The sequence below is a fragment of the Streptococcus taoyuanensis genome (genome assembly GCF_029589235.1).
In the GTDB taxonomy this organism is placed as follows: domain Bacteria; phylum Bacillota; class Bacilli; order Lactobacillales; family Streptococcaceae; genus Streptococcus; species Streptococcus taoyuanensis.
The window spans coordinates 1-57,671 of the sequence record NZ_JARQVW010000005.1 but is presented as its reverse complement, the minus strand read 5'-3'; the positions used below and the strand labels follow the sequence as shown (position 1 = coordinate 57,671).

Sequence of the window (57,671 nt, the reverse complement as noted above, 5' to 3'; positions counted from 1 at the left end):
GTTATCAACTAAATGTTCTACAATTCCATCATGGTGCTCTTTGGGAGTCGCTCTAGCTTGAATAGGGTCTATAGCATGGAGCTCTTCATAGCGTATCAAGGTACTGAGATAGGACAATTCTGGCTTAGTCCCAATCAGTGCAAGTGAGACTTGGTAACCTCTAATTGCCAATAATTGTGCCGTTTTTCTAGGAACTTCTGTTGTTCTCAAGGTGCCCTCGATTAACAAATGATAACCTTGTTTACTCAATTCATCTACGAGATATTCAACCATTTTTCCCGCAAACACTTTGGTATAATCCACACTATCTTTGCCATACTTTTCCTGTAGGCCAAGGTAGTTCGGATGAAAAGAGCGATAACTATCTCCATCAATGATAATGATATTACCTTGAAATTCCCTTTGTTTAATACGATGAATCGTTGTTTTCCCAGCACCACTCTGTCCACCTAGCAAGATAGCCTTGGGCTGAGACGAAGTTGTTTTACCACGAGTTAAAGAACGAACGAGTCGTCTGGATGCTCGTTCAAAATCATCTTGACTAAATTCTTCTAGTTTCATTAAGCCACCACCAGATGAGTTGCTTGTTCTAGCATCCGTTCAATGCCATCCAAATAGCCATTATATCGCTCTACTTCATCAAAAGTCCCCACAAGATAAATCTTCGTGTTCAGCAAATCAGATAAATCATCGCTCATTAGAACCCAAGGATTAGAAGTATCATCATATGAAATTCCTAGCTCATCTTGAAAACGATAAAGTTGCGCTAAGATATTCGCCCCTCGTTCTTTAATCACTTCAATTTTCAGGGTCAACTGGTAATCTTCTACTGGTGTGAGCATTTTTTCCTCCCCTACGATATCGATATAGGAAACATTAAATTTCTGGCAGATACGATCTATTAATTCTGTCGAAATTGAACTTGTTCCATTTTCATAACGACTTAGGCTATTTCGAGAGATGCCAACAATCTTTGCGAACTCAGGCTGGGTTAGGTCATGTGTTTTACGTAACGCTTTAATATTTTCTCCGATCATGAGAGCCCTCCTTTTATTTATTTCTATTATAGCACAAAAAAGATATACGCACCATTTTTGGTGCGTTGTTACTAATGGATAGAATACCACATATTTAGTCATTGAAGAAAAAGTACTATGAGGCTGTTCAAAAAGTCTTTAAGAATATAAAAAAGTAAGAAAACTACAATCGAAAACATATTGGAGATATGAATCTATGATATACTAGTGATAATAAATAGTTATCGGTAGGAGAATGTCATGAAGTTTATCAATCGTAAAGAAGAGCTCCGTAATTTACAAAAAGATTACACTAATAATTTGAATCGTGGATTGAATCAAGTTTATATCATTAAAGCTGATTCCGGCGTAGGGAAATCCGAATTTATTAAAGAAATATCTAAGAAACTAAACTTATCTTTTATAGAAGTTTTTCCATTAGATGATAGCAATGATTTTTCAACATTTAAAAGATTTGTTATAGAATTGGATAAAATCAGTAGCGAGTATGGTTATGATGATTTTAAAGAATTTTACACCAAAAAAATGACTAGTGATAAAGCTATTAAAATATTGCTGAAAATTTCAGCAATATTTGGTAAAGCATTTATTGGAACATTTTTTAAAGATAATAATATTGGACTAGAAGTGTCAGAGATTGACTTACCTTCATTGATAGAAGAACCTACTCAATATGAGACATTTGTGCTAAAAGCTCAAGTGGAAAATCTCTTTGAATATGCTAATTATGTTCTAAAACAGAGAAAATTATCTATTTTGTATTCACAAGCCTCTCAGATTGATCGTTCTTCTTTGGATTTATTTAATAAATTAATAGTTACTTCTCAACAATGCCTGTTTATTTTTGAATGTGACGATAACAGAGTGGAGCAGTATTTGAAAAATAGTAGTAAATTTTTTCTTAAAACATATCACTTAAATCGACTTTCTAATGAACATATTCTTCATTACATCCAACAATTAACTGAAGAGTTAGAATTGCATTATGAGCAAATTGATTTTACAATTTTACATGATAGTATTGAAAAAGGAGATTTAGCAGAAATCTCCACAATTTTAAAGGATTTTGATGATAGAGTACGGTTGGATCGGACAGTAAAATTACAGACGATTAAACAAATTGTTGAAGAATTATCAGACAAACAAACAGCCCTTTTAATCTTACTTTCCTTAACAAAGAATAGGTTAGCTCAAGTTGATTTGATGGAAATTTTATCCCAACTATACGGGGAGTTTGATTCGGAAAATATTGATTTTCTAGTAAATAAAGATTTACTAGAACGAAATCACTCTTCCTTATCAATCCCTAATTTTATAGATATGGTTGTTAGCCCTACAACATTTTCCCCTAAGTTAAGACTAGCTCTAAGCTCTCTTTTGGTTAAATATATTAACCAAAAGTTATATGAAACCAATAATGCTGAATATCTTGATATTTTAGTTGACCATTATTTACTTCACCGCCAATTTTTACAACTCAAATCTATTTTCCCTAAAATTCGAGAGAGATTGATAAGAATTGATTCACAAGAAGGGCGTGTAGCCTATTTTGAAAAATTCAATCTGATACAGCATGATGTAAAAACAATTGATGAAGATTTTATACTGACACTTGTAAAAATTGCCTATGATGCTAATTTGTATCAACAATCCCTATCTTTAATTAATTTTATCTCTCACAATATTGATAAGGTTGTTTTTGGCAAAGCATTATTACTAAATCGATGTGAAAAATTTGATGCTTCTATTAACTATATTGAAAAAAATATAGTTAAGCTAGATAAAAACTCATCACAATACTTCCAGCTTTCTTTAGTTTTAATAATGAACTTAGTACAACTTGAAAGACGAGAAGAAGCAAAACGTATTTTCGAGGAATTAAGTACGCAACACACTCATCCACTATATCCCTACTTAATCAGATTATCTAATGTTTTTTATAGCCAATTTTCTGACCGTATAAAAATTGTTCAGTCAATTACGGAGAGAATTTTTAAGGAACAAGATTCTGAATTTTCAGGACTTCATGCTATCTATCTAGCTTACTTATATGCTGTAGAAAGAGATGTTTCTCGTGCCGAACAATCTTTAATAACCGCTCGAGACTATTTCGGTGAATCACTTGTATATAATCATATGATTCTTCATAACGAGGCTACAATAAAATTTTATAGTGGAGATATTGATGAAGCAATACCGGAGTTACTTAATAGCGCAAAAATCACCGCATATGATGAATATGACCGATTTGCCATTTACAATAATTTAGTTGTTTATTATTTCTTAAAGGATAGAGTAGGTAGTCTTGAATGTCAGTCAATTGTTGTTGAATTGGAGGAACTCATCTCAAAGACATCTTTTAAGCGTTTTTTGGATAAGATTTACTACAATCTCTATCATTATTATCAAAAAATGTATAACCTCGAAAAAATGGAAGAATACAAAAATAAAATAGAGGAAGATAATATTAAGAATGATTACGAAATGAAGTTAATGTATGAAACTTCGTGGAAACTACCCCTTAATTTAAATGATGAGTAAAGAGTGTTTGTATCATTTCATCGTAGGTATAGCCATTTATGTTGAATGTTTTAGGTACAACAGATTTTGGATACAACCCAGGATTAGCATTGATCTCTATTAGATAAAATTCTGCATTTTTTATTCGGCCATCCACTCGTATCAATTTATTTGGAGACAAGTTCTTATAAAGTTGCTTTAAGTTGATAATATCTTTATCGCTTAAATAGCAACTTTTTTCGATTTCTATACCGATTTTTTGTTTAATCTCTGAAGTATAAGCCTGATACTTGAATTCATTAGATTCTGGAAAAATAAGTTCAACTTCTTCAAAGAATAACTCTCCTTCATTTTCTAAAATAGTAACAGCTACTTCTCTCCCTTCAATGTATTCCTCTACTAGAATACCATCAAAGTCCTTCATTAATTGCTTGAGTCCCATATCTGCCTGTTCCATATTTTCAACAATAGAGTTTTGTGTAATTCCTATTGATTCTGATTCATAGTTCGGTTTAATAATAATTGGATATTCAAAGTTCGATAGAATTTCTTTAGTGTATGAATGATCAAATACTAACAAGCTTTTTGGGACTTTTATACCAAAATTCTCTGCAAATTTCTCTGTCATAAATTTATCTTGACATAAAACTTGTACATATGGGTCTGGGTTGAAATATTTAATTTTATAATTTTCACAAAATGCTGGGACACTCATGTTTCTAATTCGACTGTTATATCCAAAATCAAAATTTAACACAAAGTCGTCTAGGTGATTAAAAACACTTTTTTTGAATCTCTCAAAATTATCGTAAAATATGATTTCATCGATAAATTTAGAAAAACTTTTATGGAGAATATCTCTCAATTCATTGCGAGTGTATTCTCTATTTTCGATAATTTTTGTTTGAATGGATGAATCTGGGTTGACATTTAAAATTACTATTAATCTCATAGTTTCTCCTACCGATAACTATTTATTATCACTATACAAAATGCCCAAATAAGTTTAAAATAACATGATTATTATTAAAGGAGATATTCATGGATTCTAAACTTATTTCTAATTACTTAAGTTACTGCAAAACGCATAAACGTTTAAGCACACATACAATTCGAGCTTACAAAAACGATCTTTTACAATTTTACAATTCAAACTACGATAATGTTGAATCATATATTGAATTTTTAACAAAATCAAATATAAAATCAAACACTCTACGACGAAAAATCGCAAGTTTGAAGGTTTTTTACAGCTATTTAAAATTTCAAGGTATAATTGATGAAAATCCTTTTAATCAACTACGATTTCAATTTCGGAAGGAAAAAATATTACCTAAAACCATTCCTTATGATATTTTAAAAAGTGTCTACTCAGATTCAGAACAAAAAGTTATCTATTCAAAATCTAAATATCAAAAACAAAAAGCTGAAAGAAATTTACTAATCATTTCCTTATTACTTTCAACTGGCATTCGGATTTCTGAACTTTGTCATATTCATCTTAAAGATATTAATTTTTCAAATAGAACACTTCATATTATCGGAAAAGGAAAAAAAGAACGTATCCTCTTTTTAGGAGACCAAACAACCTTTAGTTTATTGAAAAAATATATAAATAAATACTGCGTCCGACCTAATGACTATTTATTTACTGGTCAAAATCCTCTTAAAGCACTTTCAGAACAAAGTGTCCGTCTAATTTTAAAGAAGCTGGTTAAGAAAAACAACTTATCTATAACTATCACGCCACATATGTTTAGACACAGCTTTGCTACAATGCTACTGGATAAAGATGTAGATATTCGTTATATACAGCAAATACTTGGACATAGCTCTATTTCTGTAACTCAGATCTATACTCATGTATCTCAATCAAAACAAAAAGAAATACTCACTCTGTGTAATCCCATATCTTCCATTCGTTCTCGACCACAAAAGTAAAATAACCATAGCTAAATCAAAGCATTTTGATGATTTCCCTCTAGAAATTTTTACTCTATTTATTTTAAAAGAACAAGTATCTAATTTCATTATTATCAACAAAAGGTAGTTCTATATTTTTGAACTACCTTTTACATATTATAAATATTTTGTGTCTTCTGTTTTATTTAGATTTTGTGATTTTCTCTAGCCAAAGATACACTTTTTTATGAACAATCTTCCAGGAGAACTTTATAAATAATTTCTTATTTTAATTTAGGAAAATAAGAACGATTCTTTACTTTTTTGCGATTTCTATTCCATAACGATCAATCATTTTAATCATGTACTGAAGATTAGAAATGTTTATCCCAAATTGATAAGAAAGACGTCTAAAGCTCTCTCCTTGCTTTCTCAATTCATATATTTGAACTTTATCTTCATAAGTTAATTTTATAATAAAATCACCCAAAAAGTTAGATTTTTTCTGTCTAACTTTTAGGGCGCAGTTCAGTTAGTTTATTTATCAAATTTTTTAAAAAAATAAAATTTTTTATAATATCTATTTTTATTAAGTGTCAAATCAATATCTTCTTCAACCTCTTTTACGGTTATATTAATATAACGAGGCAATGATAGAAGTTGTAAATTATAAAATTTTATTCCCCTGCTGTTTAGAACAAGCAAATCTAGTAAATTGCCTTCTATCCTAATTTCAACTTGAACTTCTCTTGACATTAAATTCTTAATAATCAGAAAATCTTTTTGTTGACTTCTTTTAGAATTTACGTAGACATATTTTTTTCGTTCAAAAATAATTTTTTTCAAATCTTATACCATTTCAATAATATAATCTTTTTTATTAATATAATTTTTTGTGTGGCTAACAATAATCAAAATAGAATTTTTGAATCTATCTCTAAACATTTTATCAATTTTTCTAGAATTCACCTCATCTATATGAGCATACGGTTCATCTAATATTACAATTTCGGAATCCTCTTTTAGGTATTCTCTAGCTAATGCTAATCTAGCAATTTGGCCTTTTGAAAGTGTTTTTTCAGTAACTATTAGATTTAATAGATCCTTATTATGAAACTCATCAAACAATCCGAATTGTTGAAGCGTATCTACCAGCTCTTCATCTGGTATCTGATGCGAATATGATAGATTATCTCTTATTGTTTTATTTACTAGTATTTGCTGTTGACTTTGATAATAGGCCAGTTTACTATATAGGTTTTTCCCATTCTTAAAAGTTAAATGAATTTGCCCAGTGTTAAATTTAACTAAACCTAAAATAGAATTTAATAACGTTGTTTTACCAATACCAGAACTACCTGTTAATTGGTATACTTCACCTTCATAAAAATTTAGATTACTTATTATTTTTTTATTAAACGGATTTAAATAATTAATTATTTCAATTTGAGTATTTTTCCCAAATTTTACAAATACACAATTATTCGAATTCGATTCTAAATCAGAGAATGTATTAAGATATTCTACCATAACCTCTTTGCTTCGCTTTATACTAGTTAGGTCATCTGATATTGCTAATAAAGGAGCTAGTAATTGAGCACAGTACATGATATATAGAGTAACCGAAGATATCTGTGTCACACCTCTTTTTATATCATTCATAATAATAAATAACAATGATATAGAAATTAAAATAAATAATAATTGGTTACCAATCTGGCTAAATATACTTATCTTTAAAGTATTTACTGATATTTTAAAAATTTCTTGAATTGATATTTTTAAATCTTTAAATTCTTTATCAATGGTATTGTTAATTTTTATTAATCCTAACCTTCCAAGGACATCAGAAAGTTGCTGATTTGTTGTTGACAAAAAATTTTGAAATCTGATTTGAATTTTAGATAAGATTTTTCCGGATAAAATTGAATAAGTAACTACTACCAATATACCTATGATTATAAATAACGTAATTTTTAAATTTAGATAAAACAATATGATTATACTTAAACTTAATTGAAGGGTATTTATTATTAAAGTTGGAATCTGTCTCGAAATTAACTCAGAAAAAAAACCGGGATTATATATCACTCTACTTGCCCAAGTAGTAGTTTCAAGATTAAATATTTCCGAATTTAAAAGAGATAATACACTTTCTTTTCGTAGAGATAAGATCGTATATTCTCCTATTTTTCCGAGTATATATAAAGAAAAATACATAATTGCATTTTGTATTAAAAAAAGTAGTGCAAGAGGAACAATTCTATTATAGTTAAATTCTTTAAAGTTTTGGAATAATAGATTAATCTGAGCTGGCAATAATAGTCCTACAATAGCTGAGACTGAAGCTAGTACTACACCTATTCCCCATAGTACTCTTTCTTTAAAACTTATATAAAAATGTATTTTTTTTAATAAATCTACGATAGTCATAGTGTACCTCTAATATATTATGTTAGCTAACATTAAATTAAAAGATAGGTGCACCTTTTTTTATTAGAAAGATGCACCTATTTTATAGAAGTTAGTATTTAATGTAAATATCCTATAATCGGGATACGTTTTTAAGATAAATTAGATATGTACTTTCTTCCATTATGATTTCTTTTTACCATTTGAGTAGTAGGTTACCTGGGTATAAACACCCCAAAACCATTGAGTTGTTAATTTTTTAAATAATCTAATCATTTTTCATCACCTCCTCCTAATAAAGCAAAAAAAATATTACGATTTCTTTCTACCATTTGAATAGTAGGTTACCTGGGTATAAACACCCCAGAACCATTGAGTCGTTAATTTTTTAAATAATTTTAGCATGATTTTTCACCTCCTTTCAATATATATTTCATCAGAATTGTCCTTGCTTAACTTTTCTAAAAGTTTTGAAAAGAATTGCAATAAATCCACCTAGTAATAATTCTTGTAAAAAGAATCCAAAATAAGTACCAAATTGTAAATTTCTATTAAATGTAAACACTGAGGTTTCGGATTGAATAGTATTTTGTTCAATAATCGTCATAGGGGTAACACTAAAAATTGCAAACATCATCAATGCGTGTATAATTCCAAAACTAATCAAGATTAACCAAGTATGTTTATTTTTAACTGCAATATTACCGGAAATAAAAGCCAATAATATTGACGGAATAATTTGAACAAATAACATAAATTGAAAAATACTAAAATGTTCTAACATGAAAAAACATATTGAAAATTCTACAATTAGTAACGCAATAAACACTATTTCTTTGTTTGTAAGTTTCATTTTATCTCCTTTAAATAAAATCTAATACAATATTCCATAAAGCATGAATTGTTGTTGAGAGAAGAATATTTCCGGTTTTATCTCTAATGACAAATAAAACAATAGATAGTGGGAGCCTGTATAATAAATTGTCTAATATACTTTCCTCCATATGCCCTAAATAGCTAAATATTATACCTTGAAGTAAACATATAATAAAAAAATTTCTAAATAATATCTTAAGTATTTCAGGAACCAGCAATCTATAAACGAATTCTTCTTCCCAGGCAATTAAAAAATTTAATACAATAAATAAAAATATATAAATGGCTGAAATATATTTTTCTGTAAATAGAAATACATATATAGTTATTAAAATAACTGAAATAATAAGAATACTGACTTGTTTAAAAGAGAATATTTGCTTGGTTTTAATACGAATTAAACCTGTTTTATTTAGCTCCCACCATAGAAATAATGCTGTCATTGCAAATATTATTCGTTCACCGAACATCATTTTTAGCATTCCTGCATTTCCTAATAACAGAGCTACGAGAGCATCTCCTAAAATAAGAGATAAGAGTGGAAAAATTGCTGTGGCGATTAATATAACAACAACTTCATGTTTATGTAGATTACAATTCTCCATTATTTCAAACCTTCAATAACATTTTTATTTGCTGCAACCATTGCAGGAATGATACTAAATACAACTCCAAATACACTAGTTGTAAACAATGTGATTAAAATGTGATTCAAAGTTAATGTCGCAACAAAACCACTTATATTCATTAAAATAACAAATATTTCAGCTATTAGGATTCCTGACATACCTCCTATTATGGATAAAAATGTACCCTCTATCATATACGATAGGTAGATATCAGATTTTTTTGCACCTAGAGCACGACGAATTGCTATTTCCTTACTACGCTCACTTACGGAAGATAACAAAGCATTCATGACTCCAAAACCAGCAACAAATATTGAAATACTTGAAAGAAATGCAATAAAATTAAGTATAGTGTTAGCTTGAGCTTTAGTTTCTTCATAAACACGTTTGTTATCAATATATGAATAAGTTCCTTCACGATGATATGTTCCATGAATATCTAAAATTGACAAAGCTTTATTAATATTCTCTATTTTGTTAGTTGATATCACCAGCTCATCAAAATATTCCTTATATCCTAACAGTAAACGCTTCGTATCCTCAGTAACTATTAAAGAAGGTAATCTTTCGTTAACAGCTGATCCATAAAAAATTGACTGAATAGTGTAATCTTTGCCAGATATATTAATAGTTTTTCCTAAGAAATTCTCAATGTTTCCCTTTCGAGTCAATAACATTAGAGCTTTATCGCTAATAGCAATCCCGTTATTTAGGTTCTTTATTGATTTCCCTTTTAACAAGGATGGTACATTTAATCCATTTTTATTCAAATCATCTAATGTACGAAAACTGAGATATTGTTTTGTTTTATTAAAATATGTTTCAGCATACAAACCATAGGAACTAGCAGATAGCCTCACATCTTTCCCGATAGAATTCTCAACTATTCTTTTATCTTCCTTGGAAAAACCACCTCTAGTCAAGATATTTTTGGGAGTATAAGTTATTGTTACAGAATCTTCCTCAATGTGTAAGTCATCACCTAATGTAGAAGTGGTATAAGAAGAACTTGACAAAATAACCAGCACCACAAATGTTGCTACGGCAATCGCTAGGGAAGTGAGAATACTCTGTCGTTTATTTCTCAATAACAGTTTTAAAGTATCTATCAAAATTTTTTTAAACTTCATTTAATTTCAATCCTTCCAGCGTTAAATGACCGTTTCTCATTTTATACCTAGTTTTACTGCAATTTGCAACAAACTCATCATGAGTAACAATGATAATTGTAGTACCAGAATTGTTTAAATTTTGTAGAATTTGTAAAATCTCGTCCCTACTTTCTTCGTCTAATGCTCCTGTAGGTTCATCTGCTATAAGAAATTTTGGCTTATGAGCAAGAGCTCTGATTAGAGCAACTCGCTGTTTTTGTCCCCCTGATAAATTATTTGGATATTCATTAAGTTTGTCTACAAGGCCCAAGTCTTCAACTAAACTCTCAATGTATTTTAAATTTGCCTTCTTCTCTGAGTAGAGGAATGATAATAAAATATTTTCTCTAACCGTGTACTCATCAATTAGATGAAATTGTTGAAATACAAAACCAATATCATTGTTACGGAGTGTAGCATGCTGATCCTCATTTAAACTTTTTATAATTTCTCCGTTAAGTTTGTACTCTCCGCGAAATTCAGAATCGAGTAATCCTAAAATATTGATTAATGTGGATTTACCAGATCCAGATGGACCCATTATAGATATAAAATCTCCTTGTTTAACTATTAAATTTATATTTTTTAAAACACTATTTTTAAATTCTCCTTGATTAAAACTTTTACATATATTTTTTAATTCCAACATAGAATACTCCATTTTATCTTATCAATTATATAAAAGTCCAAAAAATTGAAATAACTAGTAATAACATATTTTATCTCCTTTGTTTTTTAATTTACGAATATTATACTTATAAAAAACATATATAAAAAGGCCAAAAATGTCACTAATTTTAAATAGAATTCTTTATATAAACACATTATTATTAAAAAAATCCCGAATCAGCTTTAACTTTAGCTAATTCGGGATTTTGCCATGACATTTTTGTCACTTTCCTTACTCAGTTTTTATTTTTAAAGTAATTTTGAAGATCACTTTGCCATTGTTTTTCTATCTGTTCTATAAGATAGCTATTATTAATCATTTTTGCAAATATTTTTGCTTCTTGAAAAAAATTTTCGGCCATTTGATAATTTTGTTTTGAAAATAGCGCATAGCGCCATTCCCATATACGAATAATAGGTTTTTTCTGATAGTCGTAGGTTTTAGATGTTAAATCATTCAATTCTTGAAGAATTTTTTCAAATCGAGTATAATCACTCATTTTTTCAAATATTCCAAGTAATAAAAGTAAGGAATCTCTAACAATAAATACATAATCAAGATCGAACTTATCTAATTGTTGTAAAATATTGTTAGCTATTACTGTACATTTATGTTTTTCTTTCTCATCTAGTATTGTATTGGGATGAACTAATCTTAATAAAAATAATTTTATGATTAAAAGCTCATTTACTTCGTATTCGGTTTTAAGAAGAATTTGAGTAAAGTAATCTTGTAAAATCATTTCTAAATTACTATCATCATTTTGTAGGCCAAAGTCATCATATGCTTGTAAAATATCGATAATGATCCTTTCTTCTTCAGGCAAATCATTGTAATACTCGTCAAAAATCTTATCAAAAATTTTTTCTTTTTCTTTAGCAATGTTCTCATCTTCATATGTGGGGGTTCTCATCAAGTAATATTTTAACTGCAAATAATCTTTTTCTAACTCTACGTAATCTGGCATTAATTTAAAATCTTCTATTCCTAACCGATTCGCAATATATTTCAATTTTGTTAATGTAGGTCTTGACTCACCTCTTTCAATCCTAATTAATTGACGGACACTTAATTCAGATTCATCTCCACAGAATTCCTGACGACTTATTTTTTGAGCTAATCGCATCCTTTCAATTCTTTTGCCAAAATCCAGCAACTAGTTTTAACCTCCTAAGTTATTTACTTATATTATATCATTTATTGAATAATATTAAAAAATTTTATTTTATGAATATAGATATGGATACTGTCAATAATTTTGTGTGAAAAATCATTCTACGATGAAAGTGTTGCTACAACAGTTAGTGAAATTAAAGAAGCGTTAAAATAGAAAAAACTAGGTAATCAAAATACTGGTAATAAGAAGGGTTCTACTGAAAGTGTAGAACTCTTTTTATATTACTTGTTAAATGGTTGTAATTGGGATTTTCTTAAGTTGAACTTGTAAAATAGAAGTGTATACATTTTTAATCTATAGTCGTAGAGATTTAGTAAAACTATAGCCAAATATAGATCTTTTTCTAAAATTTACTAATGTCTGTTATAATGGACATTATTTGAAATTTCCATTATAACAGACATTGATACAGTTTTGTAACATTATTTTGGTATAGTAATATTATAAAAGGAGGCGAGAAACATGAGAAAAATTGTTTGCATATTATTGTTGTCATTATCAATAATTACACTAATTGCTTGCACTAAAAATAAGCAACAATCTCTGGATGGCGAATACTATTGGATATCAAGTGAAAGAAATGAATTGGCATTTACTATTAAAGGAGATAATGCTTCCATAGAGCATGGAGAAGCCGACAGCTTTACCATTAACAAGCAAAAGAATACGATCGAATTAACTGGACAAAATATTGCAAGTCGAACAGAAGAGTATTCATTTAAAGATGGGGTCTTTTCTGTTGATATTAGTGGAGTTAAGCATGACTACTATCTTAAAGATAGCGAAGCATATAATAACGCACTAAAACAATATGGATATAAATAACATTATTCACACCTATTTTACCGAATAGGTGTTTTTTGTGCTGAATAGATTCCTTCAAAAAACTTTTAAGCTTATTCTTAACCGAATAGCTTATATTTCATGTAAATTAGCTTAATCAAAGAAATTGGATTATATTTTATTATACAATGGATTCATGAATAATTTAAAAGAAGCAAATATTAGAAAAGCCATTTGGCATATTAGACGTCACCTAAACGAACTATTAAACTCACAGGATGAAAAATATAGGAAACATGAAATGTTTCACCTAAGATCTAGTATTGAATGTTTAGAACGTGTGATGAACAACGAAAAACCCTATCCACCTATGGATAGGGAAGAAGTGTTTTAAAAGTCATTGTATCTATTATATTATAAAATTTAGTATTAAAAAAGTATGTTTTTGAAATGATAAAAATAGATACGACCATCCCAGATAGGTTCTCTATCCCCTTTAGAAATTTCTCTGTTAATATGTTTAGATTTTTTTAGTGCCAGTTTTAAATAGTCAATAGCGTCTTCTTCGATTTGTTTAGATGATTTAGACATAATTAACCTCTTAATAAGTTGTTCTATACTAAGTATTATGTCAATTTATGTGATAATTTTTCCAAATTATCCTTGCTATCCTAATATCATTCCTAAGAAAATCAAAGATTTATGACTAAATGGATAGATGATTACGAATATAAGGTTAGGGGATTAGAGAATTTTATCAATATATTTTATAACACAAGAAATCAAAATGTTACCAAATTAGAACGAGAAACAAAATCAGTATAGTTATTTGAGATACCATGGAAAAATTATAAGGCTGATAGTATTAATATCACTATCAGCCTTACAGGTTATTTAACGTTTCAGAAAAACTATAATGTCAAGATTAACTATACAGTATCTAATTCCTTCAAATAATTTTCTATCTTCATCAACATTAAAGGATTGTTATAAATCTTACATAACTCTCTTGCTTCTATATAATAATTTTTGACTTGTTCTTTTTCTAGAAATTTGGCTCCAGCATTTCCTACAAGAATAAGTAGGGGAGCCAGTTGGTAGCTTGTCTGTCTTTGTTTACAGAGTTCAATCGTCTCAAGAGCTTCTTGGATGGCTTCGTTATATTTTTCCTTTGACACTAGGTAGTGAGCGTAGTTGTAACGAACTCTGATGTAGCCAAATAAAAACTCTTGATGCTCAAAATTTTTTGTCTGATATAACTCCATTAAATGAGAGTAGTTTGCCTCATATTCTTGTTCACGACCCACTAAGGAATAGAAATTAGATAGAGTATTCAATACCTTTAAATAAATCAGAGTATTTGAGGAGACTTTTAATAATATATTTTCCAATGAAGAAATAGCCTCACACTTACTGTCATATTGATAGAAGTCAATAATAGCTTTAATCCATTCAAGGTAAGTTCGGTCTTCTAGTGTTAGAAAAGTACTTCGTTCAATCTCTATTCTATAAATATATTCCAAATCATCATAATTTCTGTCATCTAATAGTCGAGCAGATAATTGCTTGAAATTAGAGAGGTTAGATTTAATTTCAATTTGTTCATTAAAAAAATAATCTAATGGTACTTCAAGTCGTTGTGAGAGTTTGAACAAAAGGTCTGCGGAGGGAATGAAATGCCCTCTCTCAATTTTACTAATCTGGCTTTGTTCACAAATTCCTTCTGCAAGAGTTTGTTGGGAGAGTCCTAGCTCTTTTCTTTTTAATCTGAATTTCTCTGCGAGTGTATTCATTAAAGATAATAAACCTTCCTATTTGCTTAATTTCATTATAAAATTTTTAGTTCAAAATAGCAAGTTAAAGGAATATAATATTCTTTATGGTAATAAAAAAAAAAAAAAGTTCAAAACGCAATAAAAATAATTGCCTAAATAATATATATGTGTTAGAATAAAAACAAGGAAAAGAAAGGGGTTTCATTGCATGAGAAAAAAACGTGGAATTAAAAAATTAGTTACATTTGCATTACTAGGTGTTTTTATGTTTAGTAATACAATTCCTTACCAACAGTTTATTCAGAAGAATAAACAATTGGAGATTCGAGTGCAATCACAAAAGAAGTCCAATGGTCTTGATGTTGGGAAGGCTGATTGATTTCGTATTACTTTAAAATTCAACTATTTAGAGAAAGGTATTCTGATGAGAGCTTGTAACAATACCAGATAGATATAAGAATGGAGATGTTTGATAAAATGCTTTCATAGCTAACCAACTGTTGAAAATTATGAGTTACAAAATCTAAAGTATTTAAGATTGGTTTATAAAATTAGGTCTCTGTCTGTAGAAAGGAACGTGCAGTTAGAAAGGAGGAAAAAATAGGATACTATAATTCAGACTGAGATTTCTAATTAAAATGTGTAGTTGCATTTCGCTCATTTTCATAATATTTCATTCAGAGGAGTAATAATATGTTAAAAATTAGAAAAGTAGTTGCATCATCCATTGCCGTTTTGGCATTTAGTTTAGCTTCTCCTGTTTTGGCATTTTCTTACCGTGGTGGCGAGTGGAACTATGGAGGCCATCATGATCCAAAAAATTGGGGAGCATATTCGAATTATTATCATAATTCACAGTATCACTGGGCCTATGTTGGAAGTATTGGACGTGACAATCAAAAAATAGTTTATAAAGGAGCACGTGTTGCAGCCTATGCGTTTGTTAATACAGATTTTGGGGAGCAAGTTACATTTGATGCGGGATGGTAAAGAATAATTGAAGAAGATTCTTTTATCAATAGTTTAGTAAGCTTGTTAGTTTATAGAGGGCAGGGGTATTTCTGTCCTCTATTTTAGAATAAGGAATGCACTATGAAAAAATTATTTATACTCATATCCAACCTGCTTGCTAGTTTGTTCTTTGTTTGGGTATTTACCATTTGGACTGATACATATGTCTCCCATTATTACCCCAACGTTGTTGTACGTGATTCTTCCCCTGAAACAACTTTTCAGCATGTTGCTACACGCTTGGAAAAACTAGCAGAAGAAACGGATAGCTTTATTGCGATTCAACACCAAGATCCTAACTCAGAAGGTACTACAGTTTTTTCTTATACGACCTTTGGGGACGGAAAGTTGCCTGATGGGCTTCAGGAAAAAAATCTAGAAGATGCTCAAAGTAGTAGTGTTGAAACAAACTATTTTGTATTCGATGGACACCTAGATATTCACTTGCTAAGGGAGGAGCTAAGTCAACTTGGCTTGACTAACATGCAGCTGATAATTCCATCTAAACTATCTACGTTAATGGCTATCTTTAGTAACGGATTTCAGTTAATCAGTCTATTGATTTTCATCTTAACCTTTGTAGCACTGACTTTAATTAGTCAAATTAGCCAATTACGGTCGTCGGGCATTCGCCTCATTTCAGGAGAGAAACGGTGGTCCATTTTCCTTAGACCAGTTGGTGAGGATTTGAAAGGGATAGCTGTTGGTTTCAGTTTAGCTGGCGTGCTCGCCATTCTTATGCAAAAAATTCTGTCGCTTCCAACGCAATCCCTAACGACCATAGGAGAAGGCTTGCTCAGTTATAATCTCATCTTGTTGTCGATCTCCCTGTTTTTCGCTCAACTCTTCGCAGTTGGGATAAAAAAGATACACCTGATGCAGATTATAAAAGGGCAAGTGCCTGTCAGAGGAATCATTAGTTTGATTTTAATCGGTCAACTATTTGCGATTATTATTGTAACGCTGGGAATAGGGAGTAGCTTAAAGTATTCCCAAGCCTGGCAACAGCATCGGATTGGACAAGAGGTTTGGAGTCAGGAAAGGCAACTGATTACCCTATCAATCAGCCGTGAAGGAACGAGTCCTGGTTTTGATGAACAAACTCAAGGGAAACTCAGAACTTGGTATCAATTGATGGATCTGGCTGTTTCAGAACAAAAGGCTTTCTTATCTAGACACCAGTTAATTGAACGTACTTTGCAAAATGGCATAGCTTCCTCCAAAAACTTGACAACCTCTACAGAATGGCACGATTACAGCCCGAATGGCAATGTCCTTATCGTCACACCGCAATACTTGGAGCGTCAAAACATTCCTGTAGATACAACTATTGAGCAAAAGATGAATCACCTTGATGTAGGGGAGTTTGTCTTATTGCTGCCTGAACACCTCCGTTCAGAGGAAGAACATTATAAATCTGTTTTTGAAGACGACTTAACCAGTCGCATGTCTAGTCAAGATGAACGACAGCAAATGACTGCTACGGTTGGTTATTTGGAATCAGGTCAGGATCGATTTGTGTATAATACGACCCCTATTTCTTACCAGCAGTTTTTGAAAGATCCAATCATCATTGTTATAACACCCCAATCAACTGGTCCACAGTCCATTTTGTTTTGGGTAGACGCAGTACAGAACTACGTTCTCTTTAATCAATTGTCTGATGCCCAGGAGCTTATCCAGAGACAAGGCATTGAAAATTGGGTCTCAGAAATGCAAACAGGTTACCACAACTACATCACATTATTGGATAATATCCAGAGGGAACTTTGGGTAATGCTAGCAGGAGCTGTGCTTGGGATTGCAACTTCAATCTTGTTGTTTAACACTATGAATAGGCTCTACTTCGAAGAATTTAGACGTGCCATTTTTATCAAACGCATTGCAGGTCTCAGGTTCTTAGAAATCCATCGCACTTATCTCTTTGCTCAACTGGGTGTGTTTTTACTGGGATTTGTTGCGAGTGTATTTCTTCAGGTAGAGATAGTAGTTGCTTTCTTAGTCTTGTTACTCTTTACTGGTCTATCTCTTTTACAGTTACATGTCCAAATGCAGAAAGAAAACAAGATGTCCATGCTTGTTTTGAAGGGAGGTTAATATGATTGAACTTAAACAGGTGAGTAAATCTTTTGGAGAACGAGAGTTATTTTCGAATCTTTCAATGACATTTGAGGCTGGAAAAGTCTATGCCTTAATTGGTTCAAGTGGTAGCGGAAAAACAACCTTGATGAACATGATTGGGAAATTAGAATCTTATGATGGGACGATTTTTTACCGAGGTAAAGACTTGGCCAAATATAAATCGAGTGATTTTTTCCGTCACGAATTGGGCTACCTCTTCCAGAACTTTGGCTTAATTGAAAACCAAAGTATTGAAGAAAACCTTAAGCTAGGTCTCATTGGTCAAAAGTTGAGTCGGTCGGAACAGCGGTTGAGGCAGAAGCAGGCTTTAGAACAGGTCGGCCTGGCTTATCTTGACTTAGATAAGCGCATCTTTGAGTTATCGGGCGGAGAATCGCAACGGGTTGCCTTGGCAAAAGTTATCTTAAAGAATCCACTCTTTATTCTGGCAGATGAGCCAACAGCTTCAATAGACCCAGCAAACTCTCAGTTGATTATGGAGATTTTGCTATCTCTTCGAGATGATAATAGGCTAATCATTATCGCAACACATAATCCGGCAATTTGGGAGATGGCTGATGAAGTGATCACGATGGATCGTTTGAAATAAAAATCCTTGTTTTTAATTGCACGATGAGTTACTGAAATATTATCATGAATCAATAATTGGAGTTAATTTAGAATTGTACTTTATTAATATTGAGCTAACTTTTTCTTGATAAAGGAAGAAATAGTGGAGAGGAAGTTAGAATGAAAAAATTCGACAATTATATTATTGAGAAGCCTTGCGATTCTAATTCAGATAAACTGCAAAAAATCTTAATAATTGAAAGTTTAGTAGATGATATTTTGCAATTTTCTCTCAGAATCAATAATAGTGTAGGAGAGATTTTCCTCCTACAACCGTTTCAAAAGAAAACTATCTTTATTCCATGTTATTTTGAGGAAGATATTGTGAAAGTCAAAGATGATGATAAAGTTGAGTGGAATTTGTTAGAATTTCAAAAATTTAGAGCATTTTTGGCTTAGTAATCTGTGTTGAAGGCTCAAAACCTATGGTAAAAAAGTAGATTTGAAAACGTATTGCCTCCAAAGATTTAGTTAAATAATGATTTAACACAAAAAGAAATTATTGAAGTTCTGGAAAGATGTTGTTTCAGTATAGAAATAAGTCTTGAAAAACTGGATTTGAAGAATTATTTTGATTATATTGTTTCGGATGACAATTGCTATTGAAGATTCGTACTCAGGGATACAGGGATCAACTAGTGCTGGTATTGCTACTATTGGATATTACGATTACCTATTGCCTTTATTTAATGCTAAGGCAAATTGGAAGGCTGGAAGTATGCAAGAAGTATTGAACGTAATGCAATCACAACATGAGTTTTAAAACGTCTAGACGTACTTAGAAAAATTAAAAATATACTTTTTTCAGATTGAAGACAAAGCCCTTAGAACCCAAGTTTCTAAGGGCTTTTCTTTGTGTAAAGTCATATAATAGAGATAAAGTTGGGCTTGCTTTAGCATGTTTAAATATCAATAAAATTGGTGAAATGGATAGCAAATATCCCTTTTTATTACTATAATTTAAAGGAAAATAATTCTTCTAATTAACAACTATTGTAGAAAGAATTTCTTTAAATTAAAAAACTACGGTTCAACTATTTTAATTAAATAATACTTTTATATATTTTAACTTTATGTTTAAAAGATTCTATTCCACCTTCAAGATAATCAACAATATATTTTTTTATTTTATCTTCACTTGGATATCCGGAGTTTTCAATCCACCCATGTTCACCATTAGATTTCATTAATATAACTAAATCTGACAATGCATTTGTCACAATTGTAGCATTATGTGTGGCAATAATAATTTGACGATTTGATTTTACATCTCGTAATATTTTGACCAAATTATTAAAAATGTATCTGGAATCTAAGTTATCCTCTGGTTGATCAATTAGCAATGGACGATTATCATCAGTTAATTCAGAATATGCAAGAATAAAATCAAGCATTGCAACCACTTTTTGGCCTAAACTTAAGTTGGTAACATCTTTAAAAATTGCTTTCTTATTTTTATCTGTAACTTTCGAGTTTATATTGAATTCTAAAGAGAGCTTTTCACAATTATTATATGTATCCTTTAAATAGTCTTCTATTCTAAATAGATCTAGTTTGTACCAAATATTGAAAATTTCATCAAAAATATCATGTACATTTGATTTTTCTACCTCTATTAAGGACATGTCGGAATAAATTGAATTAGAGATCCTCTGATTTGCAATTTGAATTAGTTGATTTTCATAAAGAATTTCCCTATCATTCATCATTTTTACAAAATTTGTAAATCCTATCTTATCAAAAACAAATGATAAGTAGTCAATAATATCTTCACAGGACAGCATGTACCCTTTGAAAGGCCTTTTTAAATTTTTTCCTGGTGGGAAAAACCATGTTTCAAAGCGGTCCGGTAAAAGATACTTAAGTTCCTGCTTATAAACAATTTGTAAATTCCCCGTTTGTTGGTTATTAAAATTATCAATAATTGAATTTATAAAATTAGATTGTTTACTTAATTTCTCATCAGCAGATTCAATTGCTGGAATTATCTTTTCTATTTTATCAATTTTTTCGGAGAAGATATATTTTTTGTTCTTTCTATCCTTGAAAAGTGTACCACGTAGAAAATCATCTATTTTGCCACTACTCGCAGAATTAACTAATTCGTTAACAGAATATCTACTATCAAACATTTCATTAAGTAATGATTCTTTCTTTTTTTTTGGTACTTTAATAATTCTTTCATCATCTAGAATTTCATAAATTAATAAATGATTTTCTATTATCTTTGATTTTATTCTATTTTCATGAAACCAATATTTATCAGTACTTCTTGTTCTAACTTGATATAAATCATAGATGTCTTCATTCTCCTTTTGTTTAGGAAGATTCAACTCAATTATGTATTGTTTTTCAAGCATTTCATACCATAAATAGACTTTTGAATGTTTAGATAAAAATTCTAACTTCTGTTTTGAGTCAGCTTTTTGTGAAAGAACAAATTGAATTAATTCTAAAATAGTACTTTTCCCGGTCCCTCTTCCTCCTATAATGCTATTTAATGAGTCGGAAAACAAAATTTTAAATTTCTTATTACTTGATAAAAAAGCCTCTTTATTCGTAGGTAAATATATACCTCGTATAACTTTTTTTATTTTTTTATTTGGTTTGTCTAATTTTACTGTAACATCATACTCTGATAAAGATTCTTTCAATTGTTTATAACTTCTCTTACTGAATTTTATCCACATGGGATTAATAGAATGATTTTCAATATAATGTGAATCATTATCCAGAATAAAAAATGGATTCACGCCTTTATTTATTATGGAAATGTAATTTCTTACATTTGAAATACTGTCTTTATTTGAAACTCCAATATACTTCAAATATTCTTTCGAAAATAATTTTTTCTTATAAGCATTAGTAAAGAGTTTTCCATCTTTAAATATATCCGAACTATTTATATGAGCAATATAAGTGATGAATTCTTCCTTATTAAAAGTATCAATAACATCTAAACTAGCTTTATATGAACCCTCTTTAATACCCATAAGGTTTTCTTCTAGCCATTTTTTGATAATTTCACTTTTCTCATTTGGAAAAGCTACAAGAACATGTATTCTATCAGCACATGAAATTTCCACCCCATTTATTACCTCAATATATTCTTTACCTTTATTGATATTCAATTCAGATACAATTTTTATAGCTTTTTCCATTTTCTTAATTCCTGAAATTGTATTATGATCAGAAACCACTATTGTTGAAATATTTTCTCGATATAAACTCTGAGCAACTACCAAAAATGATATTTGCTCTTTTTCATTTTCAAAACCATTTTTTTGATAGTTATTATAAATAATACTATCACCATCTTTTGTTTTAAAATATTCCTCTGGAAAAAGCTTATTATTTTTTACTTCTAAAAGATAATCTTCTACAGATAGTTTATTCCATTCTTTCTCTGATAAATCGTTCCAAACTTTAAATAACCTGTAATCATGGGATACTGGGGTATGGATGTGAAACAATGTTTTACTATATTTCCCACATTTATTTTTAGTTTTCAGTAATTCATCATATGCCTTTTTTATTTCATTATTTTCTTTTCCCATTTTCAATCTCCATAAACAAAAAAATAATACACTATTATTATTTTACATTAACAATATCACTGTTCAACAGGTAAGAAATTCCCTACAATAATCCCTACAATTCTAGGATCTTCATCATACGAAAGAAAAATATCTCGATATTTTGGATTGATAGAAACTAACCGTAAACCCTGTTCTTCCTGGTAAACTCTTTTAATGTATGTCTGATTATTACAGACTACTGCATATACTGCACCATCATAATCGAATCCTGTCTCACGAATGAGAGCAACAGAACCGTTTTGATATTTGGGTTCCATTGAGTCTCCAGATACCCATGAAGCAAAATCATGAGCTAGTTCTTTATCAAAATAGACAGTATCATAGTTTTGATCGTTGTACACCGATGAACCGATACCAGCAGACATTTGTTCGTAAACATGATATTCGTATAGTTTTTCTGACATTGAAACAATGTTCTTACATTTTTCTTTTTGAACTAGGCCTCTGACATAACTAAGTGCATTATTCTTACCTTCATCCGATAAAGTATTATATAGTCGGACGATTTCAACCTCTGTAAAATAACCTTTTGGAACATTTAGAATCTGCTCTAGTTGTGGCACTTTTTCTTTAGATGGTTGTTTTACTCCACGCTCCCATGCGGAATAAGCTTGATAACTAATACCTAATCGATCCGCAATATCTTTTTGAGTCATTTGTAGCTCTTTTCTACGAGCCTTTAGTTTTTCTGGTTGGTACATCATTTACCTCACATTAACAATAATTTCAATTCAGCTTTTTGTTTTGCTTCTTTGTCTGTTAGTTTATTCTTATCCCAAACATAAGCTATTGATTTTCCTCTATCATAAATGAGCCATACTTTTAAATTCTTTCGGCAAGTCTTTATTGTTTTCCAATTCTCTTGATCTAGAAGTTCTGGATACTCTTGACTAGTTACAAAACCTCTTTTGCTCACAGATAGCTCTATCTTATTGATGAGAGAAGTCTGGTAGTTGTTAAACTCCTTTATAATATGTTCTTTGATGCTGTGAAACAAAAGGAGTAGTGTGGCATTTTGTCCATCAATATAAGCATCGATAGCCTGCCTAATGGTATTTTCTTTTTCAGGATAATATTCTCTAAGAAGATCTAAAAGGCGAAAGAACAATGCCTGTTTTGAGACATCGAGGCTATTTTGAATGTGTTGAAAGGTGTCGCAACTATAATAAATCTTTGACAACAAAACAATGTCAGGCATTAATACTACAGCAGAGAAAATATTCGCTTCACGCTCTAGTAGGTTCTCCTGATTATCAATAGATTCAGTAAAATAATTGCCTTCATGCTCTAGGATAAAATGTCCTAGCTCATGACACAGAGTAAAATTTTGCTTCACAATTGGATTATCCTTTTCATAAGAAAAACTAATACCTAATTCATCAATAACAGTTAATCCTTCAATCTGATGATTTGAAAAATGATGACTAATCACTTGAATCTGATATTCCTGAATACAGTGTTGAAAGAAGTAATTAAAATTATAATTTAGTAACGAAATATCATGATCCTTCATGTACTGATATAACACATGTTTTGTAGACTTACTTATTCTTGTATACAATTCATCCAAAGAATGATACCTCCTTTAAGTATAAATTACAAAACTAAACCAGAATGGTTGAGTAAATTATATAAAAAAAGTAGACTATTGTCTACTGAAAATTCTAAAATATATCCTCACACTTAGCCAAAGCTATCTCTGATTTTCTAGCAAGAATATTTTCCTTAATTAAGGCTATCAATTCATTTGGAGATTTATTTGCTAGAGAATCATACATTATAAAAATCAAAAATTCATCTGATATCACACCATCTGAAAAATCAAATTTATTATATTCATCATAATTCGTTTGAAATTCCTTACGTAGGAATTCTTCTGAAATTAAACCTTCTGGTATATCACTCCTGGCAAATTCATCAACTAACTTTAAAATATTATTTCTGACATTAATATTATACATCTGGTCTAGGTCATATAATTTTTCAAACCAATACTTTAATCTTTGATATTGATTCTCATCTTGTATTTCAGATTCATCAAAAGATATTAAATGAACATTTACCACTATATCCCCTCTAGAGGCATATATATAACATTTTATATACTTTGCTAAAGAAACTCCATGAAAATACGCATTAAAAACACCTGTCGATTCATCCTTGCCATATCCATCACGTTTTCGCTTATTACAAGTATCGCAAGTTGTAACAAGATTATGGGGAGTTATAGCAAATTGAGGAAATTTAGACTTTGGTAGAACATGATCTAAATTTTTATCATTAAATCCCCACCGCTTATCACAAATAGGACATCTATCTGGAGCCAGAGAATATAGTCTATCCTTATAAGTACGACTACCAGTCATGCAGTATGTGAAAATACCCTCCATTTGCTCAATTGTTATTCCATATGCATCGTCCATCTCTTCCATAGTATACAATTGATTTCTATTGTCAAGATAATTTATCTCATAATGCTTTAGTTGTGCTTTCCACCCTGCTGGATCTACTTGTGTGAAAACATCCTTGATGTGCTTATCTTCTTTATTTGAAGCATCAGTGATTACAGTATCACATACATCAGAAACTTTAAAATCCGGTTCGTCAATCTTCTTCATTTGTTTTTAATTCCCTCGATAGCTGTAATATAATTCTTGCTTCACTACCCAAAACGGCTTCAAAACTATCTGAAATTTGTTCTTCGCCTATTTTATCTTGTAATACTTTGTAGAACCCTGTATTTCTTAAGTCAGTACCAAAAATAGTATCATTAATGAAGCTAATACTCTCTCCATAAGTTTTACTTGATAGTTTCACTATACTACCCTTATGGCTTTCAAAATCATATTTTAACTTCCTAATATTTGTATTAGGTACTTCCTGAAGTACGATTGCAGAGTGAGTTGCTAATAAACAAACACCATTTCCTTCCTCAACAATTTCTTCTACTCCTCTAATATATGCTTTTAAAAGTGGTGGATGCAAGAATAACTCAGGCTCATCAATAATTACAAGTGTTTTTTCAAAGACCTTGATAATCAAATTCAATAGACTAAGTAAAACTATTTTTTGACCAGAACTTAGTTCATTAATTATATCTTCCGATAATTCTCTTTCTTCGACTAACGGAAGAATCCGCATAAACAAAGGATCAAATGAAAATTTGTCTATAATTTTTTTAGTTCTATTTTTATTTTTGGGAGTCGCCGCCTCCTTAAAAAGAGTTTTTATTTCTTCAGTAATATAATCTTCTAAATTAGTTGTCTTATTGAAATCAATACCAATAAATTTATAATTTTCTCTATCATTTTTTATGATTCCTGTATCAAAAGGACTATATGAAATTAATACAATTGACTCGAATTGATTAATATTGGAAGTACTATTTTTAAATAAATCACTATTTTTCTCAATATAAAGATCAATCAAGTTTTTTATGAAATATGTTTTTCCTGCTCCATTATTTCCTACAATTGCATATAAAGTATCCGGAAAATACTCTATTGAATGTGGATCCTTTCGAAACTCTAAAACATTGTTTCCATTTTTATCAATAATACTAATTTGATATTCATCAACATAGTTCCCACCCATACTTAATCTGTGAAACTGATTTCTGATTTCGCTTAAAGTAACACTGCGTAAAAAAGAATTCTTCAATAAATAATAGTCTTCAACAGGATAATAATTCGAATCATTCTCAATTGCCTCATCTAGCCTATCTAAGTCGTAGGCAATATCACCCATTTTTTTGAAATACTCATCTTTTTCAGCTGAGGTTAGAAACTTATTTAAAAACTCGTAATACTCTTTATCTCCAAGTGAAATCAGATTATATTCTTCCTCTTTATCAAGAATCGATTGTAGGTCAATTTCCTCATTATGCCTATAAGGAATAAATGATAATTTAAGACTACCAAAATCGTATATTTCACCTTCAATTTTTGCTGTCAATGCATATAATGTTCTATAGCCGTAATCGTTCCAATGATCAAAAGCGTAATAAATACCATCATCTAGAGAACTAAAATCTTTATCAGATAGCGGAAAATTCCTCTTCCATATCTTACGTCTAAAAGGATATTTTTTAAAAAAATTTATCATATCTTCAACCCCACAACCTGTCAAAAGTTCTCTTAAAGTAAACCACCCTTTTTAAAGGCTTTCTTCCGTTCTTCCATAAACTCAATTAATTCTTTCTTGAAAATAGCCTTTTCCTCCTCAGTTAGACCATTTGAATTCATACGGAAAAGAAGTTCTACATTATCTAACTCATCTTCTTTTAGATGTTCATCCGAATTACCAACTAAATAATCAATTGATACATTTAAAACTTGTGCAATCTTGACTAAATTATCTTGTGTTGGTTTTTTAGCTCCACGTTCCCATGAAGCATAAGCTGGTTGCGAAATTCCTAGTTTTTCAGCTACATCGACTTGTGTAAGATGTGCTTGTTTTCTAAGGTTTTTTAATCGTTCCGAAAATTCCATTTTAAACCTCTAAAATTTTTTTGTATTAATTTCAAATAATCTCTTGACAAATATAACCAATGGTTATATAATATAAAATATAGCCGGAGGTTATATTTATTTTAAAAATAATAACGCCTAGCTATCGGCATTATGATCATTGACAATTAAATAAAAAGTGCGTCTGACAACCAGAGGACTGACTATCAAACTACACTAAACTTCGTACCTTTATTGTAATCTATTTGATAGGTAAAGTCAAGTCCGTTTTATGGTTGAAGTGAAGATAGAAAACAAGTATTTGTGGGCTTCCACGCATTTCGGACTTTCGCACTTTTCCGAATAGTAAAGTGAACTGGCTTCGCTAAAGGGCGTAAGAGAATCCCTTGGGTATGATTATGACTACCTGAAGAGATTGGCTGGGAAAGCGATGGTAATTGACGCAAAGCACTTTGCTAAACGTTGCCACCGTGGAAAGAGGGATCTTTCCAACCAAATAACTTTTCTTTACTGCTGTCTATCTTAAAGATAGACCTACTCTCAAGCTACTAAGTTCTTTCCTTTTTTCACTTAGTAGCTTTTTTACTTATTACAATAAAGGAGAAAAATATGACAAACTTTTTTCGCACTACAATGTAAACGACTCTACGATAACTATGAATTTACCTATGGTATGTTTAGTGAATCTAATAAACTACAGGCTAAACTCTATGCTCAAGCTCAAATTGATTTAGACCATCTCGCAGATGATGCTCGTAGAAATGGCTATGCTCATGGGGATATTCAATTCTATAGTCGTATGTTTAAACGCAAATTATTTACCCACTATTACTCAAGAGTGAAGAAACTAGCTTAACTCTTTTTATTTTACACTCAGAAAGGAAAATCTTATGATCTCAGAAACACTTAAAATGAAACCAGAATTTATTGGCCCTGCTTACTACGAACGTTTGGGAAATGCTCCTAAATTTATTTTTGGAAAAGAAGGCAAATACCAACGTCACATTCTAAACAGCGCAGAGCACGGTGCATTTCATGTCATCACCCCAGCATCTACAACAGTCTTTCCCGAAGATTCTCTAGTAGAAGCAGTTAACCCAATCTTTTTCCCAGACACTGCTCTTAATGGCAATACTGTTGCCCCTTATCTCAATGTCTTTGCGGAAAAATTGGTAATTAAAAAATAAGAAACAAAAGGAGAAAATCACATGGCTAAAATTGGATTAAACTACGGAGAAAAACTACAAATTGCTGACAAGACTTATCGTGTTATTACAGACGGATTAGATGTCCCAGCTGTCCTTGGAAAACTGACTTTCCGAGGCATTGAAGGTCCTGATATCATCTTTGAAGTGGATCGCTCACAACGTAATCCTGACGGATCATTTGTCCAAGTTAATACAGGTGAGATCCGTGGAATTGTCGTAGGGATTCACTCTTCTGTCCAGCACGAAACACTCTTTTTCACCATCGCAGATATGTCTGAGTCTGAAATTGAAGACTTAGGCATTAAATACCGAGAAGAGATTGAATTGGAAGATATTGTTATTACTCATACTCATGTCAATCGTAATGATATCTATAAGCTCTTTGCTTCTAAAATCAAGAAAAAAACTGGAGGCGCACCGACTAAAGAAAACAAACCAGTAGAAAATAAGAAGGAAAACTAGGAGGTGATGCACTATGAAACTCTTTACCTATCGTGGGAAAAGAGTTCACGCTTTTCATCGAAAATTGAAGGGAATCACATGGTTTATCTGGTGGTTTCCTTTTTTATTTGCTATTAGTTACTACAGCTACTTACATCTAGAAGAATTAAAAGTCTATCCCTTACCCCAAGGATATTTTCTAGGAGCTGGATTTATCTTTTCTTTGATCTTCTCTTGGTTTATCAATCGAATTTGCTACAGGAAAGTGCTCTTCTTTCAAAAGCTCAATAGTCTTCGAATCCTCTCTCGCTTTCTGCTAGAGAATAACCTCTATCTCGTTAAAAAGGTCAAGCGTGAGAACAAGATCATTGAAAAAATCACCTTGCCTCAGGTTTATGTCAAGCAGTCTCGCTACAAGATTGAAGTGAGTTTTATTCTAGAGGGTAATAAGTTCCAAGATCGTTTTCTAAATCTTGGGGCCACGCTTGAAGTCATGTTTAACGGGGACTTTCGCAATAAAACCTTTGATAATCGCTTTATCAAATATGAAATTGCTATCAACCGAATTGATAGCAGAATCACCATCGATGAAGTAAAAGTCAAAGGCTCAAAACTCCAGCTCATGAAAGATGTATCTTGGGATTATATTGAAGAACCTCATCTTCTCATTGGAGGTGGAACAGGTGGAGGAAAAACCGTTGTTCTCATGACCATTATCTATGCACTAGCTAAAGTAGGATTTGTTGATATCTGTGATCCAAAGAATTCGGACCTTGCTGGATTAAAGAAAATTCCAGTCTTTCATGGTCGAGTCTATACCAGTAAGGAAGATATCATTAACTGTTTTAAAGACAATGTAGGGTTCATGGAAAAACGATATGAATTGATGAATAGTTCGCCAAAATTCCAAGCTGGAAAAAACTTTACTCATTATGACATGAAACCAAAATTCATTCTAGTAGACGAGTGGGCAGCTCTTATGGCAAAGATTGACCGTGACTATAGCCAACAGTCTGAACTCATGGAATATCTCTCACAGTTAGTTTTAGAAGGTCGTCAAGCTGGAGTCTTTATCATTTTTGCTATGCAACGGCCCGATGGTGAATTTATTAAAACTGCTCTTCGGGATAACTTTATGAAGCGTCTCTCCGTCGGTCATTTAGAATCAACAGGCTATGACATGATGTTTGGAGATGCTAATAAAACCAAAGAGTTCAAAAAGCTAGATGAAATTAATGGAGTCAAGGTCAAAGGACGAGGTTATATCGCAAACAACGGAGAACTGGCTGGTGAGTTTTTCTCTCCTTATGTACCGCTCGATCAAGGCTTTTCCTTCTATGATGCTTACTCTAAAATTCCCATCATGGAGTTTGAAGGTGAAGAGTTCTCGGTCTTTGAAGAATATAAACCACCGGTTGAAACAATTGATCCTATAGAGGAAGAGGAGACTATAGAAGACGAATCAAACAAGAGGCCACTCAAAGAATTCGCAGACGAACAAAATCTTAAAATGCCAACCTTGCGCAAGATTATCTATCTCTTAACAGAACAAGGGATCATCTTTGAACGGACTGTATCCGCTATTCTAGTGGATCCTTTTCAAGAAAAACTTCTTCTTGAAATCCTCGCTCAATTTGAAGAGGGAGGACGCAGGTCTTATCCAAAAGCAGTTGAAGCGACGATTGTTCATCATGGGCTAGGACAAGGGCAAGGGCAAGCCTGACCGCAGGTCAGGCGCAGACCGTAGCCCGAAGTTTCTAGGCCATGATGAAACTTCAACCCCCGTTTTCTAATAGGGGGGTTACAATTGGCAAAAACGCCAAGTCCACCCCACCTCATTCCTTATGGGAGTTGGGTTTTCAATTTTTATGAAGTGTGTCACTTTCGTCAAAAAAGTGTGTCACTTTGTTAGAAAGAGGTGTTGCGATGAATGGACAAAATTAGTCCTTTTCATATTAAGAATTTCAGAAAACAAACAGGACTTAGTCAAAAAGCATTTGCACAAGCTGTTGATCTTCCGACTAGAACCTATCGTTCTTATGAAACAGGCGAAAGAGGACTGACGATTGATAAGTTTAGAGAACTTAAAGAAAGACTCGGTTACTATCAAGATTGTGATAAAAACAGTCTTCGGGCTCAGATTGACTATCTACGATTGACCTTTCCTAGATTAAAGGATCTAGATGCTTTCTGTGAAAACTTCCTTCACTGTCACCTAAGCGAATTTACAGACCAAGAAACCCGTCTCATGAATTATACCCACTTATGGCAACGAGGAAACATCTGGATTTTTGATTTCTTTGATAAGTCTGTGACCAATGACTACCAAACTTGTCTTCAACTATCCGGTCAAGGATGCCGTGAGTTAGAACTACTTCTAGAAGACAAGGGAATCACTTGGCAGATCTTTCTTCAAAATATTCTTTATTCCTATGAAGACGTTCGGGTGAAGCGACTCGATATCGCTCTAGATGAACTCTATAAGGGTTACGGTCACGAGGACGAACAAATTCAAATTCCCAAATTGATTGATAAACTCTATTCCAAAGAGATTGTTCTAGACACGATCAAGAAATGGAATATCACGGGTGGTGGATCATTCACAGATAATGAAGACATGGAAGCTAATCATGGTTTGTCCATTTACTTTGGAAGCCGTCAAAGCCAACTCTACTTTAACTTTTATGAAAAGCGCTATGAAATAGCTCGAATGGAAAACATCTCCTTGGACGAATCCTTGGAGATTTTTGGTATCTGGAATCGCTATGAACTCCGCTTTTCAGATCAGAAAGCCCAAGGCATTGTAGAGGAATACATCAACGGTGTAGATCTCGGAGAAATCGCAAGAGGTATCATAAACAAAGAAATCCAAGTCTATGATGGCCTCACTCGTTTCGGAGCCTATAAACCTGATGAGAAATGGCAACAGCTCTTTGGAGGGGTCGAACCCTTGAAACTCTCAACCAACCCACAGCCTTACAGTATTGAGAGAACGATTCGCTGGCTGACCTATCAAGTTGCTAACTCCCTTGCACTAGTCACTGAAGCTGATAAAATCCTGCAAACAGAATACATGAAAATGATTCAGAATAGCGGAGAGATCACAGATCGAGGAAAAGCCATGTTACGACTTCTCAAAACCAATAAACACTATGAACACTAGAAAGGAAAAACTAAATGGAATACAAAGTTCAAATCAATTCACTCGAAAACTTTAAAGCTTGGTCTGGTGGACTAACGACCTTAAACACCGTCCGTGAACGTGGTGGAGTAGATACTCTAACCGTCATTTGTGAAGATATCTTCTCTGGTGATACTCCAACAGAAGTACAAATCAATGACTGGCTCTGGTTTGATTCTGATTTTATCTACCAAGCTCTAGGCTACGATGATCTGCTTGAGGCTTCTTGAGATGCTGAAGAAGATTTATCAAGCAGATTTTCTGCTTCTTCCAGAACATGAATTTTGGAACATGTTTATTCTTCTTCGAAAAGAAAAAGACTTTTTCTATGAATGTGCTGGAAGATCTACTGAAAAACCACCAGATGCGAATGGTTTCTATGACTACGAACATGCCTTCTTCACTCTAGATGGCGATGTGCTCAGTCTAAACAAAAGAATGCGTCCGTCTCTTATCTCTTATATCCAACAAACAATTAAAAGCAAACAAGAAACATTTAGAAAGGAAATTGAAATGGCCACTAAAACTATTTTTGAAAAGAAAGTCTCTCAAGTCACAAACGAACTGGGGGAATTGCTGAAAAAGAAAGATCATAGAGAGGCTTGGACCAAGGCTGGAGAATTAAATAGTCTCCTTAAAAAAGAAGAAGCCAAGGATCTAAAACCTGACTTGATCGAACAACTCCAAACTGAGCTTCGAGGATACTATTACATTAATGGCGAGATCGAAAAAGCCAATAAGCGCCTTTATGCAAAAGGATCCAAGCTCATTGAGCTTGCTGCTCTCTAAAAGGAGGAACTATGGATAAAGCCAAACGCTACTTGCTTCAAGCAAAAGAATATCTCTCTCACTTTAAAAAGGTGGAGAAAAAAGGAGGCCCACCAAAACTAAAAGTCACCAATAAAAAGACCGTCAATATCGCAGTCATAGGAGGAATTTCTTTCCTCCTTTTTGTTGGCCTCTTGGGATCTGTCCGTGCTATCACACTATCAAATAAAGTAGGAGCACTACAAGCTCAAGTAGAGGCTACTAAAAAACAAAAGGCACAGCCTATGGAGTCGAGTAGAAAATACGACTACAAACTCCAATATTACCTGAATGATTATGTCTATGCCTATTTCACTCTTCCACAAGAAGGGGATAAACAACAAGCTCAAGTGGAATACTTAAACAGCTTTTACAACTTCATTCCTGATGTGAAAGCACAGGGCCAAGTTCGAAATCCTAGTGAACTTCTCTACTCTCAATTAGTAACTGTAGAAGGAAAAGTTGCGACCTATAAGATCAAATACAAGGAGACTATCCGTCGGGATAATAACACAGAAGAAAAAGAAATCGTGACAGGTTTCAATATTCCATTTGATGAAAAAGATGGGAAATATTATATTTCTGGCCTTCCTTGGTTCTCTGCTATTGAATCCTCACAAGCTGGACACTTTAGCGAAGACGATCAGCTTCAATTAATCGCTAACGATCACTTTTCAGATGGTCAGCGTAAAAAAGTTGAAAAATTCCTCAAGGTCTTCTTTACCAACTATACTACTAACCAAGATAACCTTAATCTGATTGCTAAGGATGTGGATATTATAGCCAATACCACCTTCAAAACAATTGATTATACCTATCTAAAAAAAGACGGTCAGAATCTAATCGCTTATGTTCAAGCAACCTTTGAGGTCGGAGGGACCACTCATTCAGAAAACTTCACCTTTACCCTCTCAGAAAAAGAAAAGACCTACTATGTCACAAAACTAGAACACACCATTCCACTAAATTATGCAAATGATAAAGAATAGGAGAACTCTATGAATACAGACAATCTACGAACCTTCCTCCAGGGCGATGGAATTTGGATCCTAACAGCCATTGCGGTGCTCTTAGCGATCAAGGCTTGGCGGAACAGCTCCTGGCTTCAACTTTTCTCTGTCGTTGGTTTCTATGCCGTTATTGTTTCGATTGCCAAAGGACAAGATATCCTCAAAGCAGTCGGCTGGTTCCTGCGACTCTTCGGTATTGAATCAGGACTTTAAGCATGAATGAAGAAAGACTTTATGACTACAGTAAGGGCCTAAATGCTCCTTATTGGATCCAAGAAATCAAGACAAAAAAGGGCACTCGACTATGGTATTTTGCGACACCGATGCAGTTGTCCTTTTTCATTGTTTTTATCATCGTCTTTGTGGCCATGTTACTCTTTGGAGGATTTATCTTTGTGCCACTCGCAAAAATCACTCACTCAATTTCTCTCTTGCTCTATTGGTATCTCCCTTACAAATTGGCTAAATTCTATACTGAATACGAGCCTCACGGTAAAAAGATGCACGTCTTTATTGGAGATTACCTGATTTACTTTTGGGACTTTAAGATCAATAAAAAAGCTATCTACCATGAAGATCGGATAGAGCCTGTAGAAGAAATTGTCTTTGAAAAAACAAATCTATAGAAAAGGAGGACCTATGAGTATTACTTTAACCTATCCTATTAGGGAAACACATGAAAATCTAGCTCTCAAAAAAGATCAAACAGTCGTTGCTTATTATCGTATTCCAAACACTCCCATCACGATTACAGATGATGAAAAAAAGGGTAAACACAAAATTACGGTTGCTCAAATGATGAAGAAGCTCCAGAAAAACAAGTTCTTTGAAATATCTCTGATCCCTAAAGACTATCTCTTAGAAGAGAAAATGCGGGACTTTTCAGACGCTCTAGCAGATGACAGTCGTGAACTAGGAGAAGAACTACTTCTTTACACGGTAGATCGCCTAACAGATGAAATGGAGATCCCTTATCAGTTTGACTGGGTCGTGGGAGTGACCTTACGCAAACAAAATCATGGAGCTACCGTCAAAGACTTGGCTTATGAGAGCTTTAATGAGTTCACCGAAAAAATAGCTAAGGGCCTTGGCTATGAATATGAATTAAGTCCCACATGGTATGAAGACTATAAAAGTGATGAATTTACCATTTTCCAAGCCTTCTCCGTCCTTCGGGCAAAACGTTTATCTAATGAAGAACTCTTTTATTATCAGCGAATGCAGTACCTCCGCTATATCCCTCACTACAAGAAAGAGGTGCTAGCTAATCGTGCTCAATTCAATATCACGGATACCTTGATCAAAGTTCTAAAAGGTGGCTTCCTCAAGCTAGAAAGCCCTTATGGATCTTCTTTTGTAACTATTCTTCCGGTTGGTAAATTTCCTGTTCAATTCAATGGTTTTCACTTGGGAGAATTTATCCAACGCTTGAACTTTCCCGTTGAGCTACGAATCAAAGCAGAATTCATTGATACTGGTAAAATCAAGGGTCGAATGGGACGTTCGAATACACGTTACAGAAACATTATGGAAGAGGCAGAAAATACCGATACTGTCCAACAAGACGAGATCATCATGGGTTCCATCTCCCTAAAAGACTTAATGAAGAAAGTCGGAAACAAGGAAGATATCATCGAATACGGAGCCTATCTTATCGTCTCTGCTTCTAGCGTGAACCAACTCCGACAAAGACGACAAGTGGTTTTAAACTACTTTGACGATATGGGGGTTGAAATTAGTGAAGCCTCTCAAGACGGACCTTATCTCTTTCAAGCGTTGCTCTATGGAGAAAACCTCCAAAAGAAAACTCGCACCTGGACACATATGGTCACAGCTCGTGGATTTTCAGAACTCATGCCCTTCACCAATACCTCTTCTGGGAACCGTATTGGTTGGTATATCGGCCGAGTAGATAACTGGACAGGGCGTTGGTACAATATTGAGAAAGCTATTGATTCTTCAAAGAACATTGTCCTCTATAATGCGACAGTAGGAAATAAAGAAGATATCGCTGGAAAGATTACTAAGAACCCGCATATCATCATCACGGGTGCAACAGGTCAAGGAAAATCTTTCCTTGCTCAGATCATCTTTTTAAGTGTGGCTTTACAGAATGTCAAGACACTTTATATTGACCCTAAACGTGAACTTAGAAATCACTACCAAGAAGTGATCAACTCACCTGAATTTGCACGTCTCTATCCTGAACGCAAGAAACAGATAGAGAACTTTAACTTTGTGACACTAGATAGCTCACTTCCATCAAACCACGGAGTCTTAGATCCGATTGTTGTTCTAGATAAAGAACAAGCTGTAGAGGTCGCAAAAAACATGCTTGAGTTTTTACTACAAGCTGTAGATGATGTCACAATGGACCAGAAAACAGCTATCACAGAAGCTATTAATGCAATTGTAGAAAAACGAGTCGCTGGCGAGGAGGTCGGATTTAAACACGTCCTAAAAGTTCTGAGAGACTCTACTTCCTCTGAAATTGCGTCGGTTGGTCGCTATCTGACCTCAATTGTCACGAACTCTATCTTGGAACTAGCCTTTTCAGATGGAACCACTCAAGGACTTAACTACGAGTCACGAGTGACCATCCTAGAGGTCAATAACCTCAAACTACCAAAGGACGATTCCACAAAAATTTCAGATCATGAACGCAATTCTATTGCCCTCATGTTTGCGCTGGGTGCCTTCTGTACCCACTTTGGAGAACGAAATGAAAATGAAGATACCATTGAGTTCTTTGATGAAGCATGGATTCTTATGAAGTCCGCAGAAGGAAAAGCCGTTATCAAAAATATGCGTCGGATTGGACGCTCCAAAAATAATACCTTGGCTCTGATCACTCAGTCTGTACATGATGCAGAAAATGACGATGATACCACTGGATTCGGAACCATCTTTGCTTTTTATGAAAAGTCTGAGCGAGAAGATATCTTAAAACACGTCAATCACGAAGTCACTGAAAGCAATCTCGAATGGATTGACAATATGATCTCTGGTCAATGCCTATACTATGACGTCTATGGCAATCTCAATATGATTTCCGTACACAACATCTTTGAAGATATTGATATGCTTCTAAAACCAATGAAAGCTACAGTATCATCAAGCCTTGAAAATAAATACGCTAGTTAGGAGGTGAATCCATGCAAGAAGCTTTTGACAAACTAAGGGGAGTCGATATCTTCTCTCTCAAGTCCTATATGGAACCAACTGGGTTCGCTTCCTTTAACGGAGCTTGGGTACTGATTAATGAGCTTTTCGTCAACTTCTTCTTTTTCATTCTAAACGCAGTGGTGGGCTTCTTTTCTTTGCTGATTCGAATTCTTGAAAAGATTGATCTCTACTCCAACTATAAGAACTATGTGTTTAATGGAGCGATGAATATCTGGAAAGGATTTATCGGTTCAAGTTCTGGTGGAGTCGCAAAACAATCACTCGTTTCGATGTTGCTTCTAATCCTAGCTTTCTATCTCTTTTACCAGTTTTTCTTTTCAAAAGGAGCTTTTTCAAGAACTCTCCTTCATGTCTTTCTGGTCCTCATCCTTGGCTTTGGTTATTTTGGAACAATCGCTGGAACATCAGGTGGTCTATATCTACTTGATACTATCAACCATGTCTCTCAAGATGTCACTAAAAATATCACGAATATCAAGGTGGAGTATGGAAATAATAAATCCATTAAAATTGGTGATTCCATGGCAGATAGCTATATTGCAGAAACCTCTTATAAAGCCTATGTTTTTGTCAATACAGGTCAAGAAAATGGGAAATACAAGAACAGCCAAGATGGGAAACAAGAGACTTTTGACGATAGTAAGGTATTAGGAACAGGCGATAAGAATGGAAACTTTAAAGCAGTTAAATCGAAAGATCGCAATAAATATCTAGATGAACTAGGCAATGGAGCCAACGATGATGGTGAAAAGAACCGTTGGGTTTCAGCTATGCCAGATTTCATCTTTACTCGTATGTTTTACGTCATCTTCAAAATCTGTGAAGCCTTTGTATTAGCTATACCCGTCATCTTGATTCAGATGTTAAACGTCATTGCTCAGACACTCGTCCTGATGATGATCCTGCTCTTTCCAATTGTGCTACTAATGTCCTTTGTACCAAGAATGCAAGATTTGATTTTTGGAGTTCTGAAAGTCATGTTTGGTGGGCTGCTTTTCCCAGCCATCACAAGTCTATTAACTCTTTTAGTCTTCTACATTGAAAAAATGATCGAAAACATTGTCATTACAGGTTTTGATGGCATCCTTAAAACTCTTCCATCCTTGATCATCTTTGGCCTTGTCTTTAAACTACTCATCTCAGTTGTCTCAAAAGGACTTGTATATTTCCTTCTATGGAAATACAAAGCTGAACTGATTCAATTCATTCTTGGATCTAAAGCACGAATGGTTGCGAATGATATTGGAAACAAAGTTGAAAAAGGAGTCACAAAGACCAGAGAGGTGGCTTCACAAGTACCATCTAGAAGCCTTTCATCTGCTCAACACCTTGGAAACTTTGCCTTAGCAGGTGCTGGTTTTGGAGCTGGGATGATGATGAATGCCAAGAGTCACTTCCAAAATGTTGGTTCTTTCTTTACCAATAAGGAATCAGAGCACCAACCTGATGAAGTGCTCCCAACAGAAACACTTGAGACTCCAATAAGTCCAGATACTCCAGAACCAAACATTCCAAAAACAAAGGCAATGCTAGAAGGGGTTAAACCAGTTGAAGAAAAAACACCAACTCCTTCAATGGAATCTCCAATCACGGTGGAGCCAACACCAAGTTCAAGTGAGGAATTCCAAACTCTTAAAGAAGAATGGATTTCTCCATTTAAACAACTCCGCATTAATAGTATTGAGCGCAAATTAGAGGAATATAAAGATCCTCAAGCCATGTACAAAGCTCAAGGATCGAATGCCTTCACTCGTGCTTATAGGAAAACCATGACACGAGATGATAAATTGAGAGCCAATATTGAACGAAGAGACCGATTAACAGAACGCTTAAAACAACTTAGAGGAGAATGATATGAATACCAAGATACGCTCAAGAACTGCTTTTCCAAGAGTTCTTGAAGAAACTCTTTATCAAGCTTACCAAGAAGGAAAACGCTCAGTCGATTTCCTTCTTTTGTTTCCAGTCTCAGAACAAGAAAGAGACCAAATCATCCTACAAACCAAGTCCTATTCAGTCGTTTTAGATGCAAAATGGCGTTTTGGGACTGTTTTGTTCACTGCTTATATAAGACATTAACTAGAAAGGAGATTCGATGAAAAAACTAAAATGGTTTCTATTAGCTGGTCTCATTCCTCTCTTTCTACCGATCCTCATTATCATTATCCTTATGGGAGCTGTCGGAGGTGGTGGAACGAATGGCTCACCCCAATCCCAAAATGGAGTGACTTATGCGGATCACTGGTCAGATGGAGATCCCTATACTCATAACTTACTTGTTCATCGCTTCGGTATCACGGCAGAGCAATTAGACGGCTTTTTAGATACGTTAGGAATCTCCTATGATAAGAACCGAATTAATGGGAAAAAACTCCTCGAATGGGAAGCTAAATCTAATCTTGATGTCCGTGGAATCGTTGCGATCGCACTGAATGAAAGCTCCCTTGGAACTGCTGGAGTAGCCACTAATCCTGGAGCCAATATGTTTGGTTTTGGAGCCTATGACTCCAATCCAGAATATGCCAATAACTTTAATGATGAGATTGCTGTTGTCGGACTCACTCAACAAACCATCATTGGGAATAAAAACCAAACTTTTAAAATCCAAGATGATAAGGCTAAAAAGTTTGCGAATGGAACACTCAATCCAGCAACTGATGGTGGAGTCTATTTCACGGATACTACTGGATCAGGAAAAAGACGTGCTGAAACCATGCAAAAACTGGATGCATTCATTGATGAACATGGAGGAACACCAAAAGCTCCTGAACAAACTACAGGAAAAACTAGAGATGGTGGAGGGGTAACTTCAAATGATATACCTGTAGGTTATAGTTTGACAACAGCTATTGATACCACTGGATATATCACTAGTACCTATCCTTGGGGACAATGTACCTGGTATGTCTTCAACCGTGGAAAACAAGTCGGAGTCAACTTTGATCCATTTATGGGAAATGGTGGTCAATGGATGAATAAGCCAGGTTTCACAACAACCCATACACCAACAGAACACTCTGCTCTATCATTTAGCCCTGGACAAGCTGGAGCTGATCCAATATACGGACATATTTCATTTGTGGAGCAAGTCAAATCAGACGGTTCAATTCTCGTCTCAGAATGTAATGTTAAAGGATTAGGGATCATTAGTTACCGCACATTTGATGCGGAAACCGCAAAACAATTTACCTATGTAATAGGACATTAGAAAGGAATAGATATAGATGATTCAAATTGTAGATAAAAATGATTTAATGGAATTGATTGGATATTCTGAAACACAAGCTAGTAAATTAATACGAAAAGCTAAGAGCCAGCTTGTACAAGAAGGATTTGAATGGTATAAGAACAAACGCATTGGACGTGTACCAATTATCACAGTTGAATCCATTCTTGGTTTTCAAATACAATTAAAAAATGATATAATTGAGGGGAACCTTCAAAACGCTGTCATGACTGAAGGAGAAAAATAGCATGGCGGTAATTAAACAGGATGATGGACTGTGGCTAGTTGATATTAGTGATGGTAAAAGTTCCTTAACTGGCAAACGTACACGACATCGTAAATCTAATTTTTTAACAAAAAAAGAAGCAGAGGAATATGCGGCTTATTACCGTATCCATAAGTTAAATCAGATACAGAATACACAAAAACTTACCATTTCCTCTCTTTATGTAATGTTAAAAGAAGAAGATGAGCTTCGTGGAAATAAAAAAGGTACAGTAGATACCCAGAACTCATACTATACCCAATATGTATCGCGATTCTTTGAATACGCTGATATGTCTTCAGTTACCATTCAAGATGTAAAAAAATATCGAGATTGGCTAATTGAACAGCCAAGTGTAAAAGGTGGGACACTTACACCAATGCATATTAACCAACAAATGATTTTTGTTCATAAGTTGTTTGATATTGCTATTTCGAAAGGATATAGACAGGATAATCCATGTGATGCCATTCGGAAACTTCCAGAAAAGCATAAAGAAATGTCTTATTATACTCCTGAACAATTCAAGGAGTTTGAATCTTATTTTGAAGAAAGTGAGTATCCTTTTAAACTTCTGTATCGTGTACTCATGTTTACGGGAATTCGTATGGGGGAGGCACTTGCCTTAACTTGGAGAGATGTTTTTCTTGACGAGGGATATATTAAGATCCGTAAGTCAGCCTATTATCGCAATGGGAAAATACATATTGGATCTGTAAAGACGACTCAATCAAATAGAGAAATCTATATCCATAAAGCTTTTGTGGATGAGTTGAAAACCTGGAAGTCAGTACAAAGTCAGAGACTGTCTAAGCTAACTGATTCAACAGATGATTTGCAGATTTTCCAATTTTCAGGAGAGCCTATGACTGCTCCGAATGTCTCTAACTTTAGAGTAGCATTCAAGAAACGATTGCCAGAAGACTTCAAATTGATTCGAAACCATGATTTTAGGCATTCACATGTAGCCTTTTTGATAAATCAGGGATTGAGGAGAGGAGAAGGAAAGGATTATATCTTTTTCACTCTGATGAAACGACTAGGACATAGTTCTATCAATACAACAATAAATATCTACTCACATTTGTTCCCATCACAACAAAAAGAAGTCGCTAACGCATTTGACGATTTTTAAAAAAAAATGGGCAGAAGTGGGCAGTAAAAATTAAGCAACAGGGTCTAAACCCTTGATACGAAAGGAATCTAGAAAATTTTATGATGAATATGCAGAATATGATGAAGCAAGCTCAAAAATTGCAAAAGCAAATGGAGCAAAGCCAAGCGGAATTAGCCGCAACTCAATTTGTAGGGAAATCTGCTCAGGATTTGGTTGTTGCAACTCTTACAGGTGATAAGAAGGTTGTTTCCATTGATTTCAATGCTGCAGTGGTCGACCCAGAAGATACAGAAACGCTTTCTGATATGACGGTGCAAGCCATCAATGCTGCCATTGAAGAAATTGATGCTGCAACCAAGAAAAAACTCGGTGCTTTCGCAGGGAAATTACCATTTTAAGCTAAGGAAGTTTTCATTAACTCAAAAGAGGCTCAGTTTTGAGCCTTTTTTCAGATTGAAGACAAAGTCATATTAAAAACTTTCCTTGGGTGAGTACGGACGTCAGCGAACTTCTTCGAAGTTCCAAGACTAATTATTGAGCCTAAGGTCTCAATAATTCCGAGTGCCTGAAACGTTATTGTTTCAGGCACTTTTCTCACGGCGGAAAGTTTTAGTATTTTCTTTCTTTGAAACACTAACGATATATTTTTAGGTTTATGTCAGCAATTTTATTCTTTTCTTAGTTCAATGACTTGATCGTATCGACTTTCATTATCAATATGGTGAGCGATTTCTAACACCATCATCGGTAGTGAGAAAATCAAGTCTCGAACCATCTGGCTATTTTCTGCGTCAAGAGCTGCAGTTACCTCATCTGCTAATAAAATATCCTTTTTACGAAGTAGGAAGCGGGCTAGTTCAATCCGGACTCGTTGTCCGCCTGAAATATTTTCTCCGTTATTAGTGATTACAAAATCAAGTCCATCAGTGAGTTCATGGTCGAGTTTGACCTGTCTCAAAGCAGTCTCCAATTCTTGATCTGAAAACTCTTGTCCCAAACTGAGATTGTAGCGAATAGTATCATTAAAGAGGAAAGGATGCTGGCTGATAATGCCTACCTGACGAACAAAGTGACTTGTTTTAACTCCATCCCTTGTCCGACAAGTAATCGTTCCGGCATCCGGCTTTTCTTCTCCTGTGATCATTCGGAAGAGGGTTGATTTCCCACAGCCACTTGGCCCTTTGATGAGGACTTTTTCGCCTTGTCGAATGGCTAGATTAAGATCGCGAATAATCTCTCTACCATTATAAGATTTACTTAAATGAGAAATTTCTAGTTCTTCTACTTGAGAGATCGAATGATTGTCCGATTTACTATCATCTGCTCGATTCAAGATTCCGAAAATCTTTTCTGCCGTTGTTTTGGCTCCTTGTACTTCAACCACATCATACATGATATTTTGGATAGGCCCTACCAGTTGACCAGCAGCAATATACATAGCAACCAGGCTAGCCACTGAAACATGATGACCCTGCATAGCAAGGAAGAACCCTAATACCAAGGGGAGTACTTGGCTCAGAAAGACCATAAAACCATTACAAAAGAAAACAATATTATGGGTAAAAGCAAACCTTTGAATAGCTCGTTGATAACGAAGATTGATATTCCAGACGCGCTGAGAATTTTCAGGCAAGGCTTGATTCATCCGCAAGGTCTGAGCTCCTCGAATACTATCAGAGATTTGGTTATGAACAGCTGTTCTTCCCTGAGACATTTCATCCCCTGAATTCTTTAGCTTATTATTCATCAAGAATTGTGGAATGGGACGTAAGATTGTGAAGAAAACAAAGATAGAACCCAATAAAACATTTTGGGCAATGATATAGATCGCCGTAATCAGTGCTCCAAATCCCCAACATGAAATAGACATATAGCGTTCAAAAAAGTTATCTCCTAGAAATTCCATATCCTGTGTCAGCATGGTAATCTTTTCATCTTCACTATATTCCCTGTCTTCCATTAACTTCTGAAAAAGGGCCGTTCGGATATTCATGTGAATTTCACGTCTAAAGACATTATTTGCATGATTACAAAATAACATTAGACTATACAAAGCGAAATAGACAGAAAAACCAAAGAGAGCAAATTTCCAAATAGAGGAATAGGTAAGGTTATTTTGATCTATCGATAGTGCTTTGGCAACAACCAAAGGTTGACCTAATGCGAGACCCCCATTTGCCAGTGCTCCAATAATGGTTAGGTATTTTGTTTTTTTATCAAGATATTTAAAGATATGAATCATAAATCTCTCCTAGAAAATAGAACCCTATGATTGAGAAATATCAGATGTAATCATTAAATCTTATTACATATTATTCTTTGTGATATATTTTACATGCTCATTATACATCTAAGAATAAGTCTGGTCAATGAATATTTAAAAAATTAGAAATGATTAAATCTTTAATAACTAATATTTTAAGTTAAGCCTTTGAAAAAGCTCTACTTGTCTGTTGGATGAAAATTTACTTTAGTCAATCTTTACAGAAATGAAATAAAAAGAACCCCCAAAGAAAGATATGAAAACATCTAACTCTAGGAGTACTGCTCAGTTTTGAGCCTTTTTTTATTCATCAAAAAATCCGGATAAGTCCAAGCCTCCGAAGGGGTTGGTGGAGAAGTTCTCTTGCTCTTCAAGGAGGGTGCGGCCTTGATCAAATTCGAGGAATTGTTCGTAGACAAGGGCTGTCATGCGGGCGTCTTCTAAGCTATCGTGTGATTTTCCTGCAACTCCCAAAAATTCTGCAACGGTGTGGAGTTGGAGATTTTTAATGCCGTGGAGGTCAGATGGACGACGTTCGAAAGCCTCGTCAAAGACATCGACAGCGTACTGGTCTTCTAGATCCAAGCCATTTTCAAGTAGGGTGGGTAGGTCGCTCTTTTGGGCATTGTATCCGATCAAGGGCCGGTCTCCTACAAAGGCCTTGAATTCGTTGAGGACCTGTTCGAGTTGTGGGGCATTTTGGATCTTGTCCTGGGTAATGCCAGTCAGGCCGTTAATAAAGCTTTTTAGGGGCTTATCGGTGTAAACGTAGGAGTCGTAGTGATCGACTTCTTTACCGTTCGTAAAACGTACGGCAGACACCTGGATGATCTGATAGGCGCCTTCGTATTGGTTAAATTCGAGATCAAAGGCGATATAATCTTCTAATGCTTTCATGGGAAATCTCCTGTGGTAGAAAAGAAAAGGGACTGGTAGGATCCAGCCCCGGATTATCGACGGAAAACGCGTGCCCAGAAACCTTTGCTTTCTTGCTCTTGAACTTTTTCGTTGGCTTGTTCGAGTTCAAGTTTCAAGGTATCGCGGTCGTTCATTGCTTGTAAAGTCAATTGTTGTTGTTGGTCCAATTGCTTGTCTTTTTCAGCAATTTGAACGTCTTTCACGCGCAACTGTTCATCTTTCTTAGCGAGTTGCTCGTCTTTGGCTTTGAGTTGCTCGTAGAGACGGACGATTTCAGCATTTTTTTCATCTACCAAAATTTCCATCAATTCGCGTTGCTTCACATCATCGCTGACTGGCTCATCTTCAAAAATAGTTTTTTTGTAGATTTCTTCGAGCTTAATCAAGCCACTACGGGTTACAACGGTAACCCCTTTTTCGTTTTTTTGGGTATCTTCTGGAGCCAGCGCCTTGACACGGTTATTGACCGCCTGGCGGCTGACTCCTAAAATTTCAGCAATTTCGCTGACAGTTTTTTCAATCGCCATAACTTCCTCTAATATCTTTTTCTATGAAATACTCTATTAGATAGTAACATAAGTAGGCTAAGCTGTCAAATGAAGCAAAGAAAGGCTAAGCCTTGATACCACGATTAGTGGACCTCTGTCATTTCAGGAAGATGGAGGCTTGATTGTGCTAAGTCAATGGTGAGTTGGTAATCGGTTTGATCACGCACAGTGATTTCAAAGTCCGTTGTGTAAAGGACCAGGCGAAGGGTCGCTCCTTTTTCGAGCTTGTAGATGGTTGGTTGGAGATCAAAGTCAAATTCCATCCACTCGCCTGGCGTCACGTCCTCAACCTCTAAGAGATCATGACGATTTTGGAGGTTGAGATAACCTTTCGAAATGACTCGTTGGCCCGCTTCCTTAAATGGCAACTCGGTCAAGTTGTCTAGCATATGGTAGCGACCGTTATCCAGTGTACGGACCGATAAGACTGCAGGATAGGGTTGGAGGTATTTCTTGCTTCCAAGCTCTAAGAGTTGGGCTGAGAGAAGGCCTTTATTGGTGCTGGAGTGAAGTCGTAGGTGAAGGCGAGCTTTCCCGTTGAGGTGCAGGTCTTCTTCGATTGGAAGATCGATGGTTACCTGTTGGGCCTTGTCTTGGTAGAGATCGCTTAAGAAGGTCGGATAAGCCTTGCCATAGCGCTCGTAATCTTTTGTCTCGTAGCGGTTTTGGATGACTTTTTCACCGTCTCCCAGCGAGAAGGTCCGCTGACTTGTTTGATTGCCAAAATCATCCAAGGAAGTCCAACTTTGTTCTCCTGTATTGTCCTGCCAAATGACAGTAGGCAATTCATAGCTTGAATCGTAGCCCAGCAATTTTTTAGAGAGAAGGGCATTCATGCTCTCACGGAAGTCAATGGACTGCCAGTTGTTGAGGTAGACATGGGCACCATTGTGGTAGAAGAGGTGTTTCTTGATGCTTGCTGGAAGGGCTTGGAACATGTTAAAGACGTGAAGCGGTTTGACGTTCCAGTCTTGGGAGCCATGGGTAAAGACCACCTCTGCTTGGACTCGATCAGCATGTAGGAGATAATTGCGATCGTGCCAGAATTGATTGTAGTCTCCGGAAGCGCGGTCCAGCTCTTTTTTGACGCGATCAAGATCGGCTTGGTGGGCCGCATTGTGGTGTAAATAATCCCCACCTAAAAGGTTGCGTGAATAGGTCAATTCGGCAAGGGAATCAAAATCTTCACCTGGATAGCCGCCAGGACTTGTCACGAGACCATTTTCGCGGTAGTAGTTGTACCAAGAAGAGATCCCAGCCTCTGCTATGATGACTTCTAGACCGTCCACACCTGTGGTCGCAAGGCCGTTAGACATGGTTCCAAGGTAAGAGATCCCGGTGGTTGCGACCTTTCCATTAGACCAATCAGCTTTGACTTGGCGTTTGCGTGTGTGATCTGTAAAGGCCCGGCAACGGCCATTGAGCCAGTCGATAACGTTCTTGTAGGCTTCGATTTGTTGGTAATTTCCATTGGTCATCAAGCCTTGCGAATCTTTTGTCCCCACTCCAGATACGTAGAGATTAGCGTAGCCGCGTGGAAGGAGGTAGTCGTTGAGGGTATAGCTGGAATTGATATGGGTGAGAGTTTCTTCAGCTTCATCGACTAGCTCAGCTGAACCGACAGGATCCACCAATTCTAATTGAGGTACTTCTACTTGAATGGTATGAGGTTCTTTGACCTCGAGGTCGACATTCATATTGTAGAGGGCCTTGTCGCTGGCCTTATCGTTGGTCCCTTGGTGATAAGGACTTGCGGTCATAACAGCTGGAATCTTGCCTTCATAGCGAGGACGGATAATGCTGACCTTGACCAAGTCTGGCAGACCATCTTTGTCGGTATCGACCCGACTTTCCACATAGACGACCTCGCGGATGGCATCATGGCTCGTAAAGGTTGCGAGGCTCTTGCCGTTAAAATAGTGATACTGGTTATCTTCAGGAATCAAGCCATCGCTGACCAACTGATCGATGAGTAAATTTCCTTTTACTGTTCGAGTATTGAGAAGGTGATAGAGGTTTTCTACCAAGTTTCCATACTCAATCGGAAATTGGACTTCTTTCAAGAAGCTATCCGTATCTTCAAAATCAATAAAATAGCGGAAACCGAGTAATTGGAGGGCTACTGTGTAAAAAATGTTCGGAGACCATTCGCAGTCAGATTGGATATACGTTAAAAAGTCTGTTTTAGAATCCACCACTAGGTTAGAGAGGGGATAATCTGTATCTTTATAGGTGAAGTAAACCTTGCGGACAAACCATTCAAACAGTTCTTTTTCTGGGAGGTGGGTGGGAAGGTCAAACCCAATTTCTTTTAGTTCCTTAAGAATGTCTTTTTGGTCAACAGATAGATAGCTATATTGATTGTATTTCATAGACTGCTCCTTTTATCAGTTTCTTTTTTCTTTACTTCTTATATTATACTTGATAAAATAGTATTTGTCTAAAGACCTTTCGTCTATAAGGAGAAGGAATATTGAAAAAAATATCTTTTGAACAAGTTGCAAGAAGACGGACCTTATTGTTTGGGGTTCTTGCCGTCATTTTTGGGATTCTCATTTTTCGAAACGGCGTTGGTTTCACCAAATTTTCCTTGGATCTATTAGCCATTTACTTTTTAGTTGATGGACTAGGAAGCTTTCTTCTTCGCTTTTTGTTACGTAGCAAGTCTATTTCCTATAGCCACTCTATTTGGTTTATTTTTCTTTCACTTGCGTTGATCTGGTTGAATCGACTGAGTAGTCTGCCCGTAAACTTAGTTGTGATTTGTTTAGGGGCATATCAGTTGGGGAGTGCCATTGTCTATGGGATCACATTTTGGCTTTATAAGGCCAATCGGGTAAAAGGAGGCTGGCTCTATTTATGGGATGCGCTTTTAAACGGTGGGCTTGGTCTAGCAACTGTCTTGGAACCTGGTTCAGATGGGCACTTCCAATTTATCCTCTTGGGGGCTTATCTGGTCTTGTTGGGGATTTCTAATATTCGAGATGGTATTTTATTTGACAAAGACCAACAAGGCCAAGAGTTAAAACGTCGCTTTCGTATTAGCCTACCGGTTATCTTTGCAGCCTTTATCCCTGCTAAGGAGTTAAAACGGTTTAACCAGTTTCTTCAAAAAGGGAGCTCGGCGGGACACACAGGCCCTTATCGATTGGTGAAAAAAGAAGAAGAGGCAAGGGAATTAGAAATTTTGGTTCATACTTCTGACAGCAACTTATTTGGAGCGATTGGGCATGTAGATATTTGTTATCAGGGGAAGGTCATTTCTTACGGAAGTTACGATCCCTTTTCAGAGCGTCTATTTGGGACGATTGGGGATGGCGTACTGTTTAAAGTGGATAAGGAACCATACATCGAACTATGTAAAAAAGAGAGTCAAAAGACGCTGTTTGGCTACAGCCTATCCCTTACCGAAGAAGAGAATCAGGCAGTAGAGAAGCGTCTAGCTGAAATTGATCAGTTGTTAGAACCTTGGGATCCACCTAGGAGGTTACTGGAAGACGGTCAGCCGACCTACGCTTACAAATTGAAATATGATTTAGGGGCTGAGCTATATAAATTTACTTCTTCGCGTTTTAAATCTTACTTTGTTCTGTCTACTAATTGCTGCCTGTTAGCAGATTCCATTGTGGGACAGGCAGGAACGGCTGTATTAGATGTGCGTGGAGTGATTGCACCAGGGACCTATCAGGATTACTTAGAATACGAATTTGAAGCTCCAAACGGGCGGGTCCATACACGAACAGTATACTAAAAAAAGAAAGACAGATTTTTATTTTTGAAAAATCTGTCTTTTTTGCACAAGATTTCTTGTAAAAAGCCAGAAAATCTTTTACAATAAAAAGTGCTTGGAGGAAAGTATGACAGCAAATCAGATCGTAAGAGTGATCCCAGTCTTGAAAGTGAATAACCGAAATGTCAATCAACGCTTTTATGAAGAGACATTGGGAATGAAAGTATTAGTGGAAGAAGGAGCTCTCCTATCTTTAGGAGATGCCTCAAAAGTAGAGAAAATTGTCTTAGAAGAGTCACCGAGTATGCGTTCGCGTAAGGTCGAAGGTCCAAAGAAATTGGGTCGCATCGTGGTGAAAGTGGCACAAGCTCAAGAAATTGATTATTTGTTGGCCCGCCAGCCAGAAACAAGCGCCCTTTACCAAGGAGCTAATGGTCGCGCCTTTGAAGTTGTGTCTCCTCAAGGAGATACCATTTTCGTGCATGCTGAAGAAAATCTTGAAAGCCTAGAACCGTTGGAGAAAGCGCCTCTTGTTGACGTGCCAGAAGATTTCAAAGGTTTGACCAGCTTTGATGTGGACTTTCTTGAGGTCAATGTGGCCGATTTTGCTGAGGCTGAGAAGTTCTATAGCAACTTGCCAGCTTTGGCCCACTTTATCCATTTGCAGGAAGCTCAAGGAGAAGATCTCCAAGTGGAGAACAAGGTGACTTGGGATTTGAGCATGATCAAGGTCGAATTGGCATCTTTTGATGTGGAAGTCGTGAAAGAACGCTTGGGAGAAACTGTCGATTTTGTGCACCGTAAGGGAACTTTCTTGATTGCCAAAGATCCAAGTCAGATTGAACTCTGGTTTGAAGCCAATCAAGATCAGGTCCATATTTCTTATGAAGAATAAGAATGGAGTGATGAGCGTGAATGCAATCATCGAAAAAATTACCGAACAAATCCAAGAAGGCATCTATCCAGGTGCCTCTCTTGCGCTTTACCGCAAGGGTCAGTGGAGTGAGCACTATCTGGGACTAGCGGATCCTGAAAAAGGAGAGTCAGTAGTGGCTGACCTGGTCTATGATTTGGCCAGTGTCAGTAAGGTCGTCGGAGTCGCTACCATCTGTGCTTTTTTGTATGCGAAAGGGGAGCTTCCGCTCGATCGTCCCTTTAAAGAGTTTTACCCGCGTTTTGCTCATGAGAAGACGACCATCCGGGAACTCTTGACCCATACTTCTGGGCTGGATCCTTTTATCCCCAACCGGGATCAATTGGATGCGAGACAGTTGAAAACAGCTCTTGAAAATTTGCAGTTGAAAGAAGACAAGAGTTTTCATTACACCGACGTCAATTTTCTTCTGCTGGGCTTTTGGTTAGAAGACAGGTTTCACCAGCCCTTGGATCGTTTATTTGAAGAGCTGATCTTTACACCTTGGAAGATGACAGAGACACGGTTTGGACCGGTCGAAAAGGCGGTGCCAACGGTCCGTGGCCTTGCTTCTGGAAGTGTTCATGATCCCAAAGCGAGAGTATTGGGCTGTCATGCGGGAAGTGCTGGACTTTTTTCAACTGTTGCTGATCTAGAGCGCTTCTTAGAGCATTATCTGAAGGATGATTTTGCGCGTGACTTGTCTCAGAATTTTGCGCGTGAAGAGGGCAAGACCCGCGCTCTCGGATGGAATCTAGAGGGTGACTGGTTGGATCATACGGGCTATACTGGAACCTTCATCATGTACAATCGAAAGAGGCAGGAAGCTGTGATCTTTTTGTCTAACCGGACCTATGAGAAGGACGAACGGGCCCAATGGATCTTAGACCGCAACTCTTTGATGGACTTGATCAAACAAGAATGTGAAAAATAGAAATGGATGGCTGGGATGACGGATCCCGGCCTTTTCTTGTCTGTCCATAAGAAGGAGCTCTTCTGGGTGATTCATTTTTGGACTCCGTCTTAGGTTGGATTTCCTTCAAAAGCATCGCTTTTTTGGCTGATTTATATTAAAATAGTAATGACCTTAGTAGAGCGAGATGAATATGCATAAAGAGATAGGCGTCGGAAAGGCGCATAGTAAAATTATCTTAATTGGAGAGCATGCGGTGGTTTATGGTTATCCGGCTATTGCCCTGCCACTCCATCATATCGAAGTGATCTGCCAGATCATCCCGGCAGACAGTCCATGGATTTTGTTTGAAGATGACACATTGTCCATGGCGGTTTTTGCGTCTCTTGAGCACCTCGGGATTCGTGAGGCCCGGATTCGCTGTCGGATTCAGTCTATGGTACCGGAAAAACGGGGGATGGGGTCCTCTGCGGCGGTCAGTATCGCAGCTATTCGTGCAGTTTTTGACTATTATCAAGAGGAGCTGGACGATGAGACCTTAGAAATCCTGGTCAATCGAGCAGAAACCATTGCCCATATGAATCCAAGCGGTCTGGATGCCAAGACTTGTCTGAGCGATCAAGCCATTAAATTCATCCGGAATGTCGGCTTTTACCCGCTGGAGCTGGGTATAAAAGCGAGTTTGGTGATTGCGGATACGGGGATTCACGGCAATACCCGTGAGGCGATTCAAAAGGTTGAAGCCAAAGGGCAGGAAGTTTTATCCCATTTCCATGAGATTGGTCAGTTGACCCAGCAGGTGGAAGAGGCTCTGAAAGAAAAAGATCTCATTGGCCTTGGGCAGGCTCTTACAGCTTGTCATGACCACTTGAGAGCCGTTGGTGTCAGCTGTAAAGAAGCAGATCACCTGGTCGCCGTTGCCCTTGAAAATGGGGCCTTAGGGGCTAAAATGAGTGGGGGCGGTCTTGGAGGCTGTGTGATTGCCCTCGTCAAGGATTCTCGTGAAGCAGAAACCATTGCCCATGCATTAGAAAAAGAAGGAGCGCACCATACATGGATCGAAAACCTGTAAAGGCTAAGTCCTATGCCAATATCGCGATTATCAAATACTGGGGAAAAGAAGATGCCAAACAGATGGTCCCTTCGACCAGTTCGATTTCGTTGACCTTAGAGAATATGTATACAGAGACCAGTCTCTCTCCCTTGCCAGCAGATGCGACTGCGCATGAATTTTACATCGATGGGGAATTCCAAAATCCAGCTGAGCAAGCCAAAATTGGAGCTGTGATTGATGGCTTGAAGCCAGCAGATGAAGCAGGATTTGTTCGGGTGGATACCAGCAACAACATGCCAACCGCCGCAGGCTTGTCCTCTAGCTCGAGCGGGCTCTCTGCTCTCGTCAAGGCTTGTAATCGGTACTATGATTTGGGCTTGACCCAGGAGGAATTAGCTCAAAAAGCCAAGTTTGCTTCGGGCTCTTCTTCGCGGTCTTTCTTTGGCCCTTTAGCAGCCTGGGACAAAGAAAGTGGAGAAATTTATAAGGTCCAAACAGACCTAAAACTCGCGATGATCATGCTGGTCCTCAATGACAAGCAAAAGCCTGTTTCCAGCCGCGAAGGGATGAAACGCTGCATGGAGACTTCGACTAATTTCAAAGAATGGATCGAAGAGTCTCGACAAGATTATAAGGACATGCTGGGCTATCTAGTTGCCAATGATTTTGAACAGGTCGGTCAGTTGACAGAGCGCAATGCCCTTGCTATGCATGCGACGACTAGAACAGCCACTCCAGCCTTTAGCTACTTGACAGAAGAAAGCCACAAAGCTATGGACTTTGTCCGTGAGCTTCGCGCTGCAGGCCATGCTTGTTACTTCACCATGGATGCAGGGCCAAATGTTAAAGTCCTCTGTTTAGAAGAAGACTTGGATCAGCTGGTGCCTTTATTTGACGCCCGCTATCGGACCATCGTATCTAAGACAAAGGACCCTCAAGATGAAGACTAAGTATCAGGTACAGACTGGAGGCAAGCTCTATTTAGCTGGAGAATACGCGGTGCTAACGCCTGGTTATGGAGCTGTGATTCAGTTTATCCCTATTTATCTGTCAGCTATCATCCAAGAAGCAACAGCCTACCAGCTAGCCTCAGACCTTTTTGGTTACAAGGTAGATTTGACCCCAAATAAGGACTACGCCTTGATTCAAGAGACTATTCAGCTTATGGAAGAGTGGCTGAAAGATCAGGGGATAGCCCCTAAACCCTTTGATCTTCACCTTAGAGGGACACTGGGCGAAGAGGGGAAAAAGTATGGGATTGGTTCCAGCGGAAGTGTGGTCTTGCTCGTGATCAAGGCCATGGCTGCTCTGTATGAGTTAGACTTAAATCCAGATCTACTCTTTCGACTAGCAGCAGTGGTCTTGGTGCAAAGAGGGGACAATGGTTCCATGGGCGATTTGGCTTGTATCGCCTTCGAGGACTTGATTTATTACCAATCCTTTGATCGGGCTTGGTTGCAGGAAGTCTTGACTTCTCAGCCCCTTTCACAAGTTTTAGACCTGGATTGGGACTACCAGATCTGCTCGATCCAGCCAGCCATCTCTTATGATTTTCTGGTTGGTTGGACCAAGGAACCAGCGATTTCAAGTGATTTGATCCGACAGGTCAAGGGAGCGATCAAAGAAGATTTTCTTCAGGAGAGCCAGAGTGCAGTGAAGAATCTTGAAAAAGGCCTCCGTGAAGGGAACCAAAAGGAAACTGAGACCAGTATCAAACGTGCCGATAAGAACCTAAAGTCTTTGAACCCTTTGATCTATACCCCAGCTCTAAAAGAGCTGCAAGAAGCGACAGAGGGGCTTTCTGCCTGTGCCAAATCCAGTGGTGCTGGAGGAGGCGACTGTGGAATCGCCCTTAGTTTTGACCCAGTTGAGACTCAGACCTTGATAGACCGCTGGAAGGAAAAGAATATTGAAGTCATTTACCAAGAAAGGATGGGAGATTCGTGAGCGAAAATCGAAAAGACCAGCATATTCGCTATGCCTTGGAGCAAAGCTCCTCCTATAATAGCTTTGATGAGATCGAGCTGATTCACCGATCCCTCCCCCTTGTGGATCTAGCAGAGATTGATCTAACAACCCATTTCGCAGGGCGTGATTGGGAGGTCCCTTTTTATATCAATGCCATGACAGGCGGGAGTAAACGGGCCAAAGAGATCAATCAAAAGTTAGCAGCAGTAGCCGAAGCCTGTGGGATTCTCTTTGTGACTGGCTCTTACAGTGCAGGGCTGAAGGATCCGAACGATCAATCGTATGCGGTCAAAAAAGACCATTCTCATCTTCTTTTAGCAACCAACATTGGCATCGATAAAGAGCCAGATTTGGGCTTGCGGACAGTGGAAGAGCTACACCCCCTCTTTCTTCAAGTCCATGTGAATCTGATGCAAGAGTTGCTCATGCCCGAAGGGGAGCGGATTTTCCACACTTGGAAAGACCATCTCAAGAGCTATGGGCAGGGCTTTCCAGTACCTGTAGTCCTGAAGGAAGTTGGCTTTGGTATGGATCCCAAAACAGTTCAGGCAGCGCTAGATGCTGGGATCAAAACCGTCGATATTTCTGGTCGTGGTGGCACTAGTTTTGCCTATATTGAGAATCGTCGTGGTGGCAATCGCGCTTATCTGGATGATTGGGGACAGTCAACGGCGCAGTGTCTCATACAGTTACAGGATCAGATGGATCAGATTGAGATCCTCGCAAGTGGGGGCATCCGTCATCCCCTTGATATGGTCAAGGCCTTAGTCCTTGGAGCGCGTGGCGTAGGACTTTCCCGTGTTTTTCTTGAGATGGTAGAGACTAAGAGCATTGAAGAAGTAATCGTCCTTGTCCAAGGATGGAAAGAAGACCTAAGATTGCTCCTTTGTGCGCTCGGTTGTCAGAACCTGAAAGAGCTCCGTGAAGTCGACTATCTCCTCTATGGAAAATTGTGGCAAGCGAATCAACAGAGAAAATGAAAAGAGAGTGGGACAGAAATCGGTAATTCATTAGAATTCGATTTCGCTGTCCCACCTCCGCACAGTTGAGTAGGGCTGTAAAAGCTGATGAAATCAGCGTAGTAGAGCCCACTCAACCACTGCGTCTTGCTCGACAATCCAAAAATAATTGAGAGGCTAGGACTTTTGTCCCAGCCTCTTGATGTTTGATAGAATAACTGTAAAATGCAGTGGTTGGTTGCTCAAAGCACTGCTAAGAGGTGACCGATTGCACTTGCGAGCAAGTTTGCTAAGTCTTAGTTTATTTTTTATGCTCCAAAGATGACCGATGGTGATGAAAAAAATGTTTCCTTTATCTGCAACCTTCAACAGTCTCCCAGACTATTGGAGCTATATGGAGGAGAAAAGTGAAAAGGTTTTGGAAACCTTTTTTATTTTACGGAGTTCTTCCCCACTTCTTCTTTTTTTGTGACGGTTATATCATCAAAATTCTGATAGTTTACGAATCGTTTACGGTTGATGGAATCGCTTGCAAAATAGGCTTGTAAAAGAGTATACTAAATAAGGAAAAACATTTTTAAAAGGAGTTTAGGATGAAGAAGCACTATTTTCGATCAGCTGTAGCAGCCTTGCTTCCGCTTTTGTTGATTGCTCAACCTGTTGAGGCTTGTACAGGGTTCATCATCGGGAAGAAACTGACTGCCGATGGTTCGACCTTGGTAGGGCGTACCGAAGATTTAGAACCCAACCATAATAAAAATTTTGTGGTCAGAGAGCGTGTCTACAATAAAAAAGGAGCCATTTTTGAAGATGCTGCCAACGGTTTTCAATATCCCTTGCCAGAGATTAGCTATAAGTATACAGCGGTTCCAGATGTCACCCCTGATCAGGGAATTTTTGACGAAGCAGGATTCAATGAATATGGGGTTTCCATTTCTGCCACTGTATCTGCTTCAGCAAATGATAAGATCCAAAAAGTGGATCCCTATGTTAAGGATGGCCTCGCAGAATCGGGCTTGACCAGTATCGTTCTCCCTAGTGTGAAAACCGCAAGAGAAGGGGTTGAACTCATTGCTAAAATCGTCGAAGAAAAAGGCGCTGCAGAAGGAAATATTGTGACCATTGCCGATAAAGAAGGCGTCTGGTATATGGAAATCCTATCTGGCCATCAATATGCAGCGATTCTCTTCCCAGAGGATCGATTTGCGGTCTTTCCAAATACCTTCTTCTTAGGGCATGTCGATCAATCGGATACCGAACGCACGATCGCTTCAAAAGATCTTGAAAAAGTCGCCAAAGAAGCCAATAGCTATAAGGAAGTGGACGGAAAATTCCACGTTTCTCAATCCTATAATCCGCCTTTGCAAGAAGCAGATCGCTCTCGGGTTTGGTCGGGAATCAAATCGCTAGACCCAAGCTCTCCTGTTAAATATGACGATGCGTCCTTTGACCTTCTTCATACAACCGATCGAAAATTAACCCTCCGCGATGCTATGAATCTCCAACGCAATCGTTTGGAAGGAACCAAATATAAACCACAGGATCAAATGGAGTTGGATGGAAAAGGCATTCCGAAAAAAGGGGAGTTTGATGCGGTTTATAAATATCCTATTTCCAATCCAAATGTCATGGAGGCCCATATTTTCCAACTGAAAGATGATGTCCCAGCGAGTGCAGGTGGAGGCACCATGTGGCTGTCAATGGGTAGTCCACGAAATGCTCCATACTTACCGTACTATGGCAATATTCTCAACACCTATCAAGCCTACCAAGAATTAGGGGATCATTACAATGATCGCTCTTGGTATTGGACCATTTCAAGAATCAATGACCTTGTGGCCAAGTATCCAGATTTATTCGAAGATGGGGCGATTCGTACTGAAATGGAACGGTTGGAGTCTCAGTGGATGGTCGAACAAGATCTGAGTGATCAGGAACAAATTGCTCTTGCTTCTCAGCCTGAAGAAGCTAGTAAGAAGGCAACAGAGGAAAGCTTAGCAAGAGCTGAGAAGACCTTCGAACGCTTGCAAGAAATCAGAAAAGAAGCAGAACAAAAGGTGGCAGATGAACACGGAAAAAGTGCCCTGCAAGATCTAGATGACGAAGAAGATGCTGCTTATGAAGAGAAGATTGATCTCGTTGATTTTGACTATGATTACATTCTAGCAGCAGGCTTGTTCGGGGCAACCCTTCTAGCGATTGTGATCTACCTGATTCGCTCAAAGAAACAAAAGGGAGGAAAACAAGATGACTAAAATTCAAAGAGCCTCTATCTATCTTTTTCTACTGTTTGCAGGAATTGGCTTGGAGTTTGAACTCGGTCATCTTTCTCAACAAGAATTTAGCCAGTCTGCAGGCAGAGACTTAGTCTTAAACTTGTCTGTCTTAGCTGCTATTATTATCCCGCTTTATCTCTTTTCAAAACGATTGGCCAAGCAGTTGTCTGTCCCAACTTATGTCTTATGGATTGCCATGTTTGGAGGAGCCTTCGTAGCAGGCTGGTTGAGCTTTTCAGGCAATAGCTTGATTGATATTATAAATAGCCATGTGATCAAGGATGCCACTGTCTTTAACAAGTGGACCGATGCCTTGACGGCCCCATTTTCAGAGGAATTCTTTAAGGCTCTAGTTGCCTTTTGGGTTGTCTTGATGGTTGGCAAGAAAGATCTAAAAGCGATTCTAATTGCAGGCTTGGGCTCTGGCTTTGGTTTTCAAATCATTGAGGATTTAGGATACGTTGCCCGCCAAACCAAAACCAGCCAATTAGCCGCTGTCACTGAGGCCATCAACCGGATCTCTGGTGGATTAGCTTCACATGCCCTCTATACAGCTGTTGTATCAGTTGGTGTCTTCCTTTTGTTGTCTCAAGTGACCCAGCAAAAGGAAAAACTCTTTGGGCTCTGGTGTGTTCTCTCGACAGTAGCCAATCACTTCTTATGGAACTCTCCGTTTTATGAAACAGACCATCGGATTAATCTTCTCGTCGGACTGCTCTTTGCCGTCCAAGTAGGGACCTTTATCGAGGTGGTGCTCTATACCAAGAAACATCCCGAGTTGCCATTTTTAAAACAATAAGAAAAATTTTTCAAACACAAAAGAGAGTGGGACAGAAATCGGTAATTCGTTAGAATTCGATTTCGTCGTCCCACCTCCGCACAGTTGAGTAGGGCTGTAAAAGCTGATGAAATCAGCGTAGTAGAGC

General features: G+C 36.3%; 56 protein-coding genes and 1 pseudogene (1 of these 57 running past the window's edge). 34 read left to right on the top strand and 23 right to left on the bottom strand.

From position 1 onward, the window contains the following. Positions 1-561, bottom strand: partial view of a type II toxin-antitoxin system toxin PezT gene (gene pezT / locus P5Y91_RS05050; RefSeq protein WP_277839103.1) — the 5' portion only. Its footprint begins 201 nt before the window's first position; the window shows 561 of its 762 coding nt (coding positions 1-561); it begins with the start codon at positions 559-561; its stop codon lies off the left edge, out of view. Further along, on the bottom strand, positions 561-1,037 hold the full coding sequence (gene pezA, locus P5Y91_RS05045; RefSeq protein ID WP_277839101.1) for a type II toxin-antitoxin system antitoxin PezA: 477 nt from the start codon (positions 1,035-1,037) through the stop codon (positions 561-563). Before pezA ends, pezT begins: the two co-directional genes overlap by 1 nt. Positions 1,038-1,277: 240 nt before the next feature. On the opposite strand from pezA, the gene P5Y91_RS05040 reads away from it, so the two are divergent. Then, entirely contained in the window at positions 1,278-3,578 is a 2,301-nt protein-coding gene (locus P5Y91_RS05040; RefSeq protein ID WP_277839100.1) for a hypothetical protein, read from the top strand. Here P5Y91_RS05040 and P5Y91_RS05035 read toward each other — a convergent pair. Further along, positions 3,559-4,509, bottom strand: coding sequence for an ATP-grasp domain-containing protein (locus P5Y91_RS05035; RefSeq protein WP_277839099.1), 951 nt, complete (start codon positions 4,507-4,509; stop codon positions 3,559-3,561). The two genes, P5Y91_RS05040 and P5Y91_RS05035, sit on opposite strands and share 20 nt — an antisense overlap. Before the next feature lie 89 nt (positions 4,510-4,598). Here P5Y91_RS05035 and P5Y91_RS05030 point away from each other — a divergent pair, with 89 nt between their 5' ends. After that, positions 4,599-5,498 (top strand): tyrosine-type recombinase/integrase, encoded by a 900-nt coding sequence (locus P5Y91_RS05030; protein WP_070659336.1) that lies wholly within the window; start codon positions 4,599-4,601, stop codon positions 5,496-5,498. 248 nt (positions 5,499-5,746) lie between these two features. Here the strand turns inward: P5Y91_RS05030 and P5Y91_RS05025 are convergent. From P5Y91_RS05025 to P5Y91_RS04990, 8 genes and pseudogenes are all read right to left on the bottom strand, one after another. Continuing rightward, a pseudogene (locus P5Y91_RS05025) lies at positions 5,747-5,934 on the bottom strand (IS3 family transposase); the annotation flags it as partial. A gap of 62 nt (positions 5,935-5,996) precedes the next feature. Then, positions 5,997-6,305: a hypothetical protein gene (locus P5Y91_RS05020; protein ID WP_070659338.1), complete on the bottom strand. Its 309-nt coding sequence runs from the start codon at positions 6,303-6,305 to the stop codon at positions 5,997-5,999. Positions 6,306-6,308: 3 nt separating this feature from the next. Next, on the bottom strand, positions 6,309-7,892 hold the full coding sequence (locus tag P5Y91_RS05015; RefSeq protein ID WP_277839098.1) for an ATP-binding cassette domain-containing protein: 1,584 nt from the start codon (positions 7,890-7,892) through the stop codon (positions 6,309-6,311). A 415-nt stretch (positions 7,893-8,307) separates the two neighbouring features. After that, positions 8,308-8,724: a hypothetical protein gene (locus tag P5Y91_RS05010; RefSeq protein WP_070659342.1), complete on the bottom strand. Its 417-nt coding sequence runs from the start codon at positions 8,722-8,724 to the stop codon at positions 8,308-8,310. 10 nt (positions 8,725-8,734) lie between these two features. Next, on the bottom strand, positions 8,735-9,352 hold the full coding sequence (locus P5Y91_RS05005; RefSeq protein WP_070659343.1) for a CPBP family intramembrane glutamic endopeptidase: 618 nt from the start codon (positions 9,350-9,352) through the stop codon (positions 8,735-8,737). Next, the gene (locus P5Y91_RS05000) at positions 9,352-10,506 is read right to left on the bottom strand and encodes an ABC transporter permease (protein ID WP_070659344.1); all 1,155 of its coding nucleotides are present in this window, start codon (positions 10,504-10,506) and stop codon (positions 9,352-9,354) included. Before P5Y91_RS05000 ends, P5Y91_RS05005 begins: the two co-directional genes overlap by 1 nt. Then, entirely contained in the window at positions 10,496-11,176 is a 681-nt protein-coding gene (locus P5Y91_RS04995; protein ID WP_233332037.1) for an ABC transporter ATP-binding protein, read from the bottom strand. Before P5Y91_RS04995 ends, P5Y91_RS05000 begins: the two co-directional genes overlap by 11 nt. Before the next feature lie 256 nt (positions 11,177-11,432). Further along, a complete protein-coding gene (locus tag P5Y91_RS04990) occupies positions 11,433-12,353 on the bottom strand; it encodes a helix-turn-helix domain-containing protein (RefSeq protein ID WP_277839097.1) in 921 nt (306 codons plus the stop codon). Positions 12,354-12,836: 483 nt separating this feature from the next. Here P5Y91_RS04990 and P5Y91_RS04985 point away from each other — a divergent pair, with 483 nt between their 5' ends. Beyond that, a complete protein-coding gene (locus tag P5Y91_RS04985) occupies positions 12,837-13,199 on the top strand; it encodes a hypothetical protein (protein WP_277839096.1) in 363 nt (120 codons plus the stop codon). Between the two features lie 387 nt (positions 13,200-13,586). Here the strand turns inward: P5Y91_RS04985 and P5Y91_RS04980 are convergent, their stop codons facing one another. Further along, positions 13,587-13,748, bottom strand: a complete 162-nt coding sequence (locus tag P5Y91_RS04980; protein ID WP_173019420.1) for a hypothetical protein — start codon at positions 13,746-13,748, stop codon at positions 13,587-13,589. Between the two features lie 338 nt (positions 13,749-14,086). Then, positions 14,087-14,950: a helix-turn-helix domain-containing protein gene (locus P5Y91_RS04975; protein ID WP_277839095.1), complete on the bottom strand. Its 864-nt coding sequence runs from the start codon at positions 14,948-14,950 to the stop codon at positions 14,087-14,089. 190 nt (positions 14,951-15,140) lie between these two features. Here P5Y91_RS04975 and P5Y91_RS04970 point away from each other — a divergent pair, with 190 nt between their 5' ends. The 5 genes from P5Y91_RS04970 (at position 15,141) to P5Y91_RS10370 (ending at position 19,093) form a co-directional block, all read left to right on the top strand. Then, complete coding sequence (locus P5Y91_RS04970; RefSeq protein ID WP_001227862.1) at positions 15,141-15,311, top strand: PhrA family quorum-sensing system peptide; 171 nt, start codon at positions 15,141-15,143, stop codon at positions 15,309-15,311. Positions 15,312-15,625: 314 nt separating this feature from the next. Then, positions 15,626-15,922 (top strand): lactococcin 972 family bacteriocin, encoded by a 297-nt coding sequence (locus tag P5Y91_RS04965; RefSeq protein WP_277839094.1) that lies wholly within the window; start codon positions 15,626-15,628, stop codon positions 15,920-15,922. Positions 15,923-16,024: 102 nt separating this feature from the next. Further along, complete coding sequence (locus tag P5Y91_RS04960; RefSeq protein ID WP_277839093.1) at positions 16,025-18,040, top strand: bacteriocin-associated integral membrane family protein; 2,016 nt, start codon at positions 16,025-16,027, stop codon at positions 18,038-18,040. Between the two features lies 1 nt (position 18,041). Beyond that, positions 18,042-18,674, top strand: coding sequence for an ABC transporter ATP-binding protein (locus P5Y91_RS04955; protein ID WP_140814767.1), 633 nt, complete (start codon positions 18,042-18,044; stop codon positions 18,672-18,674). A gap of 140 nt (positions 18,675-18,814) precedes the next feature. Beyond that, positions 18,815-19,093 (top strand): hypothetical protein, encoded by a 279-nt coding sequence (locus P5Y91_RS10370; protein WP_000712968.1) that lies wholly within the window; start codon positions 18,815-18,817, stop codon positions 19,091-19,093. A gap of 644 nt (positions 19,094-19,737) precedes the next feature. Here P5Y91_RS10370 and P5Y91_RS04945 read toward each other — a convergent pair. The 6 genes from P5Y91_RS04945 to P5Y91_RS04920 all read right to left on the bottom strand — a co-directional run bounded on the left by P5Y91_RS04945 (position 19,738) and on the right by P5Y91_RS04920 (position 26,783). Next, positions 19,738-22,251, bottom strand: coding sequence for a Spaf_1101 family AAA-like ATPase (locus tag P5Y91_RS04945; RefSeq protein ID WP_277839091.1), 2,514 nt, complete (start codon positions 22,249-22,251; stop codon positions 19,738-19,740). Between the two features lie 56 nt (positions 22,252-22,307). Further along, entirely contained in the window at positions 22,308-22,994 is a 687-nt protein-coding gene (locus P5Y91_RS04940) for an XRE family transcriptional regulator (protein ID WP_277839129.1), read from the bottom strand. 8 nt (positions 22,995-23,002) lie between these two features. Then, entirely contained in the window at positions 23,003-23,863 is an 861-nt protein-coding gene (locus tag P5Y91_RS04935) for an ImmA/IrrE family metallo-endopeptidase (protein ID WP_277839089.1), read from the bottom strand. A gap of 94 nt (positions 23,864-23,957) precedes the next feature. Next, entirely contained in the window at positions 23,958-24,911 is a 954-nt protein-coding gene (locus P5Y91_RS04930) for an HNH endonuclease (RefSeq protein ID WP_277839087.1), read from the bottom strand. Beyond that, positions 24,898-26,421: an AAA family ATPase gene (locus tag P5Y91_RS04925; RefSeq protein ID WP_277839086.1), complete on the bottom strand. Its 1,524-nt coding sequence runs from the start codon at positions 26,419-26,421 to the stop codon at positions 24,898-24,900. Before P5Y91_RS04925 ends, P5Y91_RS04930 begins: the two co-directional genes overlap by 14 nt. Before the next feature lie 8 nt (positions 26,422-26,429). Next, positions 26,430-26,783 (bottom strand): helix-turn-helix domain-containing protein, encoded by a 354-nt coding sequence (locus tag P5Y91_RS04920; RefSeq protein ID WP_277839085.1) that lies wholly within the window; start codon positions 26,781-26,783, stop codon positions 26,430-26,432. Positions 26,784-27,435: 652 nt separating this feature from the next. Here P5Y91_RS04920 and P5Y91_RS04915 point away from each other — a divergent pair. The 17 genes from P5Y91_RS04915 (at position 27,436) to P5Y91_RS04835 (ending at position 41,601) form a co-directional block, all read left to right on the top strand. Then, positions 27,436-27,618, top strand: a complete 183-nt coding sequence (locus P5Y91_RS04915) for a hypothetical protein (protein WP_277839084.1) — start codon at positions 27,436-27,438, stop codon at positions 27,616-27,618. Between the two features lie 34 nt (positions 27,619-27,652). Next, positions 27,653-27,949 (top strand): hypothetical protein, encoded by a 297-nt coding sequence (locus P5Y91_RS04910; protein WP_000622652.1) that lies wholly within the window; start codon positions 27,653-27,655, stop codon positions 27,947-27,949. Between the two features lie 21 nt (positions 27,950-27,970). Next, positions 27,971-28,432, top strand: coding sequence for a conjugal transfer protein (locus P5Y91_RS04905; protein ID WP_277839082.1), 462 nt, complete (start codon positions 27,971-27,973; stop codon positions 28,430-28,432). A gap of 13 nt (positions 28,433-28,445) precedes the next feature. Beyond that, the gene (locus P5Y91_RS04900; protein ID WP_277839081.1) at positions 28,446-30,134 is read left to right on the top strand and encodes an FtsK/SpoIIIE domain-containing protein; all 1,689 of its coding nucleotides are present in this window, start codon (positions 28,446-28,448) and stop codon (positions 30,132-30,134) included. A gap of 207 nt (positions 30,135-30,341) precedes the next feature. Further along, positions 30,342-31,574 (top strand): replication initiation factor domain-containing protein, encoded by a 1,233-nt coding sequence (locus P5Y91_RS04895; protein WP_277839080.1) that lies wholly within the window; start codon positions 30,342-30,344, stop codon positions 31,572-31,574. A gap of 14 nt (positions 31,575-31,588) precedes the next feature. Beyond that, positions 31,589-31,822 carry a hypothetical protein gene (locus P5Y91_RS04890; RefSeq protein WP_006152920.1) on the top strand — a complete coding sequence of 78 codons (234 nt, stop codon included), beginning with the start codon at positions 31,589-31,591 and terminating at the stop codon, positions 31,820-31,822. 1 nt (position 31,823) lies between these two features. After that, complete coding sequence (locus tag P5Y91_RS04885; protein ID WP_277839079.1) at positions 31,824-32,381, top strand: conjugal transfer protein; 558 nt, start codon at positions 31,824-31,826, stop codon at positions 32,379-32,381. Positions 32,382-32,392: 11 nt separating this feature from the next. Further along, positions 32,393-33,388: a conjugal transfer protein gene (locus P5Y91_RS04880; protein WP_277839077.1), complete on the top strand. Its 996-nt coding sequence runs from the start codon at positions 32,393-32,395 to the stop codon at positions 33,386-33,388. A 9-nt stretch (positions 33,389-33,397) separates the two neighbouring features. Beyond that, positions 33,398-33,622: a TcpD family membrane protein gene (locus tag P5Y91_RS04875; protein ID WP_003005585.1), complete on the top strand. Its 225-nt coding sequence runs from the start codon at positions 33,398-33,400 to the stop codon at positions 33,620-33,622. Between the two features lie 2 nt (positions 33,623-33,624). Further along, a complete protein-coding gene (locus P5Y91_RS04870; protein WP_049503699.1) occupies positions 33,625-34,035 on the top strand; it encodes a conjugal transfer protein in 411 nt (136 codons plus the stop codon). 13 nt (positions 34,036-34,048) lie between these two features. Continuing rightward, the gene (locus P5Y91_RS04865; protein WP_277839076.1) at positions 34,049-36,553 is read left to right on the top strand and encodes an ATP-binding protein; all 2,505 of its coding nucleotides are present in this window, start codon (positions 34,049-34,051) and stop codon (positions 36,551-36,553) included. Positions 36,554-36,564: 11 nt separating this feature from the next. After that, entirely contained in the window at positions 36,565-38,448 is a 1,884-nt protein-coding gene (locus P5Y91_RS04860) for a phage tail family protein (RefSeq protein ID WP_277839075.1), read from the top strand. Position 38,449: 1 nt separating this feature from the next. After that, positions 38,450-38,674, top strand: a complete 225-nt coding sequence (locus P5Y91_RS04855) for a hypothetical protein (protein ID WP_006149326.1) — start codon at positions 38,450-38,452, stop codon at positions 38,672-38,674. 16 nt (positions 38,675-38,690) lie between these two features. After that, entirely contained in the window at positions 38,691-39,803 is a 1,113-nt protein-coding gene (locus P5Y91_RS04850) for a CHAP domain-containing protein (RefSeq protein WP_277839072.1), read from the top strand. Between the two features lie 16 nt (positions 39,804-39,819). Continuing rightward, positions 39,820-40,068, top strand: coding sequence for a DUF3173 family protein (locus tag P5Y91_RS04845; protein ID WP_277839070.1), 249 nt, complete (start codon positions 39,820-39,822; stop codon positions 40,066-40,068). A 1-nt stretch (position 40,069) separates the two neighbouring features. Further along, the gene (locus P5Y91_RS04840) at positions 40,070-41,221 is read left to right on the top strand and encodes a site-specific integrase (protein WP_277839069.1); all 1,152 of its coding nucleotides are present in this window, start codon (positions 40,070-40,072) and stop codon (positions 41,219-41,221) included. An 80-nt stretch (positions 41,222-41,301) separates the two neighbouring features. After that, positions 41,302-41,601, top strand: a complete 300-nt coding sequence (locus P5Y91_RS04835; RefSeq protein WP_003005613.1) for a YbaB/EbfC family nucleoid-associated protein — start codon at positions 41,302-41,304, stop codon at positions 41,599-41,601. A gap of 269 nt (positions 41,602-41,870) precedes the next feature. On the opposite strand, the gene P5Y91_RS04830 is transcribed toward P5Y91_RS04835, so the two are convergent. The 4 genes from P5Y91_RS04830 to P5Y91_RS04815 form a co-directional block, all read right to left on the bottom strand. Beyond that, positions 41,871-43,445 (bottom strand): ATP-binding cassette domain-containing protein, encoded by a 1,575-nt coding sequence (locus P5Y91_RS04830; RefSeq protein ID WP_031576325.1) that lies wholly within the window; start codon positions 43,443-43,445, stop codon positions 41,871-41,873. Positions 43,446-43,769: 324 nt separating this feature from the next. Continuing rightward, positions 43,770-44,363 (bottom strand): 3'-5' exonuclease, encoded by a 594-nt coding sequence (locus P5Y91_RS04825; RefSeq protein ID WP_049518168.1) that lies wholly within the window; start codon positions 44,361-44,363, stop codon positions 43,770-43,772. A 53-nt stretch (positions 44,364-44,416) separates the two neighbouring features. Then, entirely contained in the window at positions 44,417-44,911 is a 495-nt protein-coding gene (locus tag P5Y91_RS04820) for a DUF536 domain-containing protein (RefSeq protein WP_003008835.1), read from the bottom strand. Positions 44,912-45,015: 104 nt separating this feature from the next. Then, the gene (locus tag P5Y91_RS04815) at positions 45,016-47,304 is read right to left on the bottom strand and encodes a Xaa-Pro dipeptidyl-peptidase (protein ID WP_049498560.1); all 2,289 of its coding nucleotides are present in this window, start codon (positions 47,302-47,304) and stop codon (positions 45,016-45,018) included. A gap of 101 nt (positions 47,305-47,405) precedes the next feature. Between P5Y91_RS04815 and P5Y91_RS04810 the strand changes: the two genes are divergently transcribed. From P5Y91_RS04810 to P5Y91_RS04770, 9 genes are all read left to right on the top strand, one after another. Next, positions 47,406-48,683: an HdeD family acid-resistance protein gene (locus tag P5Y91_RS04810; RefSeq protein WP_023919173.1), complete on the top strand. Its 1,278-nt coding sequence runs from the start codon at positions 47,406-47,408 to the stop codon at positions 48,681-48,683. 106 nt (positions 48,684-48,789) lie between these two features. Continuing rightward, positions 48,790-49,557: a CppA N-terminal domain-containing protein gene (locus tag P5Y91_RS04805; protein ID WP_024055030.1), complete on the top strand. Its 768-nt coding sequence runs from the start codon at positions 48,790-48,792 to the stop codon at positions 49,555-49,557. A gap of 10 nt (positions 49,558-49,567) precedes the next feature. Beyond that, positions 49,568-50,509, top strand: a complete 942-nt coding sequence (locus P5Y91_RS04800; protein ID WP_037613944.1) for a serine hydrolase domain-containing protein — start codon at positions 49,568-49,570, stop codon at positions 50,507-50,509. 172 nt (positions 50,510-50,681) lie between these two features. Continuing rightward, entirely contained in the window at positions 50,682-51,560 is an 879-nt protein-coding gene (gene mvk, locus P5Y91_RS04795; protein ID WP_277839128.1) for a mevalonate kinase, read from the top strand. Then, the gene (mvaD, locus tag P5Y91_RS04790; protein WP_277839067.1) at positions 51,542-52,492 is read left to right on the top strand and encodes a diphosphomevalonate decarboxylase; all 951 of its coding nucleotides are present in this window, start codon (positions 51,542-51,544) and stop codon (positions 52,490-52,492) included. The genes mvk and mvaD overlap by 19 nt, the downstream gene beginning before the upstream one ends. After that, the gene (locus P5Y91_RS04785) at positions 52,482-53,489 is read left to right on the top strand and encodes a phosphomevalonate kinase (protein ID WP_125826620.1); all 1,008 of its coding nucleotides are present in this window, start codon (positions 52,482-52,484) and stop codon (positions 53,487-53,489) included. Before mvaD ends, P5Y91_RS04785 begins: the two co-directional genes overlap by 11 nt. Then, positions 53,486-54,490, top strand: coding sequence for a type 2 isopentenyl-diphosphate Delta-isomerase (fni, locus tag P5Y91_RS04780; RefSeq protein WP_277839066.1), 1,005 nt, complete (start codon positions 53,486-53,488; stop codon positions 54,488-54,490). Before P5Y91_RS04785 ends, fni begins: the two co-directional genes overlap by 4 nt. Before the next feature lie 572 nt (positions 54,491-55,062). Continuing rightward, the gene (locus P5Y91_RS04775) at positions 55,063-56,724 is read left to right on the top strand and encodes a C69 family dipeptidase (RefSeq protein ID WP_155167279.1); all 1,662 of its coding nucleotides are present in this window, start codon (positions 55,063-55,065) and stop codon (positions 56,722-56,724) included. After that, on the top strand, positions 56,717-57,544 hold the full coding sequence (locus tag P5Y91_RS04770) for a PrsW family glutamic-type intramembrane protease (RefSeq protein ID WP_155167281.1): 828 nt from the start codon (positions 56,717-56,719) through the stop codon (positions 57,542-57,544). The genes P5Y91_RS04775 and P5Y91_RS04770 overlap by 8 nt, the downstream gene beginning before the upstream one ends. Positions 57,545-57,671: the final 127 nt, after the last annotated feature.

Excerpts from the sequence above, each read along its gene's own strand:
- pezA (WP_277839101.1), bottom strand. The coding sequence starts at position 1,037 with ATGATCGGAGAAAATATTAAAGCGTTACGTAAAACACATGACCTAACC.
- P5Y91_RS05040 (WP_277839100.1), top strand. The coding sequence starts at position 1,278 with ATGAAGTTTATCAATCGTAAAGAAGAGCTCCGTAATTTACAAAAAGAT.
- P5Y91_RS05035 (WP_277839099.1), bottom strand. The coding sequence starts at position 4,509 with ATGAGATTAATAGTAATTTTAAATGTCAACCCAGATTCATCCATTCAA.
- P5Y91_RS05030 (WP_070659336.1), top strand. The coding sequence starts at position 4,599 with ATGGATTCTAAACTTATTTCTAATTACTTAAGTTACTGCAAAACGCAT.
- P5Y91_RS05015 (WP_277839098.1), bottom strand. The coding sequence starts at position 7,892 with ATGACTATCGTAGATTTATTAAAAAAAATACATTTTTATATAAGTTTT.
- P5Y91_RS05010 (WP_070659342.1), bottom strand. The coding sequence starts at position 8,724 with ATGAAACTTACAAACAAAGAAATAGTGTTTATTGCGTTACTAATTGTA.
- P5Y91_RS05005 (WP_070659343.1), bottom strand. The coding sequence starts at position 9,352 with ATGGAGAATTGTAATCTACATAAACATGAAGTTGTTGTTATATTAATC.
- P5Y91_RS05000 (WP_070659344.1), bottom strand. The coding sequence starts at position 10,506 with ATGAAGTTTAAAAAAATTTTGATAGATACTTTAAAACTGTTATTGAGA.
- P5Y91_RS04995 (WP_233332037.1), bottom strand. The coding sequence starts at position 11,176 with ATGTTGGAATTAAAAAATATATGTAAAAGTTTTAATCAAGGAGAATTT.
- P5Y91_RS04985 (WP_277839096.1), top strand. The coding sequence starts at position 12,837 with ATGAGAAAAATTGTTTGCATATTATTGTTGTCATTATCAATAATTACA.
- P5Y91_RS04980 (WP_173019420.1), bottom strand. The coding sequence starts at position 13,748 with ATGTCTAAATCATCTAAACAAATCGAAGAAGACGCTATTGACTATTTA.
- P5Y91_RS04975 (WP_277839095.1), bottom strand. The coding sequence starts at position 14,950 with ATGAATACACTCGCAGAGAAATTCAGATTAAAAAGAAAAGAGCTAGGA.
- P5Y91_RS04970 (WP_001227862.1), top strand. The coding sequence starts at position 15,141 with ATGAGAAAAAAACGTGGAATTAAAAAATTAGTTACATTTGCATTACTA.
- P5Y91_RS04965 (WP_277839094.1), top strand. The coding sequence starts at position 15,626 with ATGTTAAAAATTAGAAAAGTAGTTGCATCATCCATTGCCGTTTTGGCA.
- P5Y91_RS04960 (WP_277839093.1), top strand. The coding sequence starts at position 16,025 with ATGAAAAAATTATTTATACTCATATCCAACCTGCTTGCTAGTTTGTTC.
- P5Y91_RS04955 (WP_140814767.1), top strand. The coding sequence starts at position 18,042 with ATGATTGAACTTAAACAGGTGAGTAAATCTTTTGGAGAACGAGAGTTA.
- P5Y91_RS10370 (WP_000712968.1), top strand. The coding sequence starts at position 18,815 with ATGAAAAAATTCGACAATTATATTATTGAGAAGCCTTGCGATTCTAAT.
- P5Y91_RS04945 (WP_277839091.1), bottom strand. The coding sequence starts at position 22,251 with ATGGGAAAAGAAAATAATGAAATAAAAAAGGCATATGATGAATTACTG.
- P5Y91_RS04940 (WP_277839129.1), bottom strand. The coding sequence starts at position 22,994 with ATGTACCAACCAGAAAAACTAAAGGCTCGTAGAAAAGAGCTACAAATG.
- P5Y91_RS04930 (WP_277839087.1), bottom strand. The coding sequence starts at position 24,911 with ATGAAGAAGATTGACGAACCGGATTTTAAAGTTTCTGATGTATGTGAT.
- P5Y91_RS04920 (WP_277839085.1), bottom strand. The coding sequence starts at position 26,783 with ATGGAATTTTCGGAACGATTAAAAAACCTTAGAAAACAAGCACATCTT.
- P5Y91_RS04915 (WP_277839084.1), top strand. The coding sequence starts at position 27,436 with ATGTTTAGTGAATCTAATAAACTACAGGCTAAACTCTATGCTCAAGCT.
- P5Y91_RS04910 (WP_000622652.1), top strand. The coding sequence starts at position 27,653 with ATGATCTCAGAAACACTTAAAATGAAACCAGAATTTATTGGCCCTGCT.
- P5Y91_RS04905 (WP_277839082.1), top strand. The coding sequence starts at position 27,971 with ATGGCTAAAATTGGATTAAACTACGGAGAAAAACTACAAATTGCTGAC.
- P5Y91_RS04900 (WP_277839081.1), top strand. The coding sequence starts at position 28,446 with ATGAAACTCTTTACCTATCGTGGGAAAAGAGTTCACGCTTTTCATCGA.
- P5Y91_RS04895 (WP_277839080.1), top strand. The coding sequence starts at position 30,342 with ATGGACAAAATTAGTCCTTTTCATATTAAGAATTTCAGAAAACAAACA.
- P5Y91_RS04890 (WP_006152920.1), top strand. The coding sequence starts at position 31,589 with ATGGAATACAAAGTTCAAATCAATTCACTCGAAAACTTTAAAGCTTGG.
- P5Y91_RS04885 (WP_277839079.1), top strand. The coding sequence starts at position 31,824 with ATGCTGAAGAAGATTTATCAAGCAGATTTTCTGCTTCTTCCAGAACAT.
- P5Y91_RS04880 (WP_277839077.1), top strand. The coding sequence starts at position 32,393 with ATGGATAAAGCCAAACGCTACTTGCTTCAAGCAAAAGAATATCTCTCT.
- P5Y91_RS04875 (WP_003005585.1), top strand. The coding sequence starts at position 33,398 with ATGAATACAGACAATCTACGAACCTTCCTCCAGGGCGATGGAATTTGG.
- P5Y91_RS04870 (WP_049503699.1), top strand. The coding sequence starts at position 33,625 with ATGAATGAAGAAAGACTTTATGACTACAGTAAGGGCCTAAATGCTCCT.
- P5Y91_RS04865 (WP_277839076.1), top strand. The coding sequence starts at position 34,049 with ATGAGTATTACTTTAACCTATCCTATTAGGGAAACACATGAAAATCTA.
- P5Y91_RS04860 (WP_277839075.1), top strand. The coding sequence starts at position 36,565 with ATGCAAGAAGCTTTTGACAAACTAAGGGGAGTCGATATCTTCTCTCTC.
- P5Y91_RS04855 (WP_006149326.1), top strand. The coding sequence starts at position 38,450 with ATGAATACCAAGATACGCTCAAGAACTGCTTTTCCAAGAGTTCTTGAA.
- P5Y91_RS04850 (WP_277839072.1), top strand. The coding sequence starts at position 38,691 with ATGAAAAAACTAAAATGGTTTCTATTAGCTGGTCTCATTCCTCTCTTT.
- P5Y91_RS04845 (WP_277839070.1), top strand. The coding sequence starts at position 39,820 with ATGATTCAAATTGTAGATAAAAATGATTTAATGGAATTGATTGGATAT.
- P5Y91_RS04840 (WP_277839069.1), top strand. The coding sequence starts at position 40,070 with ATGGCGGTAATTAAACAGGATGATGGACTGTGGCTAGTTGATATTAGT.
- P5Y91_RS04835 (WP_003005613.1), top strand. The coding sequence starts at position 41,302 with ATGATGAATATGCAGAATATGATGAAGCAAGCTCAAAAATTGCAAAAG.
- P5Y91_RS04830 (WP_031576325.1), bottom strand. The coding sequence starts at position 43,445 with ATGATTCATATCTTTAAATATCTTGATAAAAAAACAAAATACCTAACC.
- P5Y91_RS04825 (WP_049518168.1), bottom strand. The coding sequence starts at position 44,363 with ATGAAAGCATTAGAAGATTATATCGCCTTTGATCTCGAATTTAACCAA.
- P5Y91_RS04820 (WP_003008835.1), bottom strand. The coding sequence starts at position 44,911 with ATGGCGATTGAAAAAACTGTCAGCGAAATTGCTGAAATTTTAGGAGTC.
- P5Y91_RS04815 (WP_049498560.1), bottom strand. The coding sequence starts at position 47,304 with ATGAAATACAATCAATATAGCTATCTATCTGTTGACCAAAAAGACATT.
- P5Y91_RS04805 (WP_024055030.1), top strand. The coding sequence starts at position 48,790 with ATGACAGCAAATCAGATCGTAAGAGTGATCCCAGTCTTGAAAGTGAAT.
- P5Y91_RS04800 (WP_037613944.1), top strand. The coding sequence starts at position 49,568 with ATGAGCGTGAATGCAATCATCGAAAAAATTACCGAACAAATCCAAGAA.
- mvk (WP_277839128.1), top strand. The coding sequence starts at position 50,682 with ATGCATAAAGAGATAGGCGTCGGAAAGGCGCATAGTAAAATTATCTTA.
- mvaD (WP_277839067.1), top strand. The coding sequence starts at position 51,542 with ATGGATCGAAAACCTGTAAAGGCTAAGTCCTATGCCAATATCGCGATT.
- P5Y91_RS04785 (WP_125826620.1), top strand. The coding sequence starts at position 52,482 with ATGAAGACTAAGTATCAGGTACAGACTGGAGGCAAGCTCTATTTAGCT.
- P5Y91_RS04775 (WP_155167279.1), top strand. The coding sequence starts at position 55,063 with ATGAAGAAGCACTATTTTCGATCAGCTGTAGCAGCCTTGCTTCCGCTT.
- P5Y91_RS04770 (WP_155167281.1), top strand. The coding sequence starts at position 56,717 with ATGACTAAAATTCAAAGAGCCTCTATCTATCTTTTTCTACTGTTTGCA.